This window comes from Cupriavidus sp. FW305-46, assembly GCF_058787075.1.
In genome coordinates, this window is sequence record NZ_JBYSZI010000021.1 from 1 (window position 1) to 56,857 (window position 56,857).

General features: G+C 68.1%; 49 protein-coding genes. 21 read left to right on the forward strand and 28 right to left on the reverse strand.

Going from position 1 to position 56,857, the window contains the following annotated elements:
• Both AC3WON_RS12430 and AC3WON_RS12435 read right to left on the reverse strand, forming a co-directional pair.
• The coding region (locus AC3WON_RS12430; protein WP_492351927.1) for an NAD-dependent epimerase/dehydratase family protein at positions 1–198 on the reverse strand (198 nt) is incomplete at its 3' end.
• A 44-nt stretch (positions 199–242) separates the two neighbouring features.
• Positions 243–1,994 carry a glycosyltransferase family 39 protein gene (locus tag AC3WON_RS12435; protein WP_492351928.1) on the reverse strand — a complete coding sequence of 584 codons (1,752 nt, stop codon included), beginning with the start codon at positions 1,992–1,994 and terminating at the stop codon, positions 243–245.
• Positions 1,995–2,211: 217 nt separating this feature from the next.
• Here AC3WON_RS12435 and AC3WON_RS12440 point away from each other — a divergent pair, with 217 nt between their 5' ends.
• Entirely contained in the window at positions 2,212–2,883 is a 672-nt protein-coding gene (locus AC3WON_RS12440) for a response regulator (protein WP_492321357.1), read from the forward strand.
• Positions 2,880–4,235: an ATP-binding protein gene (locus AC3WON_RS12445; protein WP_492351929.1), complete on the forward strand. Its 1,356-nt coding sequence runs from the start codon at positions 2,880–2,882 to the stop codon at positions 4,233–4,235. The genes AC3WON_RS12440 and AC3WON_RS12445 overlap by 4 nt, the downstream gene beginning before the upstream one ends.
• 58 nt (positions 4,236–4,293) lie before the next feature.
• Here AC3WON_RS12445 and AC3WON_RS12450 read toward each other — a convergent pair whose 3' ends face one another.
• Positions 4,294–6,648, reverse strand: a complete 2,355-nt coding sequence (locus AC3WON_RS12450) for a Tex family protein (RefSeq protein ID WP_492351930.1) — start codon at positions 6,646–6,648, stop codon at positions 4,294–4,296.
• Positions 6,649–6,817: 169 nt separating this feature from the next.
• On the opposite strand from AC3WON_RS12450, the gene AC3WON_RS12455 reads away from it, so the two are divergent.
• The 3 genes from AC3WON_RS12455 (at position 6,818) to yoaA (ending at position 10,054) form a co-directional block, all read left to right on the forward strand.
• Positions 6,818–7,609 carry a hypothetical protein gene (locus AC3WON_RS12455; protein WP_492351931.1) on the forward strand — a complete coding sequence of 264 codons (792 nt, stop codon included), beginning with the start codon at positions 6,818–6,820 and terminating at the stop codon, positions 7,607–7,609.
• A gap of 34 nt (positions 7,610–7,643) precedes the next feature.
• Positions 7,644–7,847, forward strand: coding sequence for a DUF465 domain-containing protein (locus tag AC3WON_RS12460; RefSeq protein WP_013956445.1), 204 nt, complete (start codon positions 7,644–7,646; stop codon positions 7,845–7,847).
• Between the two features lie 71 nt (positions 7,848–7,918).
• Positions 7,919–10,054, forward strand: coding sequence for a DNA repair helicase YoaA (yoaA, locus tag AC3WON_RS12465; RefSeq protein ID WP_492351932.1), 2,136 nt, complete (start codon positions 7,919–7,921; stop codon positions 10,052–10,054).
• An 80-nt stretch (positions 10,055–10,134) separates the two neighbouring features.
• Here yoaA and AC3WON_RS12470 read toward each other — a convergent pair whose 3' ends face one another.
• Complete coding sequence (locus AC3WON_RS12470) at positions 10,135–10,965, reverse strand: outer membrane protein assembly factor BamD (RefSeq protein ID WP_011615082.1); 831 nt, start codon at positions 10,963–10,965, stop codon at positions 10,135–10,137.
• Positions 10,966–10,982: 17 nt separating this feature from the next.
• On the opposite strand from AC3WON_RS12470, the gene AC3WON_RS12475 reads away from it, so the two are divergent.
• Together AC3WON_RS12475 and pgeF are read left to right on the forward strand one after the other, a co-directional pair.
• Entirely contained in the window at positions 10,983–12,245 is a 1,263-nt protein-coding gene (locus AC3WON_RS12475) for an RluA family pseudouridine synthase (protein WP_492351933.1), read from the forward strand.
• The gene (gene pgeF / locus AC3WON_RS12480) at positions 12,229–13,026 is read left to right on the forward strand and encodes a peptidoglycan editing factor PgeF (protein WP_492351963.1); all 798 of its coding nucleotides are present in this window, start codon (positions 12,229–12,231) and stop codon (positions 13,024–13,026) included. The genes AC3WON_RS12475 and pgeF overlap by 17 nt, the downstream gene beginning before the upstream one ends.
• A gap of 13 nt (positions 13,027–13,039) precedes the next feature.
• Here the strand turns inward: pgeF and AC3WON_RS12485 are convergent, their stop codons facing one another.
• Positions 13,040–13,243 (reverse strand): hypothetical protein, encoded by a 204-nt coding sequence (locus tag AC3WON_RS12485; RefSeq protein ID WP_492321363.1) that lies wholly within the window; start codon positions 13,241–13,243, stop codon positions 13,040–13,042.
• A 447-nt stretch (positions 13,244–13,690) separates the two neighbouring features.
• On the opposite strand from AC3WON_RS12485, the gene AC3WON_RS12490 reads away from it, so the two are divergent.
• From AC3WON_RS12490 to phaR, 4 genes are all read left to right on the forward strand, one after another.
• Positions 13,691–15,460, forward strand: coding sequence for a class I poly(R)-hydroxyalkanoic acid synthase (locus tag AC3WON_RS12490; RefSeq protein ID WP_492321364.1), 1,770 nt, complete (start codon positions 13,691–13,693; stop codon positions 15,458–15,460).
• 84 nt (positions 15,461–15,544) lie between these two features.
• The gene (locus AC3WON_RS12495; protein WP_492321365.1) at positions 15,545–16,726 is read left to right on the forward strand and encodes an acetyl-CoA C-acetyltransferase; all 1,182 of its coding nucleotides are present in this window, start codon (positions 15,545–15,547) and stop codon (positions 16,724–16,726) included.
• 76 nt (positions 16,727–16,802) lie between these two features.
• Complete coding sequence (locus AC3WON_RS12500) at positions 16,803–17,543, forward strand: 3-ketoacyl-ACP reductase (RefSeq protein ID WP_010810131.1); 741 nt, start codon at positions 16,803–16,805, stop codon at positions 17,541–17,543.
• A gap of 436 nt (positions 17,544–17,979) precedes the next feature.
• Positions 17,980–18,531, forward strand: coding sequence for a polyhydroxyalkanoate synthesis repressor PhaR (gene phaR, locus AC3WON_RS12505; RefSeq protein WP_010810130.1), 552 nt, complete (start codon positions 17,980–17,982; stop codon positions 18,529–18,531).
• 55 nt (positions 18,532–18,586) lie between these two features.
• Here the strand turns inward: phaR and AC3WON_RS12510 are convergent, their stop codons facing one another.
• Positions 18,587–18,877 carry an addiction module antidote protein gene (locus tag AC3WON_RS12510; RefSeq protein WP_492321366.1) on the reverse strand — a complete coding sequence of 97 codons (291 nt, stop codon included), beginning with the start codon at positions 18,875–18,877 and terminating at the stop codon, positions 18,587–18,589.
• 374 nt (positions 18,878–19,251) lie between these two features.
• Here AC3WON_RS12510 and AC3WON_RS12515 point away from each other — a divergent pair, with 374 nt between their 5' ends.
• The 5 genes from AC3WON_RS12515 to AC3WON_RS12535 all read left to right on the forward strand — a co-directional run bounded on the left by AC3WON_RS12515 (position 19,252) and on the right by AC3WON_RS12535 (position 25,024).
• Positions 19,252–20,220, forward strand: coding sequence for a tRNA dihydrouridine synthase (locus AC3WON_RS12515; protein ID WP_492321367.1), 969 nt, complete (start codon positions 19,252–19,254; stop codon positions 20,218–20,220).
• Positions 20,221–20,376: 156 nt separating this feature from the next.
• Entirely contained in the window at positions 20,377–21,735 is a 1,359-nt protein-coding gene (rimO, locus tag AC3WON_RS12520) for a 30S ribosomal protein S12 methylthiotransferase RimO (RefSeq protein ID WP_492351934.1), read from the forward strand.
• A 91-nt stretch (positions 21,736–21,826) separates the two neighbouring features.
• Positions 21,827–23,011 carry a beta-ketothiolase BktB gene (bktB, locus tag AC3WON_RS12525; RefSeq protein WP_492321369.1) on the forward strand — a complete coding sequence of 395 codons (1,185 nt, stop codon included), beginning with the start codon at positions 21,827–21,829 and terminating at the stop codon, positions 23,009–23,011.
• 8 nt (positions 23,012–23,019) lie between these two features.
• Positions 23,020–23,634, forward strand: a complete 615-nt coding sequence (locus AC3WON_RS12530; RefSeq protein WP_492351935.1) for a hypothetical protein — start codon at positions 23,020–23,022, stop codon at positions 23,632–23,634.
• A 166-nt stretch (positions 23,635–23,800) separates the two neighbouring features.
• Positions 23,801–25,024, forward strand: coding sequence for a cystathionine beta-lyase (locus AC3WON_RS12535; protein ID WP_492351936.1), 1,224 nt, complete (start codon positions 23,801–23,803; stop codon positions 25,022–25,024).
• Between the two features lie 6 nt (positions 25,025–25,030).
• Here the strand turns inward: AC3WON_RS12535 and AC3WON_RS12540 are convergent, their stop codons facing one another.
• The 8 genes from AC3WON_RS12540 to mfd form a co-directional block, all read right to left on the reverse strand.
• The gene (locus AC3WON_RS12540) at positions 25,031–25,270 is read right to left on the reverse strand and encodes a DUF2789 domain-containing protein (RefSeq protein WP_010810122.1); all 240 of its coding nucleotides are present in this window, start codon (positions 25,268–25,270) and stop codon (positions 25,031–25,033) included.
• A 117-nt stretch (positions 25,271–25,387) separates the two neighbouring features.
• On the reverse strand, positions 25,388–27,037 hold the full coding sequence (locus AC3WON_RS12545) for a PepSY-associated TM helix domain-containing protein (RefSeq protein WP_492351937.1): 1,650 nt from the start codon (positions 27,035–27,037) through the stop codon (positions 25,388–25,390).
• Positions 27,038–27,048: 11 nt separating this feature from the next.
• Positions 27,049–27,360 (reverse strand): hypothetical protein, encoded by a 312-nt coding sequence (locus tag AC3WON_RS12550; RefSeq protein WP_492321373.1) that lies wholly within the window; start codon positions 27,358–27,360, stop codon positions 27,049–27,051.
• Positions 27,357–27,644, reverse strand: a complete 288-nt coding sequence (locus tag AC3WON_RS12555; RefSeq protein ID WP_492321374.1) for a hypothetical protein — start codon at positions 27,642–27,644, stop codon at positions 27,357–27,359. Before AC3WON_RS12555 ends, AC3WON_RS12550 begins: the two co-directional genes overlap by 4 nt.
• A gap of 213 nt (positions 27,645–27,857) precedes the next feature.
• A complete protein-coding gene (serB, locus tag AC3WON_RS12560; protein ID WP_492351938.1) occupies positions 27,858–28,712 on the reverse strand; it encodes a phosphoserine phosphatase SerB in 855 nt (284 codons plus the stop codon).
• A gap of 89 nt (positions 28,713–28,801) precedes the next feature.
• On the reverse strand, positions 28,802–30,169 hold the full coding sequence (locus tag AC3WON_RS12565; RefSeq protein WP_492351939.1) for an amidohydrolase: 1,368 nt from the start codon (positions 30,167–30,169) through the stop codon (positions 28,802–28,804).
• Positions 30,170–30,275: 106 nt separating this feature from the next.
• Entirely contained in the window at positions 30,276–31,493 is a 1,218-nt protein-coding gene (gene argE / locus AC3WON_RS12570) for an acetylornithine deacetylase (protein ID WP_492321377.1), read from the reverse strand.
• 70 nt (positions 31,494–31,563) lie between these two features.
• Entirely contained in the window at positions 31,564–35,013 is a 3,450-nt protein-coding gene (mfd, locus tag AC3WON_RS12575; protein ID WP_492351940.1) for a transcription-repair coupling factor, read from the reverse strand.
• A 149-nt stretch (positions 35,014–35,162) separates the two neighbouring features.
• Between mfd and ispD the strand changes: the two genes are divergently transcribed.
• Together ispD and ispF are read left to right on the forward strand one after the other, a co-directional pair.
• Complete coding sequence (ispD, locus tag AC3WON_RS12580) at positions 35,163–35,975, forward strand: 2-C-methyl-D-erythritol 4-phosphate cytidylyltransferase (RefSeq protein ID WP_492321379.1); 813 nt, start codon at positions 35,163–35,165, stop codon at positions 35,973–35,975.
• A 4-nt stretch (positions 35,976–35,979) separates the two neighbouring features.
• Positions 35,980–36,489 carry a 2-C-methyl-D-erythritol 2,4-cyclodiphosphate synthase gene (gene ispF / locus AC3WON_RS12585; protein ID WP_010810113.1) on the forward strand — a complete coding sequence of 170 codons (510 nt, stop codon included), beginning with the start codon at positions 35,980–35,982 and terminating at the stop codon, positions 36,487–36,489.
• Here ispF and AC3WON_RS12590 read toward each other — a convergent pair whose 3' ends face one another.
• The 6 genes from AC3WON_RS12590 to ompR all read right to left on the reverse strand — a co-directional run bounded on the left by AC3WON_RS12590 (position 36,490) and on the right by ompR (position 42,354).
• Complete coding sequence (locus AC3WON_RS12590) at positions 36,490–37,065, reverse strand: GNAT family N-acetyltransferase (protein WP_010810112.1); 576 nt, start codon at positions 37,063–37,065, stop codon at positions 36,490–36,492.
• Positions 37,066–37,248: 183 nt separating this feature from the next.
• Positions 37,249–37,770, reverse strand: a complete 522-nt coding sequence (locus AC3WON_RS12595; RefSeq protein WP_492351941.1) for a carboxymuconolactone decarboxylase family protein — start codon at positions 37,768–37,770, stop codon at positions 37,249–37,251.
• A 106-nt stretch (positions 37,771–37,876) separates the two neighbouring features.
• Positions 37,877–38,425, reverse strand: a complete 549-nt coding sequence (locus tag AC3WON_RS12600) for a peroxiredoxin (RefSeq protein ID WP_010810110.1) — start codon at positions 38,423–38,425, stop codon at positions 37,877–37,879.
• 295 nt (positions 38,426–38,720) lie between these two features.
• Positions 38,721–40,022 (reverse strand): MFS transporter, encoded by a 1,302-nt coding sequence (locus tag AC3WON_RS12605; RefSeq protein ID WP_492321381.1) that lies wholly within the window; start codon positions 40,020–40,022, stop codon positions 38,721–38,723.
• A gap of 235 nt (positions 40,023–40,257) precedes the next feature.
• The gene (locus tag AC3WON_RS12610; RefSeq protein ID WP_011615097.1) at positions 40,258–41,607 is read right to left on the reverse strand and encodes an ATP-binding protein; all 1,350 of its coding nucleotides are present in this window, start codon (positions 41,605–41,607) and stop codon (positions 40,258–40,260) included.
• A gap of 24 nt (positions 41,608–41,631) precedes the next feature.
• Positions 41,632–42,354, reverse strand: a complete 723-nt coding sequence (gene ompR, locus AC3WON_RS12615) for an osmolarity response regulator transcription factor OmpR (RefSeq protein WP_010810107.1) — start codon at positions 42,352–42,354, stop codon at positions 41,632–41,634.
• 314 nt (positions 42,355–42,668) lie between these two features.
• On the opposite strand from ompR, the gene AC3WON_RS12620 reads away from it, so the two are divergent.
• Positions 42,669–43,016, forward strand: a complete 348-nt coding sequence (locus AC3WON_RS12620; protein ID WP_492321383.1) for a hypothetical protein — start codon at positions 42,669–42,671, stop codon at positions 43,014–43,016.
• 45 nt (positions 43,017–43,061) lie between these two features.
• On the opposite strand, the gene AC3WON_RS12625 is transcribed toward AC3WON_RS12620, so the two are convergent.
• Together AC3WON_RS12625 and hpnD are read right to left on the reverse strand one after the other, a co-directional pair.
• The gene (locus AC3WON_RS12625) at positions 43,062–44,324 is read right to left on the reverse strand and encodes a Zn-dependent hydrolase (RefSeq protein WP_492321384.1); all 1,263 of its coding nucleotides are present in this window, start codon (positions 44,322–44,324) and stop codon (positions 43,062–43,064) included.
• Positions 44,325–44,367: 43 nt separating this feature from the next.
• Entirely contained in the window at positions 44,368–45,204 is an 837-nt protein-coding gene (gene hpnD / locus AC3WON_RS12630; protein ID WP_492321385.1) for a presqualene diphosphate synthase HpnD, read from the reverse strand.
• Between the two features lie 382 nt (positions 45,205–45,586).
• On the opposite strand from hpnD, the gene AC3WON_RS12635 reads away from it, so the two are divergent.
• The gene (locus AC3WON_RS12635) at positions 45,587–46,744 is read left to right on the forward strand and encodes an efflux RND transporter periplasmic adaptor subunit (RefSeq protein ID WP_492321386.1); all 1,158 of its coding nucleotides are present in this window, start codon (positions 45,587–45,589) and stop codon (positions 46,742–46,744) included.
• 4 nt (positions 46,745–46,748) lie between these two features.
• Entirely contained in the window at positions 46,749–49,862 is a 3,114-nt protein-coding gene (locus AC3WON_RS12640) for an efflux RND transporter permease subunit (RefSeq protein ID WP_492351942.1), read from the forward strand.
• 112 nt (positions 49,863–49,974) lie between these two features.
• Here AC3WON_RS12640 and AC3WON_RS12645 read toward each other — a convergent pair whose 3' ends face one another.
• From AC3WON_RS12645 to AC3WON_RS12670, 6 genes are all read right to left on the reverse strand, one after another.
• Positions 49,975–51,165 carry an amidase gene (locus tag AC3WON_RS12645; protein WP_492351943.1) on the reverse strand — a complete coding sequence of 397 codons (1,191 nt, stop codon included), beginning with the start codon at positions 51,163–51,165 and terminating at the stop codon, positions 49,975–49,977.
• Between the two features lie 37 nt (positions 51,166–51,202).
• The gene (locus AC3WON_RS12650; protein ID WP_492321389.1) at positions 51,203–52,216 is read right to left on the reverse strand and encodes an ABC transporter ATP-binding protein; all 1,014 of its coding nucleotides are present in this window, start codon (positions 52,214–52,216) and stop codon (positions 51,203–51,205) included.
• 10 nt (positions 52,217–52,226) lie between these two features.
• A complete protein-coding gene (locus tag AC3WON_RS12655; RefSeq protein ID WP_492351944.1) occupies positions 52,227–53,258 on the reverse strand; it encodes an ABC transporter ATP-binding protein in 1,032 nt (343 codons plus the stop codon).
• Between the two features lie 3 nt (positions 53,259–53,261).
• Complete coding sequence (locus AC3WON_RS12660; RefSeq protein ID WP_492321391.1) at positions 53,262–54,149, reverse strand: ABC transporter permease; 888 nt, start codon at positions 54,147–54,149, stop codon at positions 53,262–53,264.
• 10 nt (positions 54,150–54,159) lie between these two features.
• On the reverse strand, positions 54,160–55,110 hold the full coding sequence (locus tag AC3WON_RS12665) for an ABC transporter permease (protein ID WP_492351945.1): 951 nt from the start codon (positions 55,108–55,110) through the stop codon (positions 54,160–54,162).
• A gap of 122 nt (positions 55,111–55,232) precedes the next feature.
• Positions 55,233–56,855 (reverse strand): ABC transporter substrate-binding protein, encoded by a 1,623-nt coding sequence (locus AC3WON_RS12670; RefSeq protein ID WP_492351946.1) that lies wholly within the window; start codon positions 56,853–56,855, stop codon positions 55,233–55,235.
• Positions 56,856–56,857 lie beyond the last annotated feature (2 nt).

Below are 56,857 nucleotides of genomic sequence, written 5' to 3' on the forward strand. Positions count from 1 at the left end.
GTACTCGATCCACTCCTTGTTGATGGTGATGTCACCCTCGAAGAAGTGCATGCGCGGGTGGTCGACGAGGTCGCCGATGCGGTCGGACGACATGTCCATGCCGTAGACCTCCCAGGGCGTGGTTTCCAGGATGCGGCGCGTCAGGTGATGGCCGATGAAGCCGTTGACGCCGAGGATCAGTACTTTCTTGCCTTGCATTGGATTTGACGAATGGCAGGGGAAATCGGGAGGCGCCGGCGCGGCTAGCGCGCGCCGGCGAGGGGGAAGTTGGCGACGGCCACGCGGCGCCAGTCGCGCGCAACGACATGCATCGGCACGCGCGCGCTCAGTTCAGAGAATGACTGCGGCGAGAGCAGCGCGATGGCACGGGGGCCATGCTGCCAGGCATCGACGAAGGCATCGAGGGTCGGCAGCCACTTCTGCGGCTCTTGTCCGGCGCCGAAAGCGAGCTCGTCGGCCTGCGCCACCATGGTGAGCGGATGGCGCAGGTAGAAGGGCAGCGTATGGTCGAGCATGCCGACGCCGTAGAGCGGCATGCCGGGGCGCAGCACGCGTTCGATCGGCGCCACCATGTCGATGCCCGAGGCGGAGCGGCCGATTGCTTCATGGCCCAGCAATGCGGTGGAGAACGCCAGCAGCATGCCGAATGCATAGGCCGTGATGCTGGCCAGGCGTCCATGCCGCCGCAGCAGCCACAGCCCGATGGCGGCGCTGCCGAGCACCAGCGCGAATGCCAGCGCCACCCATGCGGCATACGCGCGGTACAGCACGTTGGGGGTGTTGTTGGAATCCAGCGTGGCCACGACCGGGCTTGCCAGCAGGCCGATCGCTCCCACCGCCAGCATGGCGCACAGCTGCCTGCGCCAGGGTTGGTCGCCGGTCCGCGCCAGCGCTGCGCCCGCCAGGATCGCCAGTGCGGGAAACAGCGGCAGGATGTAGCCGGGCAGCTTCGAACCCGACAGGCTGAAGAACACGAAGATCGACACCGCCCACAGCCCTGCCATCAGCGCAGGCTGGAACGGCCTGGACCCACCCGCGCCAACCACGCCGGCACGCTGCCCGACCGCGCGGACCATGCCGGGAACCAGCCCGAGCCACGGCAGGAAGCCGCCCACCAGCAGCGGCATGAAGTACCACAGCGCGCCCTTGCGCGCATGCACGGTCGAGGTGTAGCGCTGCCAGTGCTCGTGGATAAAGAAAAAGCGCAGGAATTCCGGATTGCGCCGTGCCACCAGCCAGTACCAAGGCATCGCCACCAGCAGCATCAGGGCGATGCCGGCCGGCGCATGCAGGCGGCGCCACAGCGCGAGGTCGCGCGTCACGAAGGTGTACGCCACCAGCACCAGTCCCGGCAGCGCCAGCCCGACCAGCCCCTTGGTCAGCACCGCCACGCCCATGGCCGCCCAGCACGCCAGCATCCAGCGGCGGCGAGCCGGCGCCGTGGCGTGCGGATGCTGGGCCAGCAGCATGCACGCGAGCACGCAGGCCATGCTGCCGGACAGCGTCATGTCCAGCGTATTGAAGTGCGCGGCGAGGTTCCACATGGGCGCGCTTGCCAGCACCAGTCCGGCCAGCAAGCCCGCACGCGCGCCGAACCAGCGCGCGGCGGCCAGCATCGATATTCCCAGCCCGGCGATGCCGGCCAGCGCCACGCACAGCCGCGCCTGCCAGTCGCCGATGCCGAACAGCGCGTACGACACCGCCGTGGCCCACATATGGAACGGCGGCTTCTCGAAGTACTTCAGCCCGTTGTAGCGGATCGTGACCCAGTCGCCCGTGCTCAGCATTTCGCGGGCGATCTCGGCATAGCGGCCCTCGTCGGGCCCGAGCAGGTGGCGCATGCCCAGCGTGCCGAACCAAAGCAGCGCGAACGCCAGCACCACCAGCCCGAGCGTCACCGCGGGCACGCCCGCCAGCCGCGTGGCATGCCACGGCGCGGCGGGCCGGGCGCTGATGAGCCCGGGCTCGGCGGCGAGGCGGTCGGAACGGTGCATGATGCGCAAACGGCTCGGCGTGAAAGGGGGAGGGTGAGTGATGGTGCGCGTGGCGGCGTGCAGGCGCTTGCCGGCGAGGCCATGTCCACGCTGGCGGCCCGCGCCGCGTTGAACAGCGGGGCGCCTGCAAAGTGAGCGCAGGATAATTCGCGAACCTTAATGGCACATTAAGACGGGGCGCGCACAATACCGTGATACGTCCGGGCCACCCGAGAATATGAGAATCCTTATCGTTGAAGACGACCCGATGCTGGGCGACGGGCTGCGGCGCGGCCTGCAGCTGCTCGACTATGCGGTCGACTGGTTCAGCACCGGTGCCGAAGCCGACCATGCGCTCGGCGTGGTCCACTACGATGCCGTGGTGCTGGACCTGGGCCTGCCTGGGGAAGACGGCATGTCGCTGCTCGCGCGCTGGCGTGCGCGCGGCTGCCGCATCCCGGTGATCGTGCTGACCGCGCGCGATGCGATCGACAGCCGCATCGGCGGCCTTGACGCCGGTGCCGACGACTACCTGGTCAAGCCGGTCGCGCTCGATGAGCTGGCGGCCCGGCTGCGTGCCGTGACCCGCCGCGCCGCGGGCCTGTCGTCGCCAGTGTGGAAGCACGGCGCGCTGGAATTCCACCCGGCCGCGCGCCAGGCGTACTGGCAGGGCAAGCCCCTGGAGCTGACCAGCCGCGAAGCCATGCTGCTGGAGCTGCTGCTGGCGCACCCCAACCGGCTGCTGACGCGCGACTTCCTGCGCGACAAGCTCTATGACTGGCAGGGCGGCATTGAAAGCAACGCGCTGGAAGTCCATATCCACCACCTGCGCCGCAAGATCCATCCCAAGATCGTGCGCACCTTCCGCGGCGCCGGCTACACGCTGGGCGCGGCCGAGGACTGCACATGACGTTGCAGCGCCGGCTCATCCTTGCGGTGCTGATTGCCGCGCCGGTGGTGTGGCTGCTGACCATCGGCATGACCTACGTGCGCGCCCGGCACGAGATCAATGAACTCTATGACACCGACATGGTGCGCATGGCGCTGCAGATGCATTCGGTGGTGCCGCTGGTGGACGTCGCCGCGGCGCCGTCGCGCACCCGGCTGCCAGGGCTGGTCGAGGGTGACCAGGGCGATGCCGGCCTGGGCGATCTTGCCATCGCCGCCTGGCTGCCGGACGGCAAGCCCTTGCATATCGATCCCGAGGGCGACCTCCTGCCGCGTGCGCCCGGTGTGAAGGGCTTTACCGACGTCACCATCGACAGGCAGCCCTGGCGGCTTTACTACCTCGATGATCCCGACACGGGCTGGCGCGTCTGCGTGGGCCAGCAACTGGCCGAGCGCGACGAGCTGATCCTGTCCTATATCGCCGCGCAGGTGCTGCCGTGGGCAGCGGGCCTGCCGGTGCTGATCGGCCTGCTGATCTGGTTCATGCGGCGCGCGCTGGCGCCGGTGCGCGCGTTGTCGACCGATATCGAAGGCCGTGCCCCCGAAGACCGCCGGCCGCTCAGCCTGCAGGCCGTGCCGGGCGAACTGGTGCCGCTGGTGCACGCGATGAACCGCCTGCTGGCGCGCGTGTCGGATTCGATCGAGCATGAACGGCGCCTCACCGCCGATGCGGCCCATGAGATGCGCACGCCGCTGGCCGCGCTGAAGGCGCAGTGGGAAATCGCCGAGCGCTCGGCCGATGACGCCGAGCGCGCGCAGGCACGCGCCAACGTGGCTACCGGCATCGACCGCATCAGCCGGCTGGTGTCGCAGCTGCTGACGCTGAGCCGGCTGGAAGATGCTGCCGGCCTGCCGTCGCGCCAGGCGGTCAACTGGGTTCCGGTAGCGCAGCAGGCGCTGTCCGACTGCCTGGCGCTGGCGCAGCAGAAGCAGGTCGACGTCGAGCTGGAGTGGCCCCCGGAAGGGCAGGCGCCATTGCCGGTGGCGGGGGACACCAACCTGCTGTCGCTGCTGCTGCGCAACCTGCTTGACAACGCCATCCGCTACAGCCCGCCGGGCGCGCTGGTGACCATCGATTTCCGGCCCGACAGCGTCACCGTGCGCGACCAGGGCCCGGGCGTCGCGCCTGACGTGCTGGCGCGGCTGGGCGACCGCTTCTTCCGGGGCGGATCGGGGCAGCGTGAGCAGGGCCACGGCCTCGGCATTTCGATCGCGCAGCGCGTGGCGCGGCTGCATGGGCTGGAGATTGTGTTCGCCAACCGTACCGATGGCGCCGGCAAGGGCCTGGCCGTGCGCATCGCGCACGGCGGCTGAAAACGACGACGCCCCGCACGGTTGCCCGTGCGGGGCGTCCTGCCAATCGGCTTGCGGCTTAACGCTTGAGCTTGGCGAAGGCCGCGGCCATGGCGCCGGCCGGTTCCGCCTCGCGGCGGCCGCCGCTGAAGCCCTTGCCGCCGCCGTTGCGTTGGCCGCCGCGGTCACCACGGTCGCCGCCGGCACGCGCCGCGGCCTGGCCGGGCTCGTCGTCCAGGCGCATCGACAGGCCGATGCGGTTGCGCTTGACGTCGACCTCCATCACCTTGACCTTGACGATCTGGCCGGCCTTGACCACCTCGTGCGCGTCCTTGACGAACTTGCTGGACAGCGCCGAGATGTGGACCAGGCCGTCCTGGTGCACGCCGATATCGACAAAGGCGCCGAAGGCCGCCACGTTGGTGACCACGCCTTCCAGCACCATGCCGGGCTGCAGGTCCTTCACGTCTTCCACGCCTTCCTGGAAGGTTGCGGTCTTGAACTCGGGGCGCGGATCGCGGCCCGGCTTTTCCAGCTCGGACAGGATGTCGCGCACGGTCGGCAGGCCGAAGGAGTCGTCGGTGAACTGCGTCGGCGACAGGCCGCGCAGCGCGTCGCGGTTGCCCATCACGTCGCGCAGGCCCTTCTTCACGTGTTCCAGGATGCGCTGCACCACCGGATACGCTTCCGGGTGCACCGAGGAGCGGTCCAGCGGATTGTCGCCGTCGTTGATGCGCAGGAAGCCGGCCGCCTGCTCGAAGGTCTTGTCGCCCAGGCGCGGCACCTTTTTCAGCGCGTCGCGGTTGGGGAAGGCGCCATTGGCGTCGCGGAACTCGACGATATTGCGCGCCAGCACCGTGTTCAGGCCCGACACGCGCGCCAGCAGCGGCGCCGAGGCGGTGTTGACGTCCACGCCCACGGCGTTGACGCAGTCTTCGACCACGGCGTCCAGCGCCCGCGCCAGCTCGCGCTGGTTGACGTCATGCTGATACTGGCCCACGCCGATCGACTTGGGATCGATCTTGACCAGTTCGGCCAGCGGATCCTGCAGCCGGCGGGCAATCGATACCGCGCCGCGCAGCGACACGTCCAGGTCCGGGAATTCCTTGGCGGCCAGCTCCGACGCCGAATACACCGAAGCGCCGGCCTCGCTGACCACGATCTTGGTCAGCTTCAGCTCGGGCATCTGCTTCATCAGGTCCTGCACCAGCTTGTCGGTTTCGCGGCTGGCGGTGCCGTTGCCGATCGACACCAGCGCCACATTGTGCTGCTTTGCCAGGCGCGCCAGCGTGGCGAGCGAGCCGTTCCAGTCGCGGCGCGGCTCGTGCGGGTAGATGGTGGCGGTGTCCAGCAGCTTGCCGGTGCTGTCCACCACGGCGATCTTGCAGCCGGTGCGGATGCCCGGGTCGACGCCCATCACCGACTTGGGCCCGGCCGGCGCGGCCAGCAGCAGCTCATGCAGGTTGCGGCCGAACACCTTGATGGCTTCGTTCTCTGCGGTTTCGCGCAGCTGTGTCAGCAGTTCGGTTTCCAGGTGGGGCTGCACCTTGACGCGCCAGCACCAGCGGCATACATCGCCCAGCCACTTGTCGGCCGGGCGGCCCATCTGCTGGATGCCGACATGGCGCGCGATCATGCCTTCGCACGGGTGCGGCACCATCGCGTCCTGTTCCTCGCCCAGGCCCAGCTTGACCATCAGCACGCCCGCGTTGCGGCCGCGGAACAGCGCCAGCGCGCGGTGCGACGGCACCGTGCGGATGGTCTCGCTGTAGGCGTAGTAGTCGCGGAACTTCTCTTCCTCGGCGGTTTCCTTGCCTTCCATCACGGTGGAGGACACCACGCCGTTGATCCACAGGTGCTCGCGCAGCTTGCCCAGCAGTTCCGCGGTCTCGCCGAACTGCTCGGACAGGATGTCGCGCGCGCCGTCCAGCGCGGCCTTGACGTCGGGCACGCCGCCGTCGGCGGTGGGGTAGCCGTTGACGTACTTGGCGGCCTCGGCCTGCGGGTCCAGCGTGGGATCGGCCAGCAGCGCCAGCGCCAGCGGCTCCAGCCCGCATTCGCGTGCGATCTGGGCGCGGGTGCGGCGCTTGGGCTTGTAGGGCAGGTAGAGGTCTTCCAGCGTCTGCTTGGTTTCGGCGGCCTCGATGGCGGCTTGCAGCTCGGGCGTCAGCTTGCCTTGCTCCTGGATCGAGGCGAGGATGGCAGCGCGGCGGTCTTCCATGTCGCGCAGGTACAGCAGGCGCTCTTCCAGGTTGCGCAGTTGCGTGTCATCCAGGTTGCCGGTCACTTCCTTGCGGTAGCGGGCGATGAAGGGCACGGTGGCGCCTTCGTCGAGCAGCGCCACGGCCGCGGCCACCTGGCGGGGCTGCACGGACAGTTCAGCCGCGATGAGCGAGACGATCTTTTGCGAGACGGATGCGGGCAGGTTGGACATCGGAGAGCGCGGCGAAAAACGCAGTCAGTCGAAAGCGGGGCATTTTGCCACAAGCGCGCGAGGGATCAGCCAGGGCGCGCAGCGGGTGCGGGGCGGGCGGCGTCCCGCGCACGTCCGCACCGGCCCGGCAGGGCAGGCCGGTGCCCGGCCCGGATGCTAGAATCCGGTCATGATCGTCAAGTCCCGCCCGGCCGCCGCCAAGGCCACCATCCTGGCCATGCCAACCTTCGCCAACGTGCCTGAAACTTCCCTGTTCCGCTTCGGCCGCCTGGCTGCACTGGCCGTGGCTGCATGCGCCGTGCTGATGCCGCTGCGCGAGGCGCGAGCCCAGGCTTCCGCGCCCGCGGCGCCACCCGCCGCCAACGGCCAGCGCGACTTTGCCGCCGAACGCAAGGCCGTCGAGGATTCGCGCGCCTGGACCAACTACCGCTTTGCCGCCGCCGAGCGCGAGTGCTACGGCAAGTTCTTTGTCAACCACTGCATCAACAGCGCCAAGGAAGTCCAGCGCGAGGAGCTGCAGGTGCTGCGCAAGCGCGAACTGGAGGTAGGCGAGGCCGAACGCGCCTACCGCGCCGCCGAGCGCGACCGCGAACAGGCGCTGCGCAACGCCGAGTTCGAGGCCAGCCAGCCGAAGCGCTCGGCCAGCGAGCAGTCCAGCCGCGAGGCCTTCCAGAAGAAGCAGCAGGAACAGCAGCTGCGCGAGGCGCAGCGCCAGGGCGAGGCGCCGCAGCGTGCCGCCAATGCGCAGGCGTACGAAAAGAAGCAGTCTGACTTCGATGCCCGCATGCAGGAGGCCCAGCAGAAGGGCGCCGAGCAGGCCCGCCAGCGGCAGGAGAATGTCAAGGCATACGAGGCCAAGCAGCGCGACCTCGAACGGCGCCAGAAGGAGCTGGAAGAGCGCCGCGCCAAGGCGAAGGAGCAACAGGGGCAGGCATCGGCGCCGCGCCCGTTCGGCTTTTGAGGTCCGGCACCGTGACTGCGCAGCGGAGGCATAGATGGACAGCAACCTGAATACCCTGGAGCGGCGCATCATGGAGTTGCAGATCGAGCACCGCGACCTGGATTTCCTGATCGACCGGCTTGCCAGCGATGCCGTCCATGACGAACTGCAGCTGCGCCGGCTGAAGAAGCGCCGCCTCAAGCTGAAGGACGCCATCACGCTGCTGCAGCTGCAGCTCGAACCCGACGTGCCGGCCTGAGCGCATCCGCGCCAGGTTTGCCGATCGCCGCCGGCGCTGTCCGGCGGCCCATACAACATTCTCCCCCTGCCTTGTCCGATCTTCCAGAATCTACTGAGCCGTCCGAAGCCGTCAGCCTGACCGACGCCGGGTCGCCCGCGCCTGCCGCGCCCGCCGACGACGTCGCCAGCCGCGGCGCGGAACTGGCCACCATCTTTGCCGATACCGGCACGCTGGCCCAGGCGATTCCCGGCTACCGGCCGCGCGCCTCGCAGCACAAGATGGCCGAGGCCGTCGCCGACGCGATCGTGCAGAACGATTCCGTCATCGTCGAAGCGGGCACCGGCACCGGCAAGACCTACGCCTACCTGGTGCCGGCGATGCTGTGGGGCGGCAAGGTGATCCTGTCGACCGGCACCAAGAACCTGCAGGACCAGCTCTTCCTGCGCGACATCCCCACCGTGCGCCATGCGCTGAACGTGCCGGTCTCGGTGGCGCTGCTCAAGGGCCGCGCCAACTACGTCTGCCACTACCACCTGGAACGCGCGCAGGCCAACGGCCGCCTGGCGTCGCGCCAGGATGCGGCGTGGCTGCGCGACATCGGCCGCTTCATCAAGGAAACCTCCACCGGCGACAAGGCCGAGCTGGCGTCCGTTCCCGAGAACGCGCCGGTATGGCAGCTGGTGACCTCCACGCGCGACAACTGCCTGGGATCGGAATGCCCGCATTACAAGGAATGCTTTGTGATGCGCGCGCGCAAGGAAGCGCAGCAGGCCGACGTGGTGGTGGTCAACCATCACCTGTTCTTTGCCGACGTGGTGCTGCGCGACACCGGCATGGCGGAACTGCTGCCGGCCGCCAACACCGTGATCTTCGACGAAGCCCACCAGCTGCCCGAGACCGCCACGCTGTTCTTCGGCGAGACGCTGTCCACCAGCCAGCTGCTGGAAATCGCCCGCGATACCGTGGCCGAAGGCCTGTCGCACGCGCGCGATGCGGTGGACTGGGTTGCGCTGGCCGCGCCGCTGGAGCGCGCCGCGCGCGACCTGCGCCTGGCCTTCAGCAAGGACAATGCGCGGCTGGCGCTGGGCCAGATCGAGGCCGACCGCCGTATCGCCGAGCCTTTCAACGAAACGCTCGATGCGCTGGACGAGGCCCTGTCAGACTTCGTCGAGATGCTCGAAAGCCAGGCCGAGCGTGCCGAATCGCTGCAGCAATGCCACCGCCGCGCGCTGGAGCTGGCCAACAAGCTGGCCGCGTGGCGCGCCGATGCCGCGCCCGCGCCGGCACCGCAGCCGACCGAGGGCGAAGGCGAAGCCGCGCCGGCGCTGCCCGCCGGCCCTGAAACCGTGCGCTGGGTCGAGGTGTTCTCGCATACCGTGCAACTGCACCGCACGCCGCTGTCGATCGCGCCGATCTTCACGCGCCAGCGCGACGGCCAGCCGCGCGCCTGGGTTTTCACCTCGGCGACGCTGTCGGTGAAGGGGAATTTCACCCACTACGCGGCGCAGCTGGGGCTCGACAAGGACCGCTCGCTGACGCTGCCCAGCCCGTTCGATTACGCGAAGCAGGGGCTGCTCTATGTGCCGCGCGATATGCCGCAGCCGCAGTCGCCGCAGTTCACCGACGCGGTGGTGCAGGCGGCATTGCCGCTGATCGAGGCCGCCGGCGGACGCACCTTCCTGCTGTGCACCACGCTGCGCGCGGTGCAGCGTGCCTCGGACCTGCTCTATGACGCGTTTGCCGAGCGCGGCCTGAACCTGCCGCTGCTGGTGCAGGGCCAGGCCAGCCGCACCGAATTGCTGGACCGCTTCCGCGAGCTGGGCAACGCGGTGCTGGTCGGAAGCCAGAGCTTCTGGGAGGGCGTGGATGTGCGCGGCGAGGCGCTGTCGCTGGTGATCATCGACAAGCTGCCGTTCGCGCCGCCCGACGACCCGGTGCTGGCCGCGCGCATGGAAGTGCTGCAGAAGAAGGGCCTGAGCCCGTTTGCCGTGCACCAGCTGCCGCATGCGGTGATCACGCTCAAGCAGGGGGCGGGGCGGTTGATCCGTTCGGAATCGGACCGCGGCGTGCTGGCGATCTTCGATACGCGGCTGGTCGAGAAGCCCTATGGCCGGCAGATCTGGCAAAGCCTGCCGCCGTTCACGCGCACGCGTGAGGCAGCGACGGTGGTGCGGTTCCTGGAGTCGCTGCGCGGTCCCGGCAAGGAGGCCGCGGCAGCGGACTGATCGCTACAGGTGCCGGAAAAAGAAAAACGGGACGTATCCTCCGATACGTCCCGTTTTTTATGGCCGCTGGCCAGCCGGCGTCAGAACACTTCCCACCAGGACTTGTCCTTGCGGCGCGCGCCGTACTTGATGAAATCGCTGTCCGGGAAATTGCGCTCCATCACGCGTGCGGTGTCGTCGCGCAGGTCCTTCATTCCCATCGCGTCATATGAACGGACCATGATGTACAGCGCTTCTTCGTTGGCCGGGGCGCCGTCGTAGTCCTTCAGCGCCTGCTGGGCGCGGTTGACGGCGGCGAGGTACGCGCCGCGCCGGTAGTAGTAGCGCGCAGCGTGCACTTCGTGCTGGGCCAGCGAGTTGACGATGTACTGCATGCGCAGCGTGGCGTCGGGGGTGTACTTGCTTTCCGGGTAGCGCGTGATCAGCGTATTGAACGCGTCATAGGCGGCACGCGCGGCCTTGGGGTCGCGCTCGCTCAGGTCCTGGCCCGAGAAGCGGCCCAGCCAGCCCAGGTTGTCGTTGAAGTTGATCAGGCCCTTGAGGTAGTAGGCGTAATCGATATTGGGATGGTTCGGGTGCAGCTGGATGAAGCGGTCCACCGCAGCCAGGGCTGCTGCCGTTTCACCATCCTTGTAGTTGGCGTAGGCGGTATCGATCTGGGCCTGCTGTGCATAGCGCCCAAACGGATAGCGGCCTTCGAGCTTTTCATACAGCTTGACGGCACGCGTGTAGTCGCCGCCATCCAGCGCATCCTTGGCTTCCGAATATAATTTGTTGGCCGACCAGCCTGCGGTCTCGTCGGGTTGGTCCGCCAGCAGGCCGCATGCAGACAGCATGACGCAGCCGCCTGCGAGCAGAACCGCTCCAATTGTCGTGCGCCAGCGCGCGCGTTTCATGCTCTGCAATTGCATGGGCAATCGTATCCCGGATGAAGAAAAATAGCGTCAAGCATTATAGCCCAAGCCCCCAGCCCAACCCCGAAGCAGGAGCTGGCGTGGGAGGACTTCCACCAGAACGGGTGCGCGCAGCCGCGTCCGTGGCCGATTTCGAGGCCCATCCAGAGGAATTTGAAGACCTTGCCGAGGCGCCGCCCGGCGGCGCGCCGGCTGCCGAGCCGGCCGTGACCCTGTCGCTGGAGGTGGACAGCGCCTCGCATGGCGAGCGGCTCGATAAATTGCTCGCGCGTCACTTCAGCGAGTTTTCACGCAGCCGCCTGCAGCAGTGGATCGAAAGCGGTGCGGTGCGCGTCGACGGCCACGTGCGCCGGCCGCGCGACGCGGTGCAGATGGGCAACCGCATCGAGATCCAGCCGCAGGCCGCGCCGGAATCGTCCGCTTTCTCGCCCGAGGACGTGCCGCTGGACGTGGTCTATGAAGACGACACCCTGCTGGTGATCAACAAGCCCGCCGGGCTGGTGGTGCATCCGGCAGCCGGCAACTGGAGCGGCACCGTGCTTAACGGGTTGCTGCACCGCGACCCCGCCGCAGCGTCGCTGCCGCGCGCGGGCATCGTGCACCGGCTCGACAAGGAAACCTCCGGCCTGATGGTGGTGGCGCGCTCGCTCACCGCGCAGACCGACCTGGTGCGCCAGCTGCAGGCGCGCACGGTCAAGCGCACCTATATCGCGCTGGTGTGGGGCCGCACCTATGACGAGGGCACCATCGACGCGCCCATCGGCCGCGACCCGCGCGAGCGCACGCGCATGGCGGTCGTGCATACCGCCAGCGGCAAGCCGTCGCGCACGCATTTCCGCACGCTGGCCACGGTGCCGCTGGGGCGGGGCTTCGTGTCGATGGTGATGTGCAAGCTGGAGACCGGCCGCACGCACCAGATCCGCGTGCATTTCGAGTCGATCGGCCACCCGCTGGTGGGCGACCCGGTCTACTTCCGCGCCACGCAGCGCGGGCAGCGCCCGGCAGTCCGCGCACCGCTGCCGGTGCCGTATGAGCGCCAGGCGCTGCATGCGTACCAGCTCGGCCTGGTGCATCCGGCCACCGGCAAGCGCATGTCCTGGACCGCGCAGCCGCCGCAAGACCTGCAGGCGCTGATCGATGCGCTGGATTTTGACAGCGCGCAGGCCGACGAGGAAGAAGAAGGCTGGGACGAAGTCTGGGAAGGCGGCGAGGCCCACTGGGAATACGCCGGTGATGACGAAGACGGTGACGACGATGACGATGAGCGCAGCGCCTGATCGCGCCTGGCTGGTCCCTGACTGGCCCGCGCCGGCGCGTGTGCGCGCGTTGTCAACCACGCGCCAGGGCGGTGTCAGCAAGGGCCCGTACGGGCTTGCCGGCGGTGCCCCGGGCGGCCTGAACCTGGGCACCCACGTTGGCGACGACCCCGCCAACGTGGCGCGCAACCGTGCGCGGCTGGCCGCGTGCCTGCCGTCGATGCCGCAATGGCTGGAGCAGGTGCATGGCTGCGCGGTGGCCACGGTCGACCATGTTGCGGCCCCGGGCGCGCCCGGGGCCCAGGCCGACGCGAGCCTGGCGCTGGCACCCGGCCACGTCTGCGCCGTGATGACGGCGGATTGCCTGCCGGTGCTGCTGTGCGATGCGCAGGGTATGGTGGTGGGCGCGGCGCATGCGGGCTGGCGCGGCCTGTGCAGCGGCGTGATCGAAGCCACGCTGTCACGGATGCAGGCCGCTGCCGGCGCCGCGCGCTGGCTGGCATGGCTGGGGCCGGCCATCGGCCCCGATGCGTTCGAGGTGGGTGCCGAAGTGCGCGATGCCTTCCTGGCCCAGGCACGCGCCGATGAGCAGGCCGCGGTTGCCGCAGCGTTCCGCCCTGGTGCCCCGGGCAAGTACCTTGCCGACATCTATGCGCTGGCGCGCACGCGGCTGGCGCGCGCCGGCTGCACCGAGGTCTACGGCGGCGACGCCTGCACCGTGGCCGACGCCGGTCGCTTCTACTCCTATCGGCGCGACGGCGTGACCGGCCGCATGGCCAGCCTGGTCTGGCTGGCGGACTGAGCCCGCCGCTGCCTCACTCGTCCTGGCCCCTGGCCGCCTGCGCGCGCTCGGCTTCGGCCTTGCGCCGGCGCCGGCCGGGCGTGCCCATGATGTAGAGCACCAGCGCCACCGGTGCCACGCCATATATCAGGAAGGTGGCAACCCCTGCCACCACGTTGTGCTCGGTGATCGCCATCATCAGCGCCACGTAGAGCCAGCCAATGGCCACGATGTACATCAAAAATTCATCCTTCTCGCCTATGCTCTGTGGCCTCGGCAGATGCGAGCGCTGCATACCGTCCGGTAGGTCGGGAAGCGCGCAGCGCCGAGGCGGATTCCCGCATTGACAGCGCGTGCGTTGCAAGGCAACAATGGGCTCAAATGTCTCGGAATCGCTGACGATTCCCAGGTTTCTCCGGCAAGCATAGCGCATGGCGTTGCCATGCGAGGATGTCGCGCTTGCCGGATAAAAGGGGAGCCGCTATCGGAATGGACGCAAGCCACGGCCGCAGCAGGTGCGGTCGAGGGCTTCCCGCCAGTTCCAGGGCAGATGTGCCGGCAGACCCTCCCGCTTTGGGGGAGGCGCAAGCCGGGTCCATTCGGATAGCATCTCCCCATGCAAAGTGCCGGCCAGGGCAATGCCCGGAGCCGGTTCGAATAGTGACGGCAGAGAGACAATCAAATCATGGCGACCGGCAAAGGCGCGGCAGCTTCCACTCAGGAAGGCAAGTCCCAACCATTCAAGTTCACGCCGGGGCCATTCGATCCAGCCACATGGCTGGAATGGTCCCACCAGTGGCAGGGCACTGAAGGCAACGGCCACGCGGCCGCGTCCGGCATTCCGGGCCTGGATGCGCTGGCAGGCGTCAAGATCGCGCCGGCGCAGCTCGGTGATATCCAGCAGCGCTACATGAAGGACTTCTCAGCCCTGTGGCAGGCCATGGCCGAGGGCAAGGCCGAGGCCACCGGTCCGCTGCACGACCGGCGCTTCGCCGGCGACGCATGGCGCACCAACCTCCCATATCGCTTCGCTGCCGCGTTCTATCTGCTCAATGCGCGCGCCTTGACCGAGCTGGCCGATGCCGTCGAGGCCGATGCCAAGACGCGCCAGCGCATCCGCTTCGCGATCTCGCAATGGGTGGATGCGATGTCGCCCGCCAACTTCCTTGCCACCAATCCCGAGGCGCAGCGCCTGCTGATCGAGTCGGGCGGCGAATCGCTGCGTGCCGGCGTGCGCAACATGATGGAAGACCTGACGCGCGGCAAGATCTCGCAGACCGACGAGAGCGCGTTTGAGGTCGGCCGCAATGTCGCGGTGACCGAAGGCGCCGTGGTTTTCGAGAACGAGTACTTCCAGCTGTTGCAGTACAAGCCGCTGACCGACAAGGTGCACGTGCGCCCGCTGCTGATGGTGCCGCCGTGCATCAACAAGTACTACATCCTGGACCTGCAGCCGGAGAGCTCGCTGGTGCGCCATGTGGTGGAGCAGGGACATACGGTGTTCCTGGTGTCGTGGCGCAATCCGGACGCCAGCATGGCCGGCAGCACCTGGGACGACTACATCGAGCACGCGGCCATCCGCGCCATCGAAGTCGCGCGCGACATCAGCGGCCAGGACAAGATCAACGTGCTCGGCTTCTGCGTGGGCGGCACCATTGTCTCGACCGCGCTGGCGGTGCTGGCCGCGCGCGGCGAGCACCCGGCCGCAAGCGTCACGCTGCTGACCACGCTGCTGGACTTTGCCGACACCGGCATCCTCGACGTCTTTGTCGACGAGGGCCATGTGCAGCTGCGCGAGGCCACGCTGGGCGGCGCCGCCGGCGCGCCGTGCGCGCTGCTGCGTGGCCTTGAGCTGGCCAACACCTTCTCGTTCCTGCGCCCGAACGACCTGGTGTGGAACTACGTGGTCGACAACTACCTGAAGGGCAACACGCCGGTGCCGTTCGACCTGCTGTTCTGGAACGGCGACGCCACCAACCTGCCGGGGCCGTGGTACTGCTGGTACCTGCGCCACACCTACCTGCAGAACGAGCTCAAGGTGCCGGGCAAGCTGACTGTGTGCGGCGTGCCGGTGGACCTGGCCAGCATCGACGTGCCGACCTACATCTACGGCTCGCGCGAAGACCATATCGTGCCGTGGACCGCGGCCTATGCCTCGACCGCGCTGCTGGCGAACAAGCTGCGCTTCGTGCTGGGTGCGTCGGGCCATATCGCCGGTGTGATCAACCCGCCGGCCAAGAACAAGCGCAGCCACTGGACCAACGATGCGTTGCCGGAGTCGCCGCAGCAATGGCTGGCCGGCGCCACCGAGCATCACGGCAGCTGGTGGCCGGACTGGACCGCATGGCTGGCCGGGCAGGCCGGCGCGAAACGCGCCGCGCCCGCCAACTATGGCAATGCGCGCTATCGCGCGATCGAACCCGCGCCTGGGCGATACGTCAAAGCCAAGGCATGACGCTTGCATGAGTGCCGGCGTGCGTCATGCACGGCGCCGGCAGGCCTGCAGGTTCCCTCCCGTTTCCATTGAAAGGACTACACAATGACTGACGTTGTCATCGTATCCGCCGCCCGCACCGCGGTCGGCAAGTTTGGCGGCTCGCTGGCCAAGATCCCGGCACCGGAACTGGGTGCCGTGGTCATCAAGGCCGCGCTGGAGCGCGCCGGCGTCAAGCCGGAGCAGGTGAGCGAAGTCATCATGGGCCAGGTGCTGACCGCCGGTTCGGGCCAGAACCCCGCACGCCAGGCCGCGATCAAGGCCGGCCTGCCGGCGATGGTGCCGGCCATGACCATCAACAAGGTGTGCGGCTCGGGCCTGAAGGCCGTGATGCTGGCCGCCAACGCGATCATGGCGGGCGACGCCGAGATCGTGGTGGCCGGCGGCCAGGAAAACATGAGCGCCGCCCCGCACGTGCTGCCGGGCTCGCGCGACGGTTTCCGCATGGGCGATGCCAAGCTGATCGACACCATGATCGTCGACGGCCTGTGGGACGTGTACAACCAGTACCACATGGGTATCACCGCCGAGAACGTGGCCAAGGAATACGGCATCACGCGCGAGGCGCAGGATGAGTTCGCCGTCGGTTCGCAGAACAAGGCCGAAGCCGCGCAGAAGGCCGGCAAGTTTGACGAAGAGATCGTCCCGGTGCTGATCCCGCAGCGCAAGGGCGACCCGGTGGCCTTCAAGACCGACGAGTTCGTGCGCCAGGGCGCCACGCTGGACAGCATGTCCGGCCTCAAGCCCGCCTTCGACAAGGCCGGCACGGTGACCGCGGCCAACGCCTCGGGCCTGAACGACGGCGCCGCCGCGGTGGTGGTGATGTCGGCGGCCAAGGCCAAGGAACTGGGCCTGACCCCGCTGGCCACGATCAAGAGCTATGCCAACGCCGGTGTCGATCCCAAGGTGATGGGCATGGGCCCGGTGCCGGCCTCCAAGCGCGCCCTGTCGCGCGCCGAGTGGACCCCGCAGGACCTGGACCTGATGGAGATCAACGAGGCCTTCGCCGCGCAGGCGCTGGCGGTGCACCAGCAGATGGGCTGGGACACCTCCAAGGTCAACGTGAACGGCGGCGCCATCGCCATCGGCCACCCGATCGGCGCGTCGGGCTGCCGTATCCTGGTGACGCTGCTGCACGAGATGAAGCGCCGTGACGCGAAGAAGGGCCTGGCCTCGCTGTGCATCGGCGGCGGCATGGGCGTGGCGCTGGCAGTCGAGCGCAAATAAGGAAGGGGTTTTCCGGGGCCGCGCGCGGTTGGCGCGGACCCGGCGACGATAACGAAGAGCCAATCAAGGAGTGGACATGACTCAGCGCATTGCGTATGTGACCGGCGGCATGGGTGGTATCGGAACCGCCATTTGCCAGCGACTGGCCAAGGATGGCTTTCGTGTGGTGGCCGGTTGCGGCCCCAACTCGCCGCGCCGCGAAAAGTGGCTGGAGCAGCAGAAGGCCCTGGGCTTCGATTTCATTGCCTCGGAAGGCAATGTGGCTGACTGGGACTCGACCAAGACCGCATTCGACAAGGTCAAGTCCGAGGTCGGCGAGGTCGATGTGCTGATCAACAACGCCGGTATCACCCGCGACGTAGTGTTCCGCAAGATGACCCGCGCCGACTGGGATGCGGTGATCGACACCAACCTGACCTCGCTGTTCAACGTCACCAAGCAGGTGATCGACGGCATGGCCGACCGTGGCTGGGGCCGCATCGTCAACATCTCGTCGGTGAACGGGCAGAAGGGCCAGTTCGGCCAGACCAACTACTCCACCGCCAAGGCCGGCCTGCATGGCTTCACCATGGCGCTGGCGCAGGAAGTGGCGACCAAGGGCGTGACCGTCAACACGGTTTCTCCGGGCTATATCGCCACCGACATGGTCAAGGCGATCCGCCAGGACGTGCTCGACAAGATCGTCGCGACCATTCCGGTCAAGCGCCTGGGCCTGCCGGAAGAGATCGCCTCGATCTGCGCCTGGTTGTCGTCGGAGGAGTCCGGTTTCTCGACCGGCGCCGACTTCTCGCTCAACGGCGGCCTGCATATGGGCTGACCTGCCGGCCTGGTTCAACCAGTCGGCAGCCGGCGCTGGCGCCCGCGTATTGCGGTGCAGCCAGCGCGGCGCACAAGGCGGCGGGCGCTTCGTTTCGCCGCCCGTTTCGCGGGCCGTCAAGGCCCGCGAATCGTTTCTGCCAGCGCGGCATTCCTCCCTTTTTGCGCCAATTCACCGGGTTTTCCTTAAGCCCGGTCGCTTTTCTTAGTGCCTTGTTGGGCATAGAATCAGGGCAGCGGCGCAGCCAGCACCATGTTCGTGCAGCGCGGCCCTCGCGGGGGCGAGGTTGCAGGCCGCCACGCGCAGCCATGCGCGAACGGGCCACCAGATGGCCGGCACGACAACAAGCAGATGGCGCGGGCGATACCGATTTGCGCACTGCACCCCATGCGGTGCAGCAGCGCGCAAACAGCGATGACACAAGGACAGAGCACCGATGGCCACGACCAAAAAAGGCGCAGAGCGACTGATCAAAAAGTATCCGAACCGCAGGCTCTACGACACCCAGACCAGCACCTACATCACCCTGGCCGACGTCAAGCAGCTGGTCATGGATTCAGAAGAATTCAAGGTCGTCGACGCCAAGTCTGGTGACGAACTGACCCGCAGCATCTTGCTGCAGATCATCCTGGAAGAAGAAACGGGCGGCGTGCCGATGTTCTCCAGCGCGATGCTGTCGCAGATCATCCGCTTCTACGGCCATGCCATGCAAGGCATGATGGGCACCTACCTGGAAAAGAACATCCAGGCCTTCATCGACATCCAGAACAAGCTGGCCGAGAACTCCAAGGGCCTGTATTCCGGCGAAACCTTCAGCCCCGACATGTGGTCGCAGTTCATGAACATGCAGGGCCCGATGATGCAGGGCATGATGAGCAACTACATCGAGCAGAGCAAGAACCTGTTCGTGCAGATGCAGGAGCAGATGCAAAGCCAGGCCAAGAATATGTTCGGGACGTTCCCGTTCAACCAGCCGGACAAGAAGTAAGACACCGGCAGCGGCGGGCCCCGGTCCGCCGCATATCCCGCACGCTGGCTGGCACTCAGCCAGCGCTCGCATGCAGGCCGATGCCCAGCGCCCGCATCACCTTCCAGATCGTCCCGAACTCCGGATTGCCTTCGCCTGACAGCGAGCGGTAGAGGCTTTCGCGCGAAAGCCCCGTTTCGCGCGCCAGTCGCGTCATGGCGCGCGCGCGTGCCACCACGCCGAGCGCGTAGGCAATGAATCGATCGTCGTCGCCGGCCTCGGCCAGGCAGGCATCCAGGTAGGCGGCGATCTCCTGCTCGTTCCTCAGATGCTCAGTGGAGTCCCAAGGGCGGGTTGGTTCTTTCATGGCTCACTCCAGATCAAGATTGGCCGCCAGATTGTGTGCTCTTTCCAAATCAGCGTGCCGGGTCGACTTGATCCACGCGCATTTCGCTGATCCCACCGCCAAGGGCTTTAACGTCGCCGGGGTTCCCATTCAGCAAGCGGTCTTGTACCTCGCCGCGTTGCTGAAATTAGATGCGGTAGCCCGAGCCGTGGGCAGACGCAAAGCAGGTAGAATGCGCGGTCTGCGTCCCCCAGGCGCACGCAATCACGCAACTTTCTTCCAGCGGCGGCTCAGTGTGGACTCGCCTTTTGTGCGCGAAACCCCATGCCCTCCGTTATCCAATTTGCTCGTCCGGCCTTTAAGGCCCGGCTCTCCGCTTCGGTGAAGGCTTCGCCATGAGCCGGCTGTTCCTGGCCCCCATGGAAGGGCTTGCCGACTACGTCTTGCGCGACGTGCTGACCGACACCGGCGGCTACGACGGCTGTGTGTCCGAGTTCGTCCGAGTGACGGGTTCGTTGCTTCCAGCCCGCGTCTACGAGCGCGATACGCCCGAAATCCTCGCCGGCGGCTATACCCGCAGCGGCACGCCGATGGTGATCCAGTTGCTCGGCAGCGATCCGGAATGGCTGGCGCGCAATGCGGCCTATGCCGCGACCTTGTCGCCGCATGGCATCGACCTGAACTTCGGCTGTCCCGCCAAGGTCGTCAACCGGCATGGCGGCGGCGCCATGCTGCTGACGAACCCTGAGTTGTTGAACCGGATCGTTGCGTCCGTGCGCGCGGCGGTGCCGGCCCATATCGCCGTGACGGCAAAAATGCGGCTGGGCGTGTCCGATACCTCGCTGGCCATTGATTGCGCCACGGCGCTGGCCGAAGGCGGCGCGGCTTCGCTCGTCGTGCATGCCCGGACGCGGGACCATGGCTACCGGCCGCCGGCCCACTGGGACTGGATCGCGCGCATTGCGGCGGCGGTGGACGTGCCGGTGATTGCCAACGGAGATGTCTGGACCGTCGCCGACTGGGAGCGTTGCCGGGCCGTCAGCGGTTGCGCCGACGTGATGATCGGGCGCGGCGCCGTGTCCGATCCTTTCCTGGCCTTGCGCATTCGCGGGCTGATGGACAGTTCGCCGTCGGACCAGGAGTGGCCGCTGGTGCTGCGCCAGATCGCCACCTACCTGAAAAAGCTGCATGCCCGTATCGCCTCGTGCCATGAGCATGGGCGCGTGAAACTGTGGCTCAGCTATCTCAAGCGGACCTGGCCACAGGCCGCCGAACTGCATGCGGCCATCCGGCGCATGCAGGACTCGCTGGAGATAGAGCGGGTCCTGGAAGGCCTGCCGGGAGCCGCGACCGCGCCGGAATGACGCAGCCTGGGCCACATGTGTGGAGTCAGGCGCCGAGAATTCATGGCAAACGGTTAAAATGCGCGATTGGCTCACCGGCTGCCGGCCTTGTCCCCGCATATTCCGCCGCGCCCGCCCCCACATTCGGATTGCACTGTGAAAAACCCTTCAGAATCAATGACCCAGAAAGACCATAGTCCGCGTGTGGGATTCGTTTCCCTTGGCTGCCCCAAGGCCCTGGTCGACTCCGAGCAGATCATCACCCAGCTGCGCGCCGAGGGCTACGCCATCAGCGGCACCTATGACGGCGCCGACCTGGTCGTGGTCAATACCTGCGGCTTTATCGACGAGGCCGTGCAGGAGAGCCTGGACGCCATCGGCGAGGCCCTGACCGAGAACGGCAAGGTCATCGTCACCGGCTGCCTGGGTGCGAAGAAGGATGCGGCGGGCCACGACATCGTGTCGTCGGTGCACCCCAAGGTGCTGGCCGTGACCGGCCCGCATGCGCTGGGCGAGGTGATGCAGGCGGTGCACACGCACCTGCCCAAGCCGCATGACCCGTTCACCGACCTGGTGCCGGCCGCCGGCATCAAGCTGACGCCCAAGCATTACGCCTACCTGAAGATCTCCGAGGGCTGCAACCACCGTTGCTCGTTCTGCATCATCCCGTCGATGCGCGGCGACCTGGTGTCGCGCCCGGTGGCCGAGGTCATGCTGGAGGCCGAGAACCTGTTCAAGGCCGGCGTCAAGGAATTGCTGGTGATCTCGCAGGACACCAGTGCCTACGGCGTCGACGTCAAGTACCGCACCGGCTTCTGGAACGGCCGCCCGCTCAAGACCCGCATGACCGAACTGGTGGCGGCGCTCGGCGAGCTGGCCGCGCAGTACGGTGCGTGGGTGCGCCTGCACTACGTCTACCCGTACCCGCACGTGGACGAGATCATCCCGCTGATGTCCCAAGGCCATGTGCTGCCGTACCTCGATGTGCCGCTGCAGCACGCGCACCCGGACGTGCTCAAGCGCATGAAGCGCCCGGCCAATGCCGAGAAGACCATGGACCGGATTCGCGCCTGGCGCGAGATCTGCCCTGAGCTGACCATCCGCAGCACCTTTATCGCCGGCTTCCCGGGCGAGACCGAGGCGGAGTTCCAGACCTTGCTCGACTTTATCGCCGAAGCCGAACTGGACCGCGTCGGCTGCTTCGCCTACTCGCCGGTGGAGGGCGCCACCGCCAACGACCTGCCGGGCGCGCTGCCCGACGAGGTGCGCGAGGAACGCCGCGCCCGCTTCATGGAAGTGGCCGAAGAGGTCTCGGCACGCCGCCTGCAGCGCAAGGTCGGCCAGACCCTGCGCGTGCTGGTGGACGAGGTCAACCAGGATGGCGGCATCGGCCGTTCGTCCGCGGATGCGCCGGAAATCGACGGCCTGGTCTATATCGCGCCGCCGGAACGCCACTCCCAGCGCTACCGCGCCGGCGAGTTCGTCGAGGTGAAGATCACCGGCGCCGACGGCCACGACCTGTGGGGCGAGGTCTGAAACGGGTTGATTAGGTAAAAGTACGCCCGTTCGATTTCGTCCGCGTCCCGCTATACTGTGCGGTGCAACATAACCTCATGGAGACAAAGTCATGACGCGTGAAGTGGTAGTGGTAGGCGGTGTCCGTACCGCGATCGGGACCTTTGGCGGCAGCCTGAAGGATGTGGCGCCGGCGGAGCTGGGTGCACTGGTGGTGCGCGAGGCGCTGGCGCGCGCGCAGGTGTCGGGCGACGATGTCGGCCACGTGGTGTTCGGCAACGTGATCCAGACCGAGCCGCGCGACATGTATCTGGGCCGCGTCGCGGCCGTCAACGGCGGGGTGACGATCAACGCCCCCGCGCTGACCGTGAACCGCCTGTGCGGCTCGGGCCTGCAGGCCATCGTCAGCGCCGCGCAGACCATCCTGCTGGGCGATACCGACGTCGCCATCGGCGGCGGCGCGGAAAGCATGAGCCGCGCCCCGTACCTGGCGCCGGCGGCGCGCTGGGGCGCACGCATGGGCGACGCCGGCCTGGTCGACATGATGCTGGGTGCGCTGCACGATCCCTTCCATCGCATCCACATGGGCGTGACCGCCGAGAATGTCGCCAAGGAATACGACATCTCGCGCGCGCAGCAGGACGAGGCCGCGCTGGAATCGCATCGCCGCGCTTCGGCAGCGATCAAGGCCGGCTACTTCAAGGACCAGATCGTCCCGGTGGTGAGCAAGGGCCGCAAGGGCGACGTTACCTTCGACACCGACGAGCACGTGCGCCATGACGCCACCATCGACGACATGACCAAGCTCAGGCCGGTCTTCGTCAAGGAAAACGGCACGGTCACGGCAGGCAATGCTTCGGGCCTGAACGACGCCGCCGCCGCGGTAGTGATGATGGAGCGCGCCGAAGCCGAGCGCCGCGGCCTGAAGCCGCTGGCCCGCCTGGTGTCGTACGGCCATGCCGGCGTGGACCCGAAGACCATGGGCATTGGCCCGGTGCCGGCGACGAAGATCGCGCTGGAGCGCGCCGGCCTGCAGGTGTCGGACCTGGACGTGATCGAAGCCAACGAAGCTTTTGCCGCACAGGCGTGCGCGGTGACCAAGGCGCTCGGCCTGGATCCGGCCAAGGTCAACCCGAACGGCTCGGGCATCTCGCTGGGCCACCCGATCGGCGCCACCGGTGCCCTGATCACGGTGAAGGCGCTGCATGAACTGAACCGCGTGCAGGGCCGCTACGCGCTGGTGACGATGTGCATCGGCGGCGGGCAGGGCATTGCCGCCATCTTCGAGCGTATCTGAGGTTAGCCTTGCGCCTGGCTTCGCTGACGAAGAACCTCTGGACGCTCGGCCTGGCCGCCGTGCTCGCGCTGGCGGGCACGGTGCAGGCAGCGCCGGGCACCGAGCTGTCGACTGGCCCGGTGATCGGCGGGGAAGGCCTGGGCATCAACCAGGCCATTCGCGACGGCGAAGCCCGGCGCGGCGGCACCTCGCTTTCCACTGGTGCGCCAAGACCTCTGGCGCCGCGGCCGGAGTATGCGTCGCTGCCGGTCTATGTCGGCAAGGTCGGCGACCAGCCGGTGCGGTTGCGCCTGGGCCCCAAGCCTGACGAGCGCGACAGCGTGCGCGGAGAATACGCCGGCCGTGGCGCCGGTGTGCGCCTGCTGGCCGGCGAGTGGGAGGACGGCGCTTTCCTGATGGAGGAGTCCGACGACGGCACCCGCGTATCGGGCAACTGGGAAGGCAGCATCGACGCCAGCGGCGCCGTGCGCGGCACCTGGACCGACGCGTTCAACCCGGCCATCGTGCTGCCGTTCTTTATCCGCCCTCTGGGCGTGCTCGTGATCCCCCCGTTCGACATGACACCCAACAGCGGCGTCACCTACGCGCCGCCACCGCCGAAGTCCTCGATTTCCGGCTGGTAAGCCACTTCCTGGTGCCCGCCGTTGCCATCGCCGGTGGCGCGGCCGGCATTTGCTGGTAAGCTCGGAGGCTCATCGAGTCTCATTCCTGACCGTGCCGCGCTTCTGCCTGGGCGATACCGCCACGGCAGCGCGCCGTGGCCCGCCAGCAGCCAGCAAGGAAACCGCCGTGTCCGATTCGCCATCCGGCAAGCCCGCGTCGCCCGCCCATTACCTGCAAACCGTTGCGGTCCAGCCCGAGCTGGAGATCGCGACCGGCTTTGCCTCGTTTTCTCCCGCCACGCACCGCGGCTCCACCGTGGTGTTCCGCAACCTGGCCGAACTGCGCGCCCATGGCGACGGTGCCACCACCTACTGGCGCTATGGCCTGCACGCCACGCCGACCAGCGAGGCGCTGTGCCAGCACCTGGCGCTGCTGGAGGGCGCGCGCCACACGCTGCTGCAGCCGTCGGGGCTGGCGGCGATCTCGCTGGTCTACTTCGCGCTGCTCAAGAGCGGCGACGACGTGCTGGTGCCGCACAACGTCTACGGCCCCAACCGCGACCACGGCGAGTGGCTGGCACGCGAATTCGGCGTGGCCGTGCGCTACTACGACCCGATGGACGCTGCTGCGATGGCGGCGATGATCCGGCCGAATACGCGCCTGATCTGGATGGAGTCGCCCGGTTCGGTGACCATGGAAGTGCCCGACAGCGACGCCATCGTCGCCGCGGCCAGGGCGCGAGGCGTGCTGACCGCGATCGACAATACCTGGTCGGCCGGCATCTACTTCCGTCCGTTCGACAAGGGCATCGACATCTCGGTGCAGGCGCTGACCAAGTACCAGTCCGGCGGCAGCGACGTGCTGATGGGCGCGGTGCTGACCTGCGACGATGCGCTGCATGAGCGCCTGAAGCGCACCCGCATGCTGATGGGCTGGGGGGTTTCCGCCGATGACTGCCACCTGGTGCTGCGCGGGCTGCCGAGCCTGCCGGTGCGCCTGGCCGCGCATGACCGTGCGGCCCGCGAAGTGGCGGAGTGGCTGCGCCAGCGGCCCGAGGTTGCGCGCGTGCTGCATCCGGCGCTGCCGGACTGCCCGGGCCACGCCAACTGGCGGCGCGATTTCACCGGTGCCAGCGGGCTCTTTGCCATCATCCTGCGGGCAAGCTATACGCGCCAGCAGGTGGATGCCTTGGTCGAGGCGCTGCAACTGTTTGCGATCGGCTGGTCCTGGGGCGGCGCCCACAGCCTGGCCGTGCCGTACCACGTGCAGGGCATGCGGCCGGCGGGCACATGGCCGCCGGCCGGCTGGCAGGATAGCGGCGAACTGGTGCGGCTTTATATCGGCCTGGAAGACACGCGCGACCTGATCGCCGACCTGCGCCAGGCGCTGGAGGCTACGCTGGCCGCGTAAGCGGCCTCAGGCCGGCTGTCTCAGGGCGAGATTGAGCTGGTCGACGACCTCGGCCCAGTCGGCGTCGTCCAGCAGCTCGTCGCGCAGCAGCGTGGCCTGGGCGGGGGTCCAGAACGGTGCCTCGGCCAGTTCGACATCGTCGGGCAGTGGGGCGTGCGTGCCGATAAAGCTGCGGATGCTGGCTTCGTCGGAGGCCAGGCCGAGTTGGGCGAACAGTTCGGAAAACTGGTGGAAGGTCGATTCCATGGTGGTCGGCTCGATGTTGTTGGCCTGAGATAGTGTAGGGCAGCGGCCGGGCCGGCGCTGCCCGGGAAACAAAAACGGACGCTGCTGCGTCCGTTTTTGCGTGCGGGCGCCATGCGCTCAGGGCGTATCCGTGCTGGGCATGGTCTTGGCGCTCGCGGTGGGCCTGGCGGCCCGGGCTGCCCGGGCTGCCTGCGGCATCGCCCAGACCGACTCCGCCGGCCCGCTGCGCGCGCGGCGCTGCGTGGCGCGGGCCAGGGCGACAAAGCCCGCGGCCAGCGCGATCGCGCCGATATCGAAGCCCGCGATGATCCAGTGCCCGCTGGGGATGCTGTGCAGCAGGTGGTCGCCGGTCAGGAGCGCGTTCGCCAGCGGCACCGTCAGCGAGGCCAGCGCGGCGGCGTAGAGCAATTCCACCGCGGCGCGCACCGGCGGGCGCAGCAGCGCCCAGGCACAGGCCAGGCCAAACACCGTGAAATAGGTGTAGCTCACCGCGCGCTCCGGCCACAGCAGTGCGGCCGGGAAGCACAGCGCCACGCCGATGCAGCAGCCGATGCACACGCCGACCGTGCCCTGCGCCAGCAGCCGGTGCACGCGCGGCTGCTCGGCCTGGCGCAGCTTGCGCCGCGACTCGATCCACAGCAGGTTGCCCGAATAGAACAGGAAGGCGCCGGCCAGCCCGGCCAGCAGGTAGACCAGCCGCACCGGCAACTCGCCGAAGGTGCCGAAATGCAGCGCGTACAGCGCGCTGTAGAGCCCGTGGTTGCTGTCGCGCGTGCCGGCGGTCTGGTTGGCGGTCAGCTGGCCCGCGTTGGGCTCGCCGCTGGCGGCGTGGATGCCGACCGAGCCCAGGTTGCCGAGGGCCTGCGTGCTGGTGCCGCGCACCTCCACCACGGCGTTGGCGTCGCCATGGCGCTGGAAGCGGAACGACTCGGGCGTGAAACGCTCGCCGCCGTGCTCGCGCGCGATCTGCATCAGCGTTGCCGTGGGCATGGTCGGCACCGCGCGGTTGGCCGCGGCCACTTCCGGCACGGCGGTGGTGGCGCGGGGTACCGCCTCGAACAGGCGGCCGTCGAAGGTCAGCGTGTTGAACACCATCATCAGCACCAGCGACAGGCAGAACAGTGCGCCGGTGATGGCAAAGACCAGGTGGAAGGGCAGGCTGAACAGGCCCAGCACGTTGTGGGTGTCCATCCAGAAACGCTTCAGGTTGCGACCGGGGCGCACCGCGAACAGGTCCTTCTTCAGCCGCGGCAGGTGCAGCAGCACGCCCGACACCAGCGCCAGCCCGTACAGCACCGAGATCGCGCCCATGAAATAGATGCCGCCGACCGGGATCCCCAGCGAGTAGTGCAGGCTATTCAGGAACGCCGACAGCTCGCCGATCACGTGGTCGCGCGAGGTGTCGCGCTGCATCGCGGCGTCGCCTGCCAGGCGGGCGTCAGTGGTCATCTGCCACTCGCCGGCCTTGTCCTGCCAGTAGGCCGAGATATTGGGCTCGCCCTCCGAAGGCATGATCACGTATGAGCTGGCCGCGGCCTCGGGGTGGATCGCGACCAGCTTCTGCATGAAGCGGTCGACTGCGGCCGGGTCGGCCTTGGCCTCGACCGGCGCGCTGCCCTTGAGCCGCGACGGCGACTGCCATACATGCAGTTCGTGGTGGAACACGGTGACCGCCCCGGCAAAGAAGGCGATAAACAAGGCCCAGCCGGCCATCAGGCCGACCCAGGTATGCAGCGTCTGGTACAGGCGCAGGGTTGCGGTTTTCATGATGGGCTTTCTCAGGAGGCGGGCAGGACGGCCAGTGCAGCCGGCGCCAGGCCGGCCAGGCGCAACACCCACAGCGCGCCGAAGCAGAGCAGGTTGGCGCCACCCAGCCAGATCCAGGCGGTGCGGCTGGAACGGAACAGCAGGCTGGCGCTGATGATGGCCACCCACACCGGCAGGCAGGCCACCACGGCCGCGACGATGCCGGTCTCCCAGCCGCCCGGCAGCCACAGGATCAACAGCGTGCACAGCGCCACCGCCAGCGGCAGCCCGAGCAGCGCGCCGGCCAGCCATTTGGTGCCCATCGCGGATTGGTCTGCGCTCATGCCCGTTGCTCCCGCGCTGCCCGGCGCTTGCGCGCGGCATGGGTGCCGATGAAGGGCCATACCGACAGCGCGCAGGGCACGGTCACCAGGCTGGCGGCAATGGCCACGGGCCAGCCGTCGGTGGTGCTCCACAGCCAGGTGCTGACGATGACCAGGGCCAGGCCCAGCCAGCCCAGCATACGCGGTTGCGTGACCCTGCCGGGCGGCAGCAGGACCTGGTTGGGCGCGGCCAGGTACAGGCACGCAGCCGCAGCCAGGCCAAGAAGGGCAGCCAGAACTTGCATGGGGAAATGTCAGATAAACGAAACATTAATGGTAATGATTCGCATTTGAAGAGGCAAGCGCTAAGTAGTCGTTGCGTCTCAGTAGGGATTTATCTGCACTTGGTGGAAGGATTTGCGCTGGCTGTTGCGATTAGTCGCTGGCGCCCCGGGCGGACGGGGCCGGCCGGGCGCTTGCCGCCCGGCGCGCATTGCCGCGTTTGCCGCGGCCCGGGATCAGTGCGGGAACAGCGCCAGCAGGCCGTCCAGCCCGACGTGGTTGAACGCGACGCTGGCTTGCGTGCGCACCACCGGCTTGGCCCGGAAGGCCACCGACAGGCCGGCCACGGCCATCATCTTCAGGTCGTTGGAGCCATCACCCATGACAATGGCCTGGTCCGCCGTGGCGCCGATCCGGGCGCAGACTTCCTGCACGGTGCGGGCCTTGACGTCGGCGTTGACGATCTCGCCGACGACATTGCCGGTCAGCTTGCCGTCGATGATCTCCAGCGTATTGGCGCGGGTCACGTCGAGCTGGAGCCGTGCCTTGAGCTTCTCGGTGAAATGCACGAAGCCGCCCGACACCAGCAGCGTGCGCAGGCCCAGCGCCTGCACGGTCTGCAGCATGCGCTCGGCGCCCGGCGACAGCCGCAGGCGCTCTTCATAGACGCGGTCCAGCACGCTGGCGTCCAGCCCCTTGAGCAGGGCCACGCGGCGGCGCAGGCTTTCGTTGAAATCGGTGATCTCGCCGCGCATGGCGGCTTCGGTGATGGCCGAGACCTCGGCCTTGAGGCCGCAGAAGTCCGCGATCTCGTCGATGCACTCGATCGTGATCAGGGTCGAGTCCATGTCCATCGCCACCAGGCGGAAGTCGGACAGCTTGCGCCCCGCGGGCACCACTGCCCAGTCGATCGCGCGCGGGCCGCAGAAATCGTCCAGCGCATCGCGCAGCGCCGGCGTCAGCGGCGCGCATTCCTCGGCGGCGGCCACGGTGTCGCTGCGCAGCACCAGTTCAGAGGCGCGGGCCAGGGTGCGGGCGGTGTCGAGGTCGGCTGGGGAAAGCGGGGCGGTGCTCTGGAGGATCAGGGGCATGGCGGATGAAGATCGGGCGCTTGCCGCGCGGGGCTGCAACGCGGCAAAACCGCTATTGTAGCCCCGCCGCAGCGCCCCGGGCGAGCCGCTCAGCGCTGCGCCATCACCATGTAGTCCACGGTCAGGCTGGACAGGGCGCGCACGCCGTTGATCAGCGCCGGCTCGTCCACATAGAACTCAGGGGAGTGGTTGGAAGGCGCCTTGGTCACATCCTGGCCCTTGGGCGTCACCCCGAGGTTGAAGAACAGCCCCGGGACCTTCTCCTGGTAGAACGAGAAGTCCTCCGACGCGGTCGCCTTGGGCGTGATCATCCAGTTGCCTTCGCCGGCCACGCGCTGCAGCGTGGGCGCCATCTTCTCGGTCAGGGCCGGCTGGTTGATGGTGGCGTTATACAGCTCCACCACGCGGAAGCTGGCCTCGGCGCCGGCGCTGGTGGCGATGGCCTCGGTGGTGCGCTTCATGCGGGCATGGATGTCCTTCTTCATGCCTTCGTCATAGGTGCGCACGGTGCCCATCATCTCGACCTTCTCCGGCACGATGTTCATGCGGTTGCCGCCGTGGATGGTGCCCACGGTGATCACCGACGGCTCCAGCATGGCGTTGACCTGGCGGCTCTGGATGGTCTGCAGGCCCATCACGATCTGCGATGCCACCACGATCGGGTCGATCCCGCCCCACGGCCGCGCGCCGTGGGTCTGGCGGCCCTTGATGTCGATCCAGAACTGGTCGGCCGCCGCCATCGAGGGGCCGCTGCGCCAGCCCAGCTTGCCCGATTCGATGCCGCTGCTCACGTGCAGGCCGAAGATCGCGTCGACCTTGGGATTGTCCAGCACGCCCTCGGACACCATCTGCTTGGCGCCCCAGGTGTTGGAGCCATTGGGTTCGAAGTCGGCCGGGCTTTCCTCGGCCGGCTGGAAGATGAACTTGACCGTGCCGGGCAGCTGGTCCTTCATGCCGGCCAGCACTTCGGCGGTGGCCATCAGGATCGCCACGTGGGTGTCATGGCCGCAGGCGTGCATCACGTCCACTTCCTTGCCCAGGTACTGGCCCTTGGCCTTCGACGCGAACGGCACGTCCACGCGTTCCTTGACCGGCAGCGCATCCATGTCGGCGCGCAGCGCCACCACCGGACCGGGCTTGCCGCCCTTGAGCACGCCGACCACGCCGGTCTTGGCCACGCCCGTCTTCACTTCCATGCCGAGCTTGCGCAGGTGGTCGGCCACCAGCTTGGCGGTGCGCGTCTCGTAGTTGCCCAGTTCCGGATGCTGGTGGATATCGCGGCGCCACGCGATGAGTTGTTTCTCGACGGCCTTGGCGCGGGTTTCGATCTGGGCGTGCAGGGTTTCGGCGCCTTGCGTCTGGGCCTGCGCGGTGTTGCAGAGCAGGCCGGTGGCGAGCGCCAGGGTGGCGAGGGCAAAGCGGGTGGTGGAACGGTATGCGGTTTGACGTGCAGCCATGCAGGATCTCCTTCGTTGTTGTTGGTTTGATGCTGGCAGGACGTTGGCTTCTTGGTGAATCCGGACGTATCGACGAAGTGCAAGCGACAAAGCCGCGCCGACCTTGTCAGTCCGCCACGCGCAGGCTGTCGACCACCTTGTGCAGGAACGCCTCGCAAGCAGCCAGCTGCTCCAGCGCAACAAACTCATCCGGCTTGTGCGCCTGCTGGATATCGCCAGGCCCGCACACCACGGCCGGAATGCCGGCGCGCTGGAACAGGCCGGCCTCGGTGCCATATGCCACCTTGTTGGTGTCGCGGTCGGCAGTCAGCGCGCGCACCAGCTGCGTGATGGCTTCCTGCTCGGCCACGTCCAGCGACGGAGCTGCGGCGATCTTGCTCAGCGTCAGGCCGGCGTCGGCATGCTCGGCGCGCATCTTCGGCAGCAGCACGTCGTTGGCGTAGGCCTGGATGCGGGAGTAGATGGCTTCGGGATCCACGCCGGGCAGGTTGCGGAACTCGAACACGAACTCGCATAGTGCCGGGATGGTGTTCAGCGCGATGCCGCCCTGGATGGTGCCGGTCTGCGCGGTGGTGTAGGGCACGTCGAAGGCCTGGTCGTAGGGGCCGTTGGCCTTGAACTCATCGGCGATGTCGCGGATGAAACAAATCAGGCGCGCGGCGTATTCGATCGCATTGACGCCGCGCGGCGTCAGCGACGAGTGCGCGGCCTGGCCCCTGACACAGCAACGGTAGGCGTTGATGCCCTTGTGCGCGACGATCACGCGCATGCTGGTGGGTTCGCCGACGATGCAGCCGCCGGGCGTCACGCCGCGGTCGCGCAGTTCGGCCAGCAGGTAGGGTGCGCCCATGCAGCCGATCTCTTCGTCGAAGGACAGCGCGTAGTGCACCGGCTCGCGCAGGCTGGCCTGCAGGATGGCCGGCAGCAGCGACAGGCTGGTGCCGATAAAGCCTTTCATGTCGCAGGTGCCGCGGCCGTAGAGTTTGTCGTCGCGCACCACCGGCTTGAACGGGTCGGTGGTCCAGTCCTGGCCGTCCACCGGCACCACGTCGGTATGGCCAGAGAGCACGATGCCGCCGTTGGTGTTGCCGTCGGCGGCGGGCACGGTGACGAACAGGTTGGCCTTGTCCTGCTGCGGGTTGTAGCTCAGATGCGGCTTCAGCCCCTTGGCCAGGAAATGGTCGCGCACCGACTCGATCAGGCCCAGGTTGGAGTTGCGGCTGGTGGTGTCGTACGCGACCAGCCGCTGGGTCCATTCAAGCGCGCTGCCGCGCGCGGCGGTTTCGGTGACGGGCTGGCGGGAGGAAGCGGCTTGGGCGGGCATGGGGGCGTTATCGCTAACTTGTTAAGGAATCGATGCTACACCCGGCCGCGCGCCGCGTCCATGCAGGACGCTAGGCCAGTTGCCGCAACGTGTGCTTGATGGTCTGCGCGCGGATCGCCACGTCCGGCATCTTGGCCTCGATGCGCAGCTTGTCCTGCCCGGCCAGCTTGATATGGCGGTTCTTCTGCACCAGGTCGATGATGCGCATCGCGTCGATCGGCGGGTTGGGCACGAACTGCACGCTGATGGTGACCTCGCCCGCATCGATCTTGCGCACGCCCAGCGGCGCCGCTGCGATGCGCAGCCGGTGGGTCTCGACCAGCGCCTGCGCCTGCGCCGGCAGCCGGCCGAAGCGGTCGATCAGCTCTTCCTGGATATCGTCCACGCGCTCGGCGGTCTCGCAGTTGGCCAGCCGCTTGTACAGCGACAGCCGCTCGTGCACGTCGGCGCAGTAGTCGTTGGGCAGCAGCGCCGGCGTGCCCAGGTTGATCTCGGTGGTGGCGGCCAGCGGCGCCATCAGGTCGGGCTCCTTGCCCGCCTTGAGCGCCTTGACCGCGGCGTTGAGCATGTCGGTGTAGAGCTGGAAGCCGATCTCGTGGATCTCGCCCGACTGCTTGTCGCCCAGCACCTCGCCCGCGCCGCGGATTTCCAGGTCGTGCATGGCCAGGTAGAAGCCCGAGCCCAGTTCCTCCATCTGCTGGATCGCTTCGAGCCGGCGCTGCGCCTGCTTGGTCAGGCCTTCGACGTCATGCACCAGCAGGTAGGCATAGGCCTGGTGGTGCGAGCGCCCGACCCGGCCACGCAGCTGGTGCAGTTGCGCCAGGCCGAACTTGTCCGAGCGGTGGATCAGGATGGTGTTGGCGGTCGGCACGTCGATGCCGGTCTCGATGATGGTGGTGCACAGCAGGATGTTGTCGCGGCGCGCGACGAAGTCGCGCATCACGCGCTCCAGCTCGCGCTCATGCATCTGGCCGTGCGCGACGGCAATGCGCGCTTCCGGCACCAGCTCGGCCAGCCGCGCGCGCTTGTTCTCGATGGTCTCGACCTCGTTGTGCAGGAAGTAGACCTGGCCGCCGCGCTTGAGCTCGCGCAGGATAGCCTCGCGGATCACGCCGTCTTCCTCGCGCCGCACGAAGGTCTTGATCGCCAGCCGCTTCTGCGGCGCGGTCGCGATCACCGAAAAGTCGCGCAGCCCTTCCAGCGCCATGCCCAGCGTGCGCGGGATCGGCGTGGCGGTCAGGGTCAGCACGTCGACCTCGGCGCGCAGGGTCTTCAGCGCCTCCTTCTGGCGCACGCCGAAGCGGTGTTCTTCGTCGATGATGACCAGCCCCAGGCGCTCGAACCTGACCTGGTCGGACAGGATCTTGTGGGTGCCGATGACGATGTCGACGGTGCCTTCGTTGATCTGCTTGATGGCCGCGTCGATCTCTTTCTTGGTCTTGAAGCGCGACAGCTCGACGATGCGCACCGGCCATTCGGCAAAGCGGTCTGACAGCGTCTGGAAATGCTGCTCGGCCAGCAGCGTGGTCGGTGCCAGCATCGCCACCTGCTTGCCGCCCAGCACCGCGACAAAGGCCGCGCGCAGCGCCACCTCGGTCTTGCCGAAGCCCACGTCGCCGCACACCAGCCGGTCCATCGGCTTGCCCGAGGTCATGTCGGCGATCACCGCGGCAATGGCGGCGGCCTGGTCCGGCGTTTCCTCGAAGCCGAAGCTTTCGGCGAAGGTCTCGTAGTCCTTGGGCGAGAGCGGGAAGGCAAAGCCCTCGCGCGCGGCGCGGCGCGCGTACAGGTTGAGCAGCTCGGCGGCGGTGTCGCGGATCTGCTGGGCTGCCTTGCGCTTGGCCTTGTCCCACTGGCCCGAGCCCAGGTGGTGCAGCGGCGCGGTATCGGGATCGGCGCCGGAATAGCGCGAAATCACATGCAGCTGGTGCACCGGCACGTACAGCTTGCTGCCCTTGTCGTAGTCCAGGTGCAGGAATTCCTCGTCGCCCTGGCCCATGTCGAGCGTGACCAGGCCCTGGTAGCGGCCGATGCCGTGCTCGCTGTGCACCACCGGGTCGCCGATCTTCAGCTCGGCCAGGTCGCGCACCATCGAGTCGACGGCCGAGGCCTGCTCCTGCTTGCGGCGACCGGTGCGGCGCGCGGTGCCGGCGTACAGCTCGGCCTCGGTGACAAAGGCGATCCGCCCCTGCGGCAGCGCAAAGCCGCTCTGCAGCGGCGCCACCGCGATCGAGAAATGCGCTTCGCCGGCCAGGAACGCGGCAAAGTCGTCCACTGGCTGCGGGCGCAGGCCGCTTTCGGCAAAGAGCTGCAGCAGGGTCTCGCGCCGCCCGGCCGAGTCGGCGCACATCAGCACGCGGGTCTGCTTGTCGAGCAGCAGTGCTTCCAGGTTGACCAGCGGATCATCGGCGCGGCGGTTCACCGCGACGTCGGGCAGGATGGCCGAGAACGCCGCCTGGTCCGCATTGGCTTCGGCCTGCAGCACCAGGCGCGCCATCGGCTTGGCGGCGACGAAGAACTGCTCCTCGGACAGGAACAGGTCCGCGGGCGGCAGCAGCGGGCGCTCGCGGTCGTGGCGCATGAAGTTGTAGCGCTGCGTGGTATCGGCCCAGAAGCGGCGGATGGCCTCGTCGACATTGCCGGCGAATGCGAGCTGCGTATCGGCGGGCAGGTAGTCGAACACGGTCGCGCTGTGCTCGAAGAACAGCGGCAGGTAGTACTCGATGCCGGCCGACGGCACGCCGTTGCCGATGTCCTTGTAGATCGGCGACTTGGTCGGGTCGCCTTCGAACACCTCGCGCCAGCGGCCGCGGAAGGCGGTGCGCGCGGCTTCGTCGAGCGGGAACTCGCGCCCGGGCAGCAGCCGCACTTCCTTGACCGGGTACAGGCTGCGCTGGGTGTCGGGGTCGAAGGCGCGGATGGTCTCGATCTCGTCGCCGAACAGGTCGATCCGGTACGGCAGCGCCGAGCCCATCGGGTACAGGTCGATCAGGCCGCCGCGCACGCTGTATTCGCCGGGGCGCATCACCGCGCTGACGTGCTCGTAGCCGGCCAGCGTGAACTGGGCCTTGAGCGCCGCTTCATCCAGCCGCTCGCCCTGCTTGAAGAAGAAGGTGTAGGCGGCCAGGAACGCGGGCGGCGCCAGCCGGTACAGCGCGGTGGTGGCCGGCACCAGCATCACGTCGCATTGCCCGGTCTGGATGTCGTGCAGCGTGGCCAGGCGCTCTGACACCAGGTCCTGGTGCGGCGAGAAGCTGTCGTAGGGCAGTGTTTCCCAGTCGGGCAGCAGGCGCACGCGCAGTTCGGGCGCGAACCAGGGGATTTCCTCGGCCAGGCGCTGGGCATCGACGGCGTGGGAGCAGACCACGGCCAGCATCGGCGCGCGCTCGCGGTGCTGCCGAGCGTACGCGGCCACAGCCAGCGCATCGGCCGAGCCGCGCAGCCCGGCCACGCTGTGGCGCAGCCCCGGCTTGACCAGCGGCAGGTTGACAAAGGGGAAGGCGGGCTTGGCGTCAGGCATGTGGGCAGCGGGGCGTTCAAAACGACGACACCCCGCCGGCATTGCGGGCGGGGGTCGGAGCAGGGGACCTCAACGGCCCGTGGCGCCTGCCGGGCACGCGTCAATGCGGAATGGCGCGGCATGGCGACGGGCAAGGGCCGTATTATAGAATGCGCACCGGTTGTCCCGCTGGCCATGCTGGCCAGCAGGCGCCCGCGCCTCTTTCACTCAACGCCGATCCTGTGCCCGCTCGCCGCTTTGCCCTGATTCCCTGTGCCGGTACCGGCAGCCGCGCCGGCGGCGCCGTTCCCAAGCAATACCAGACCGTGGCCGGCCGGCCGATGATCTGGTACGCGCTGGCGGCGTTCTCGGCGTGCGACGCCATCAACGCCACCGCGCTGGTGCTGGCGCCCGACGACATGCCGCTGGAATCGCGCTTCGGCGCGGCCGCCTTTGCCGGGCTGCGCTTCGATACCGCCTTTGTCGGCGGCGAGACCCGCCATGCCTCGGTGCTGGCCGGGCTGCACCACCTGGCGCAGCTGGGCGCGACCGACAGCGACTGGGTGCTGGTGCACGATGCCGCGCGCCCGGGCCTGACCCCCGCGATGATCCACGCGCTGGTGCGCGCGGTGGAAAGCGATGGCGACGACGACCCGGACGCCGCCATCGGCGGCATCCTGGCGGTGCCGGTGCCCGACACGCTCAAGCGCGCCCAGGACGACGCCCGCATCGGCGCCACGGTGCCGCGCGAGGGCCTGTGGCAGGCGCAGACGCCGCAGATGTTCCGCCTGGGCGTGCTGCGCCAGGCGCTGCAGGACGCCATGGCGGCCGGCGCGGTGGTGACCGACGAGGCCAGCGCGATCGAGCGTCTGGGGCTGCATCCGCGGCTGGTCAACGGCTCGCTGCGCAATTTCAAGGTGACCTACCCGGAGGACTTCGCACTGGCCGAAGTGCTGCTGGGCAACGATGGCAAAGGAGACTGACCGCATGATGCCTTTCGATATCCGGGTGGGACAGGGCTATGACGTCCACGCGCTGGTGCCCGGCCGCAAGCTGATCCTGGGCGGGGTCGAGATTCCGCACGACCGCGGCCTGCTTGGCCATTCCGATGCGGATGCGCTGCTGCACGCGGTCACCGACGCGCTCTTCGGCGCGGCCGCGCTGGGCGATATCGGCCGCCATTTCCCCGACACCGACGCGCAGTTCGCCGGCGCCGACAGCCGCGTGCTGCTGCGCGAGGCCGCGCGCCGCGTGCGCGAGGCGGGCTATGAAATCGGCAATGTCGATGCCACCGTGATCGCGCAGGCGCCCAAGCTGGCGCCGCATATCGGGGCGATGGTGGCGAACCTGGCGGAGGACCTGGGGATTGCGCGCGGGCGTTGCAACGTCAAGGCCAAGACCAACGAGAAGCTGGGCTTCGAAGGGCGCCAGGAAGGCATCGTGGCGCAGGCCGCAGTGCTGCTCTGGCGCGCCTCGGTGGGCGACGCGCAGGACTGATCAGGGCCGCGCCGCGTCTGGCGCCGTGGCGTTTTCCGGCGGGATCGCGTAGGTATAGTCGATCAGGCGGGCCATTGCGCCGGTGCGCGCACCGGCTTCGGTGCGCTTGGTGAAGCCCATCTGCTGGCACAGCCGGATGGCCGATGCCATTTCCGGCATGGTGCGCACCACCAGCGTTGACGCGCCGATATCGCGCGCGCGCTGGATGCAGATCTGCATCAGCGTGCGGCCCAGGCCCAGGCCGCGCGCCTGCGGGCTGACCGACAGCAGCCGCGCTTCCGGCTGGGTCAGGGTGATGGTGCTGCCGTCCAGTGCCGGCAGCGTGGCGCCCGGATGGCAGAACAGGACGGCCCCCATGATGCCGTGATCGGTTTCCGCCACCCACCACTCCATATCCGGATGGCTGGTCGCCAGCACTGCCTGCATGCCGCGCTGGAACGACGCGCGGCAGTCTTCCATGATGGCCAGCTCATATTGCCCGTAGGCTTGTTGCGTGACGGCGGCGATGTCGCCCCAGTCATGCACCGCCGCGAGGCGGTAGTGGAAGCGGGGGGAAGTCGGCGAAGGCAGGGTCATGGCAGCCTGAAAGTGCGTGTCCTGCCTGGATTGTAGGCCGATCGCCGCACCTGTGCAGCCATGGCGCGGGGCGGTTGCAGGATGGGAACAGCCGGCAACTCCTGATGGGAAGCTGCCGGCTGCTGTGCTACGGCGCCCGTGGCAGGGCACCGCGGAGGGCGCGGGGGCGCGCTGTGGCGGGGCTTATTGCGCGGCGATCACGTTGGCGGCGGCCACGATCACGGCGGCAATGCGGCCGACATCGCGCAGCTGCTGCGCGGTCATGCCCTGTTCATTCTTCAGCAGCTGGTAGTGCGACTTCACGCAGAAGTGGCACTTGCCCACGATCGAGGCGGCCAGCGCGTACATCTCGAAACGGCGCTTGTCCGCGCCGCCATGGGTGGCATAGGCGTTCATGCGCAGGCCGGCCGGCTGGCTGGCCAGGTCCGGATCGTCGGCCATCTCGACGTACGGGTACCAGGTGTTGTTCATGCCCATCAGCGCGGCAGCGGTCAGCGCGCCGTTGGTTTCCTCGGGCGACAGCACGCCGGCATTGCGGATGGCATCCACCAGCACCTTGCTCTGCGCCGCGAATGCCGCCGCCAGCGCCACGCCGACCGCATCGTTGCCTTCCAGCGAGGAGCGCGCGATGGTGCCGTCCACGTTCAGGCGGATGTCCTTGGCGTAATCGGGGATGAGATTCTTAATCGTGCTGAGGAATTCCATTTATTTCTCCTATCGATAGGGGCCCAAAAAACCCGCGCAAGCGGGTTTTGGTGCGGAGGGCAGCGCCCTCCGCGAATCGCGACGGTGTCTGGCGACTGACAGCAAATTACAGCGTGGCGCCACCAACGGCACGGTTGCACGGGCACAGCTCGTCCGTTTGCAGACCGTCCAGGATACGCAGGACTTCTTCCGGGTTGCGGCCCACGTTCAGGTTGTTCACCGACACGTGCTGGATTACGTTGTCCGGGTCGACGATGAAGGTCGCGCGCAGGGCAACGCCGGCAGCGTGGTCACGCACGCCCAGCTGGTCGATCAGCGAACCGGTCACGTCGGCGAATTGCCACTGGTTCAGCTTGTTCAGGTCCTTGTGTTCGCGGCGCCATGCCAGCTTGACGAATTCGTTGTCGGTCGAGCCGCCCAGCACGATCGCGTCGCGGTCGGCGAAGTCGCCGTTCAGCTTGGCGAAGGCAACGATTTCGGTCGGGCAGACGAAGGTGAAGTCCTTCGGGTAGAAGTAGATGATCTTCCACTTGCCTTCGAACGACTTTTCGGTGATGTCTTCGAAAGCCGACTGGCCGTTCTCTTCGTGATTGTTGAAACCCGGCTTGACACCGACGACGTGGAAGGCTTCGAGCTTGTCACCAACGGTCTTCATAGACTATCTCCTGATACGGTTGCAATGAGAGCGGCGCTGCTGCCGCGCGGCTGGCGTGGGCCGGCTACGTGGCTTACCGCGACAAAACGTGATTATGCGTCATCACCAGGTGCCGGGCTAATTGATATTCTCAAAGAGCCCGATAGGCAAGGCATGTGACGCCTGGAGCGAATCCCGGCATGGGAAGCCGCGGCATCGGCCAGGCGGCTTCGATGCGGAAGGGCAAGTATGCCATGCGCGCTGGGCCCGCTTATGGCAAGTTGGTGACGATGGCGGCGAGTTCAACCCGCCGTGTTCAGGCCGGATGCATGACGGGCTCCACTCGTTGCGCCCGGAAGATCACCAGCGTGGCAACCAGTCCGCACAGCGCGGCGAACATCAGCCACAGCCCCGGCGCCGCCTTGTTGCCGGTGGCGTGGATCAGCCAGGTCGAGATTGCCGGGGTGAAGCCGCCGAACAGCGCCGTGGCCAGGCTGTAGGCCAGCGAGAAGCCGGTGGTGCGCACCGCGGGCGGCATGATCTCGGTCAGCGCCACCACCATGGCGCCGTTATAGCTGCCGTACAGGAACGACAGCCACAGCTCCACCATCAGCAGCCGCGAGAACGACGGCTCGGCCACCAGCCATGACACGGCGGGGTACGCGGTCAGCAGCGTCGCCACGGTGAAGAACACCAGCAGTGGCTTGCGTCCGATGCGGTCCGACAGCGCGCCCATCAGCGGCAGCCAGATGAAGTTGGACAGGCCCACGCACATGGTGACGATCAGGTTGTCGGTGTCGTCCAGCTTCAGCACGGTCTTGCCGAAGGTCGGCGTGTATGCGGTGATCATGTAAAACGACACCGTGGTCATCACCACCATCATGCAGCCGGCCAGGATGATGCGCCAGTTGTCCAGCATCGAGCGGTAGATCTCGTCGATGGCGGGGCGGTGCTTGCGCGCCTTGAAGGCCTCGGTCTCTTCCAGCGAACGGCGGATCAGGAACAGGAACGGCACGATCAGGCAGCCCACCAGGAAGGGAATGCGCCAGCCCCATTCATCCATTTGCGCCGGCGCCAGCGTGGCGTGCAGGATCACGCCCAGCAGGCCGGCGAAGATCACCGCCACCTGCTGGCTGCCCGATTGCCACGCGACATAGAAGCCCTTGCGGCCAGGCCTGGCGATTTCCGACAGGTAGACCGAGACGCCGCCCAGCTCAACGCCCGCGGAGAAGCCCTGCAGCAGGCGCCCGGCCAATACCAGCAGCGGCGCGGCCACGCCAATGGTGGCGTAGCCCGGCACGCAGGCAATCAGCAGCGTGCCCATGGCCATCAGCGTCAGCGTCATGATCAGGCCCTTGCGGCGGCCATGGCGGTCGATGTAGGCGCCCAGCACGATCGCACCCAGCGGCCGCATCAGGAAGCCCGCGCCAAAGGTGGCGAGCGAAAGCATCAGCGAGGCGAACTCGTTGCCGCTGGGGAAGAAGGTCCTGGCGATGGCGGCCGCGTAGAAGCCGTACACCATGAAGTCATACATTTCCAGGAAGTTGCCGCTGACGACGCGGAACACGGTGCGGAACCCGTGCTGCCCGGCGGGGGTAGCTGCGGAGGTCTCTGACATGGCTGTCTCTCAGGCACCGCCGGCGGTCCCGGCGGCATGATGGTTCGGAGAAGTCAGCCAGGCGTGCGCGGGTCACGCCGTGTGGGAAGGATTTCGCCGCGCGCCTGATGACGGGCGCCAGTGTGCGCCGCGACCCTGTCATTGCCCTGACGAATGCCTTTCAGAAGGCTATCAAATGCTGTCGAAAACCTGTCAATGCGCCGCGGATGGCGCTCAGGCCGCGCTCAGCTGACGCTTAGGCGCGCCGGAAGCAGGCGCTGACCACCAGCCCCGTGGCCGGGGCGGGGCGGTTGGCCAGCAGCAGCCGGCCACCGTTGCGCTGCATGATGCGGTTGACGATGGACATGCCCAGCCCGGCGCCCTTGGCCTCGCTGCGCGCGGCATCGAGCCGGTAGAAGGGCCGCGTCAGCAGCGACAGCTGGCCGTCGGGCACGCCGTTGCCGTGGTCGGCCACGGTCAGCACGGCTTCCTTGTCGTCCACGCGCGTCGAGATCTCGACCACGGCCATGCCGCTTTGCTCGTCCTTGGCATAGCGGCGCGCGTTCTCGACCAGGTTGTCCAGGATGCGCTGCACTTCCATGCGGTTGGCCACGGCCATCACCGGCTCGTTGGCGCGCACGTGCACGCGCACGTCGTCATGCGCGGCGTAGACGCCCACGGCATCGTGCACCAGCGCCGACAGGTCAACCGGTTCCACGGTTTCCAGCGGCGGGCGCGCGTAGTTGAGGAACTGTCCGATGATGGCGTCCATCTGCTCGATGTCGGCGATCATGGCGTCGCGCGTGGGGGTGTCCATCGGCGACATCTCGGTTTCCAGGCGCAGGCGCGTCAGCGGCGTGCGCAGGTCGTGCGAGATGCCGGCCAGCATCACCACGCGGTCGTCGTCGAGCTGGCGCAGGTCGCGCACCATCTGGTTGAAGCTGTGGTTGGCCAGCGCCACCTCACTGGCGCCGTGCTCGGGCAGCGGCGGCGGGTCGCCGCCGGCACCGATGGCGCGCGCGGCGTTGGCCAGCCGCTTGAGCGGGTAGTTGACGCGCGCGGTGATAAAGGCGGCGCCGATGATCGACAGCAGCAGCGCGGCGATACTCCACCACAGCCACTGGATGCCGGGCACGCGCTCGAAGCGCTCGGGGCTGATCGCCACCCAGTAGTCGTCGCCCTCGATCTCGAAGCTGACCCACACGCCGGGTATGTCGTTGACGGTGGTGGCCAGCACCGTGTCCTCGCCCAGGCGGCTGCGGATCTCCTGCTGCACCAGGGTGGTCAGGAACGGGTTGGCGGTGGGCGCGGCGAAGTCGTCGTCCTTCTCGCGCGGATAGACCTTGATGCCTTCGTTCTGCACCAGGTCGAGCAGCAGGAAGCGCCGCCGCGCGGGGTCGGAATAGAGCAGCGCGGCGCGCGTGAGCTTGACCACGCTGACCACCTGCATGGCGATCTGCTGCGCGCGCGGGGCGCGTTCGAACAGCCGGTAGCTCTGGAACCAGATGCCCAGCGAAATCGCCAGCAGCAGGGCGATAAGCATGAAGGTTCGCCAGAACAGCGAACCAAAGAACCGCGTTGCGGTTCTACCGATAACGGTCGCCACGATGGGAACAGCGGCCGTAATCGGTTATTTCACGCCATCGGGGATGAAGACGTAGCCCAGGCCCCACACCGTCTGGATAAAACGGGGGTTGCTGGGGTCCGGCTCGATCAGCTTGCGCAGGCGCGAGATCTGCACGTCCAGGCTGCGGTCGAAGACTTCATATTCACGGCCGCGTGCCATTTCCATCAGCTTCTCGCGCGACAGCGGCTGGCGCGGATGGCGGGCGAACACCTTGAGGACCGAGAACTCGCCGGTGGTCAGCGTGATTTCCTCGTCGTTCTTGGTCAGCGTGCGCGTGGCCAGGTTCAGCACGAAGTCGCCGAAGGCGAAGGTCTCGGGCGTTTCCGACGGGGCGCCGGGCACTTCGGCCGGGCCCTTGCGGCGCAGCACCGCGTGGATGCGCGCAATCAGCTCGCGCGGGTTGAAGGGCTTGGGCAGGTAGTCGTCGGCGCCCATCTCCAGGCCGACGATGCGGTCCACGTCCTCGCCCTTGGCGGTGAGCATGATGATCGGGGTCTGGTCGTTGGCCCCGCGCAGCCGGCGGCAGATCGACAGGCCGTCTTCGCCCGGCATCATCAGGTCCAGCACCAGCAGGTCGAAACGCTCGCGCAGCCAGAGCTTGTTCATCGCGGTGGCGTTTTCCGCCACCAGCACGGTGAAACCCTGTTCGCCCAGATAGCGGCGCAGCAAATCGCGCAGACGCGGGTCATCGTCGACGACAAGAATCTTGTGGCTGGTATTTTCCATGGCGGTATCTTAGCGACTATCGCTTTCGCTCAAAATGGCTTAACAAAACGTTACATACTTTACCCCGGCGTATGGCAGTGTGCACCAATCGTGCGATTACACTGCGCAATCCGTCTTTTTGGGCGCCGTGCGCGGCAGATTTCCACGCATTTGCAACCGACGAACCACTGTCTCGACCAGCCTGCCTTGCTCGCGCTGGCGCGATGCTTGCAGAGGGCGCGGCGCCGGACGGGGTACCGGAATTCCCGGCTTCGGGACAGTCCATCCAGTCTGTCCAAAGGCTGTTTTTCCCGAAGCCAAGATCGCCATTATCAATGAAAGTGAACCGAACCCGGCACGGGCATCCGCAGCATGGTGTCGCCGGCGCCTGCCTTGCGCTGGCGCTGGCCGTGCTGGCGCTGTGCATTCCGGCCGGGACGGTGCAGGCGCAATCGGCCGGCATGGCCAACCTGCTCAAGCGCCACCCGTCGACCCAGGCCAGCGATCCAGGCAACAGCCAGCGCGAGGCGCGGGCCCGTGCCGAGCGCCATCGCGCCGAGCAGCGCGACGCCGAGCGCCGGCGCGGTGACGAACGCGGCGGCTCGCGCCTGTCGCCGGACGAGCGCCGCAAGCTGCGCAAGAACCTCTACGACTTCGGGCGCGATATCTACCAGGGCGGCTGATCCGTTCTTATCGTGCCGCGCCCCCATGGTACGCCAGTGTGGCGCTCAGGCGCGCGGCTGGAAGTGCCGCAGGAAATCCACGAAGACCTCCGCCGCCAGCTGGGCATCCTCCGCCGTGATGGTTTCCAGCGGGTTGTGGCTGATGCCGCCGTTGCCGCAGCGCACGAACAGCATGGCCACGTCGGTGATGCGCTGCATCATCATGGCGTCGTGGCCGGCGCCGGAGGGCAGCTCGAAGGCCTGCAGCCCGCGCTTCTTCAGCACCGCCCCGAACTGGTCCATCAGCCAGCGCGCGCACGGCGCGTTGTTGACCGGCGGCACGCGCTCCACCTGGGCGGCCAGCCCGCGCCGTTCCGCGATCTGGCCGATGCCGGCCACGATGTCGGCGATGGCGGCCTCGCGGATGCCATCCTCGCCGGCGCGAATATCCATCGAGAAGGTGCAGGCCGCCGGGATGACATTGCTCGACCCGTTGGGCACCTGCAGCTGGCCCACCGTTCCGACCAGCGTCGGCGCCGCCGCGCAGCGCTGCTCCACCAGCAGGATCATCTCGGCAGCGCCCGCGGCGGCGTCGCGGCGCATGCCCATCGGCGTGGTGCCGGCATGGCTGGCCAGGCCTTCGACCCGCACCGCAAAGCGGCTGCTGCCCGCGATCTGCGTGACCACGCCCAGCGGCAGGTCGTGGTGCAGCAGCACCGGGCCCTGCTCGATATGCACCTCGACAAAGCCCAGCAGCGACGCCGGATCGACCGCCGCGGCGCGCAGGGCCTGCAGATCGCCCGCGCCGGGCAGGTCCGATGCCGCCAGTGCCTCGCGCAGTGTGATGCCGTCCGCGTCCTGGCGCTCCAGCAGGGCGGGGTCGAAGCGGCCCGCCAGCACACTGCTGGCCAGGAAGCTGGTCTTGAAGCGCAGGCCCTCCTCTTCGGCGAACCCCACCACTTCAAAGTGATAGGGCAGGCGGATGCCGGCCTGGTTGAGCGCGCCGACCACGGCGATCGGCAGCAGGATGCCAAGCCGTCCGTCATAGCGCCCGCCATTGCGCACGGTGTCGAAGTGCGAGCCGGTCATCAGCACGCGCGCGTCGGGCACGGCCGGGTCGGCTGCATAGCGGCCGATGACGTTGCCGATGGCGTCGATCCGCACCTGCATGCCGGCCGCCTCCATCCACTGCGCAAGCCGGGTCTGCGCGGCGCGGTGGGCCGGGGTCAGGTAGGCGCAGGTAAGGCCGCCTTCCATGTCGGAGAAACTGGCGAGCTGGTTGGCGTGGGCAAGGATGGTGTCGCCGAGGGAGGCGGATGTCTGCGTCATGGCGGTACGGCTTGGCGGGTCGGAGAGGAAAGAGAGCAGGACGCTAGCTGTTGCGCACCCAGGTCTTCCAGGCAATCCACAGCTTGCGCAGCGGGGTCAGCGCAATGCGCTGGTTCAGCACCTGGAACTGGCTCGCTTCCAGTTCGTCGAGCAGCGCGTGGTAGATCGCGCCCATCAGCAGGCCGGCGCGCTGGGCGCGGCGGTCCTGCCTGGGCAGCAGCGCCAGTGCCTCATGGTACAGCGCGCGGGCCCGGCCGGCGTGGTACTGCATCAGCGCGACAAAGCGATCGGAATGCTGGCCCTTCAGGATCTCGGATGCAGGCACCTGGAACTGCTGCAGGGTATTGACCGGCAGGTAGATGCGCCCGCGCCGCGCGTCCTCGCCGACGTCGCGCAGGATATTGACCAGTTGCAGCGACTGGCCAAGCTTCTCGGCAAACACCAGGGTCTGCGGGTCGGTATAGCCGAACAGCCGCGCGCTGAGCGTGCCGACCACGCCGGCCACGCAATGGCAGTAGCGGGCCAGGCCGGGCTCGTCCAGGTAGCGGGTCTGGGTCAGGTCCATTTCCATGCCTTCCAGCACTTCGGACATCTCGCCCTGGGGCAGGCCGGCGCTGCGCACATGCGGCTGCAGGGCCTTGGTGGTCGGATGGGTCGGCTCGCCCTCGAACAGGCGGCGCAGCTCGGCGCGCCACCAGTCCAGCTGCTGGTGGGCCAGGCCAGCATCATGGCTGTCGTCGACCACGTCGTCGACTTCGCGGCACCAGGCGTACAGCGCGGTGATGGCGCGGCGGCGCTCGGCCGGCAGGAACAGGAAGCTGTAATAGAAGCTCGAGCCGCTCTGGGCGACTTTCTCTTGGCAATACTGATCGGGCGTCACGCCGGTCTCGGGTCGAAGATGTGGGGGGAAGCGCCAGCGGCGCGGCGGATTGTAGCATCGCGCCGGGCAGGGTATGGTCGCGCATGCCGAAGCCTGTCGGCGCAGTTCACCGGCCCGGGACGGCAACTGAGTCTTCATTCCAGCGGTTTCGTCGCCTGCCGTTTGACGCACCCGGGGTGCGTCGCTATATTACTGACCGGAAAGTTATTTATTGCCGATGCCGGCTGCGCGCGGCCATCCCCGCGCCTCGACGACTTCCCGGGCGCAGGGGATTGCGCTCACCGGCCAGTCTTGTCAGTGGTTCCATCCGACTTGTTGCCTACCGATGCCAGTGCTTTGCCAAGTGCCGGAAGTTGCGGCTGCAGATTCTCCTGTTGTTACGATGCCGCCGCGCCACCTCCGCCGAGGCGTGGCCGTGGCCACACTTTTGACGGCCAGCCTGCTGGCCCTGGCCGGCTGCGGCAAGAAGGCCGAGCCGGCGCCGGAGGTGCGCCCGGTGCGCCTGATGCAGCTGAGCCCGCACAATGGCAAGACCGCCTTCGAGTTCTCCGGCGACGTGCGCCCGCGCGTGGAGTCGCGGCTGGGCTTCCGCGTCGGGGGCAAGATCGCCGCCAGGCTGGTGGATGTGGGCGCGGTGGTCAGCAAGGGCCAGCCGCTGGCGCGCCTGGACCCCACCGACCTGTCGCTGGCCGAGGCCGGCTCGCGCGCCCAGTTCGAGGCCGCGAAGACTGACCGCGACCTGGCCGCCGCCGACCTGAAGCGCTACAACGACCTGTTCGCCAAGGGCTTTATCAGCGCTGCCGAGCAGCACCGGCGCCAGGCCAACTATGACGCCGCCGAATCGCGGCTGCGCCAGGCCCAGGCCGGGCTGCGCAGCCAGTCCAACCAGACCGGCTACGCGGTCCTGCATGCCGATGCCGACGGCGTGGTCACGGCGATCGATGCCGAGGTGGGCCAGGTGGTGACGCCGGGCCAGCCGGTGGTGCGCGTGGCGCAGACGGCAGAGAAGGAAGTCGCGATCGGCCTGCCCGAAGACCAGGTCGACCTGCTGCGCGGCATTACCGACGTGACCATCCATACCTGGGCCGAGCCGCAGCGCACGCTGCCTGGCCGCGTGCGCGAGATTGCCGCGGCGGCCGACCCGGTCACCCGCACCTATGCCACCCGCGTGACGGTGCCGAACCCGCCCGCCGACCTCAAGCTCGGCATGACCGCGGTGGTGACCTTCATGCGCACCGGCGCCACCCCGGCCATCCGGGTGCCGCTGACCGCGCTGCTGCAGGAGCAGGGCCGCAACCAGGTCTGGATCTATGACGCCGCCGCCGGCACGGTCAAGCCGGTGCCGGTGACGCTGGGCGAGGCCATCGGCAACGAGGTGGAGGTGCGCCAGGGCCTGGCCCCGGGCCAGACCATCGTCACCGCCGGGGTGCACCTTTTGCGCGCAGGCCAGAAGGTGCGACCGCTGCAGACGGTCGCGCCTGCGGCAGGGCCTGCATCGGCCCCGGCATCGGCACCGGCCGCCACCCCGAAGCAGGGGTGAGCGGATGGATCATTCCCGCTTCAACCTGTCGCGCTGGGCACTCGAGCACCAGCCGCTGACCCGCTACCTGCTGGTGGTGCTGCTGCTTGGCGGCATGCTGGCGTTCTTCCAGCTGGGCCAGGACGAGGATCCGCCCTTTACCTTCCGCGTGATGGTGGTGCAGGCCTTCTGGCCCGGCGCCACCGCCGAGCAGATCGCCGTCCAGGTGACGGACAAGATCGAGCGCCAGCTGCAGGAAGTGCCCTATGCGGACAAGATCCGCAGCTTCTCCAAGCCGGGCGAGACCACGGTGATCTTCCAGCTCAAGGACACCTCGCCGGCGAAGGAGACCGCGCAGGTCTGGTACACCGTGCGCAAGAAGATCGGCGATATCCAGCAGACGCTGCCCGCGGGCGTGCGCGGGCCGTTCTTCAATGATGAGTTTGGCGACGTGTACGGCACCATCTACGCGCTCTCCGCCGACGGCTTCAACTACAAGGAGCTGCGCGAGTACGCCGACCTGGTGCGCCAGGAACTGCTGCGCGTGCCGTCGGTGGCCAAGGTGTCGCTGATCGGCCTGCAGGACGAGAAGGTCTTCATCGAATTCAACCAGGCGCGCTTTGCCCAGCTGGGGCTGGATATCAACGCCATCGCCGACCAGATCTCGCAGCAGAACAACCTGACCGGCAGCGGCGTGCTGGTCACCCCGACCGACAACCTGCAGGTGCGCCTGTCGGGCCAGTTCGCCAGCGTGGAAGACCTGGAGAACCTGGTGCTGCGCGGGCCCAACGGCATCGCCAACATCCGCCTGGGCGACATCGCGCACGTCTACCGGGGCTATGTCGACCCGACCCAGACGCGCATGCGCTTCAACGGCAAGGACGTGATCGGGCTGGGCATTTCGATGCAGAAGGGCGGCGACATCATCGAGCTGGGCAAGAACCTGCGCACGGCCTTTGACCAGCTGCGCGGCCAGCTGCCGGTAGGCATCGAGATGGACCAGGTGCAGGACCAGCCGCAAGCCGTCAAGCGCTCGGTCGGCGAGTTCGTGCGCGTGCTGATCGAGGCGGTGGTGATCGTGCTGGCGGTCAGTTTCATTGCGCTGGGCCTGCATACGCGGCCCTTGCGGCTGGACGTGCGTCCCGGGCTGGTGGTGGCGCTGACGATCCCGCTGGTGCTGGCCGTGACCTTCCTGTTCATGCATATCTTCGGCATCGGCCTGCACAAGATCTCGCTCGGGGCCTTGATCGTGGCGCTGGGACTGCTGGTGGACGACGCCATCATCGCGGTCGAGATGATGGTGCGCAAGCTGGAAGAGGGTTTCTCCAAGATGGAGGCGGCCACCTTCGCCTATACCTCCACCGCGATGCCGATGCTGACCGGCACGCTGATCACCGCGGCCGGCTTCCTGCCGGTGGGCCTGGCGCGCTCGACGGTGGGCGAATACACCTTCGCGATCTTTGCGGTGACGGCGCTGGCGCTGGTGCTGTCGTGGCTGGCGGCGGTCTATTTCACGCCCTACCTGGGCTACCTGCTGCTCAAGACCCGCGGCCCCGGCGCGGGCGAGGCCCACGAGGTCTTCGACACGCCGTTCTATGCGCGCTTTCGCCGGCTGGTGGACTGGTGCGTGAGCTGGCGCAAGGTGGTGATCGCGATCACGCTGGTGGCCTTTGCGCTGGGGATCTACGCCTTCAAGTTTGTCGAGAAGCAGTTCTTCCCCGATTCCAGCCGCCCCGAGCTGATGGTGGAACTGTGGATGCCCGAGGGCACCAGCTTTGCCCAGATGGAAACCGAGGCCAAGCGCTTCGAGCAGCTGGTCGGCAAGGACCGCGAGGTCGAGAGCCTGACCACCTTCGTCGGCACCGGCGCGCCGCGTTTCTACCTGCCGCTGGACCAGATCTTCCCGCAGACCAATGTGGCGCAGGTGATCGTGATGCCGGTCAGCACCGAGGTGCGCGATGCGCTGCGCCGCCGCATCATCAAGCTGATGGATGCCGAATTCCCGTACCTGCGGGGCCGCGTCAAGCTGTTGCCCAACGGGCCTCCGGTGGCCTATCCGGTGCAGTTCCGCGTGATCGGGCCGGACGCCGCCGGGGTGCGCCAGCTGGCCGACCAGGTCAAGGCCGAGATGCGCGCCAACCCCAACACCGTCGGGGTCAACGACAACTGGAATGAGAACGTCAAGATGCTGCGCCTGGAGATCGACCAGGACAAGGCGCGCGCACTGGGCGTGACCACCAATGCCATCGCCCGCGTCACGCAGACCGTGCTGAGCGGCGTGCCGGTGGGCCAGTACCGCGACGGCGACAAGCTGATCGACATCCTGATGCGCACCCCGCGCAGTGAGCGCGACGCGATCTCGGACCTGAACAACATGCTGGTGCCGACCAACACCGGGCGCATGGTGCCGCTGACGCAGGTGGCGCGCGTGACGCTGCGCTCGGAACCGGGCGTGGTGTGGCGCGAGAACCGCGACTTCGGCGTGACCGTGCAGTCCGACGTGGTCGACGGCATCCAGGGCCCGACGGTGACCGCGCAGATCACCCCGAAGCTGGACAAGCTGCGCGCGCAGTTGCCGCCAGGCTACCGCATCACCGTGGCCGGCGCGGAAGAAGAGAGCGGCAAGGCTGGCGCTTCGATCGCGGCGCAGCTGCCGCTGTGCATCTTCATCATCTTCACGCTGCTGATGCTTCAGCTGCACAGCTTCTCGCGCGCGGCCATGGTGTTCCTGACCGGCCCGCTGGGCCTGATCGGCGCCGCCGCCACGCTGTTGCTGCTGCGCGCGCCGATGGGGTTTGTGGCGCAGCTGGGCATCACCGCACTGCTGGGCATGATCATCCGCAACTCGGTGATCCTGGTCGACCAGATCGAGCAGGACGTCAGCGCCGGCGTGCCGCAGTGGACCGCCATCGTCGAAGCCGCGGTGCGCCGCTTCCGGCCGATCATCCTGACCGCCGCCGCGGCGGTGCTGGCGATGATCCCGCTGTCGCGCTCGATGTTCTGGGGGCCGATGGCGGTGGCGATCATGGGCGGGCTGATCATTGCCACGGTGCTGACGCTGCTGTTCCTGCCGGCGCTGTATGCGGCGTGGTTCCGCGTCAATCGGCCGGAGGGCGGGGTGTCGGCGCTGGCGAGTTGAGGCGCGGCGCGGTTCAGGCTGCGGCTTCGCGGAAGCCGCGGGCCGGTACTGGCGAGACGATGCCGGCATCGACCTCGCCGTCGGCATGCCGCGTGCCCTTTGCGTTACTGGTTCAAGCCTGGTGCGCCATGATCCGCTCCGCCAGAGCGACCAGGCTGCGGTCACTGCCCGCCGGCCCCAGCAGCGAGATGCCGAGCGGTGCGCCGTCGCGGCCGGCCAGCGGCAGGTTCAGCTGCGGGAAGCCGCTCAGCGGCGTCAGGCACAGCGTCTGGGCGGCGAGGTTGCGGTAGGTCTCCAGGGACTCGATCGGTTCGGCGCGCAGCGGCGCGATATCGGGCATGGTCGGCAGCACCAGCACGCCGTCCGGCCCCAGCAGGCGGCCCATGTGCGCGGTGAAGTCGCGGCGCACGGCACTGGCTTCGTCGAACTGGCTGCGGGTGACGGCCTTCGCGAAGGCGAAGCGTGCCGCGACATCGGCACCCAGCTCCAGTCCGTGTTGCTCGATCAGTTCGCCGTCGCTGTGCCATGCCTCCCAGCCCTGCACGTAGCGGAACGCCCACCACAGCTCGGACAGCGGCCGGTCGGCTACGGTGACTGGCGCGGCGTGGCCCAGCGCGGCTTCGATCCGGGCGGCAGCCGGCGCCAGCGCGTCGCGGGCCTCCGGGGTCGGCTGGCCGAACAGGTCGGTGGCAAACAGCAGCCGCGGCGCGGCCGGCAGCGGCGCCGGGTCCGCCCCGAACAGCACCTCGGCCACGCGCGCGAAGGTGCCGATGTCGCGCGCAAAGAAGCCGCAGGTGTCCAGGCTTTCGGACAGCGGCAGGCAGCGTTCCAGTGAAATGCGCCCGTGCGTGGGCCGGATGCCGAACAGGCCGCAATGGCTGGCCGGCGCGCGCACCGAGCCGCCGGTGTCGGAGCCCAGCGCAAAGTCGCACAAGCCGTTCGATACCGCCGAGGCCGAGCCCGACGATGAGCCGCCGGTGATGCGCTCCGGCGCCGCGCCGTTGACCGGGCGCCCGTAGTGGGCGTTCTGGCCGTTCATGGAGAAGGCCAGCTCGTCGGTGTGGGTCTTGCCGACGAAGGCGGCGCCGGCATCCAGCAGCCGCTGCACCGCCGGCGCGGTCGCGGCCTTGATGCCCGAGCGCGCCAGCACGTGCGGATTGCCGCCGCCGGTCGGATAGCCAGCTACGTCGAACAGGTCCTTCACGGCGAAGCTCAGGCCCCGCAGCGGGCCGCCGGCGGCGTGCGGGACGGTGATCTGTGGGTACGGCATGAAGGCACGGGCAGGATGGGTGGCAAGCGTCATGGGTGGCCTGGAATACGTTGGGGTTCTGGGATGGGGGTCATGCCGCGGTGGCGACCGCGGGCTCGGCGGCCAGCACGCAGCTGACGCGGTGGCCGGTGCCGACGGTGAGCGCCTGCGGCACCTCGGCCAGGCATTGCGGGCGCGCATGCGGGCAGCGTGGCGCGAAGGTGCAGCCCGGCGGCAGCGCGGCCAGGTCGGGCGGGGCGCCGCCGATGGCCTGCAGCCGCTGGCCGCGGTCCATGCCATGCTGGCGGCTTTGCAGCAGGGCGATGGTGTAGGGGTGGCGCGCCGCGCGCAGCAGGGTGCGGATCGGGCCTTCCTCGACAATGCGCCCGCCGTACATCACCGCGACGCGGTCGGCGATCTCCACCGCGGCGCCGATATCGTGGGTGACGAAAACAATGGACAGCCCCAGTTCGCGCTGCAGCTCGCGCAGCAGGATCAGCACCTGGATCTGCACGGTGGCGTCCAGCGCGGTGGTGGGCTCGTCGGCCAGCAGGATCCTGGGCCGCGCCGACAGTGCCAGCGCGATCATGGCGCGCTGGCGCATGCCGCCCGACAGCTCGTGCGGATACGCTGCCAGCCGCCGCTCCGGGCTGGGAATGCGCACGGACTCGAGCGCCTGCAGCGCGCGCGCGCGCGCCTCGGCGGCCGAGACCGTGTCGTGGGTGCGGATGCATTCGACGATCTGCTGGCCCACGGTGTAGACCGGGTCCAGCGCCAGCAGCGGCTCCTGGAACACCATCGCCATGGTGCCGCCGCGCAGCCGGGCCAGCGCGCGCTGGTCGAGCGCCATCACGTCGGCGCCGTCGACGCGGATCTGGCCTGCCATGCGGGTGCGGCGCGGCGGGTGCAGGCGCATCAGCGCGCGCAGCGTGACGCTCTTGCCGGAGCCGGATTCGCCGATCAGGGCCACGGCCTCGCCGGCGCCCACGTCGAGCGAGACGCCGTTGACGGCGCGGATGGTCTTGCCGCCGCCGGAGAAGGTGACGTGCAGGTCCCGCACCGAGATCATCGGCGCGCCGGGTGTGCTTTGTGGGGTGGTGGACATGGTGGGCTCCTCAGGGCGCGGCGGCCAGCAGGCAGGCGACCGGATGCCCGGCCACCAGGTCGGTCAGCTGCGGCTCGCGCCGCCCGCACACGTCCTGCGCCATGGCGCAGCGCGGATGGAAACTGCAGCCGGACGGCGGGTTGATCGGGTTGGGCGGGTCGCCCGCCAGCGGCGCGACCGCGGTGCGGCGGTCCGGGTCCATCGACGGCATCGACGCCAGCAGCGCGCGCGTGTACGGGTGCGCCGGGTGCTGATAAAGGGTCTCGGTATCCGCGATCTCCACCACCTTGCCCAGGTACATCACCATCACGCGGTCGCACAGGTAGCGGATCACGTTGAGGTCGTGGCTGATGAAGACGTAGGTCAGGTCGAACTCGGCCTTCAGGTCCAGCAGCAGGTTCAGCACCTGCGCCTCCACCGACTTGTCCAGTGCCGAGACCGCCTCGTCCAGGATCACCAGGCGCGGGCGCAGCGCCAGCGCGCGGGCAATGTTGACGCGCTGGCGCTGCCCGCCCGACAGCTCGTGCGGGTAGCGCCCGGCAAAGCGCACCGGGTCCAGCCCGACGCGCTGCAGCAGGTAGCGGGCGCGCTCGGTGGCTTCGCGCGCCGGCACGCCATGGACGCGTGGCGTGAAGGCGATCGACGCCTCGATGGTCAGGCGCGGGTTCAGCGACGAATAGCTGTCCTGGAACACCATCTGCACCTGGCTGCGGAACTGCTTTATCGGCAGCTGGGCCGAGCCCACGCCCTGCGCGTCGAAGATCAGCTCGCCGCGGTCCTGCTGCGTCAGCTGCATCAGCAGCCGCGCGGTGGTGGACTTGCCGCAGCCGGACTCGCCGACCACGCCCAGGGTCTCGCCCTTGAGCACGTCGAAGCTGACGCCATCGACCGCGCGCACCGACGCGGCGCGCGCGCGCAGGCCGGGCAGGCCGGAATTGATGGGAAAGTGCTTGACCAGCTGGTGGGCGATCACCAGTGGCTGCGCCGGGCCGCCGACATCGCGGCCGGCCTGTGGCGAAGGGGCCTGCATCAGTGCTGGCATGGTTCAGTCCTTGATTTCCATGGCCGAGCGGATGCCGTCGGCCAGCAGGTTGAACGAGACCGAGGTCAGGAAGATCATGGCGCCGGGCAGGGCGGCAACCCACGGCTGGGTGTAGATGGCCGTGCGCAGCGTGTTGAGCATCAGGCCCCACTCCGGCTCGGGCGGCTTGACGCCCAGGCCCAGGAAGGACAGCCCCGAGGCCAGAATCATCGACACCGAGATCAGGCTGGTGGCATAGACGAAGATCGGCCCGAGCACGTTGTTGAGCACATGGGCGCGCACGATGGTCAGCGACGACGCCCCGGAAGCACGCGCCGCGTCGACAAACTCGCGGTTGCGCACCTGGGTGGTCACGCTTTCGGCCACGCGCACGATCTGCGGGATAAAGACGATGGTCAGCGACAGCAGCGCATTGCCCACGCCCGCCCCCAGCGTGCCTGACAGCGCGATCGCCAGCAGCACCGACGGGAAGGCGTACAGGATGTCGGTGAGCCGCATGATCACGGTGTTGGTCCAGCCGCCGGCATAGCCGGCGACGATGCCGAATGCGCTGCCGATGACAAAGGCAAGCAGCACCGGCGTGATGCCCATGAACAGCGACAGCCGAGCGCCCAGCATCAGCCGCGACAGCATGTCGCGTCCCAGCTCGTCGGTGCCGAGCGGAAAGTGCTCGGTGCCGATCGGCTTGAGGCGCTTGAGGATCGATGCCGCGTACGGATCGGCGGGCATCAGTGCCGGGGCGAACAGCGCCATCAGCACCAGCCCCAGCAGCACCAGCGCGGCCAGCATGGCCAGCCGGTTGCGCAGCAGGCGCCGGCCGACCGTGGTCCAGTAGCCGGGCGAGCGCTGCACCGCGGCGGCGGCCGGTGATTGGTCGAGGGTCATGTCCATGTCGGCCTCCTCAGTTGCGCTGGATGCGCGGGTCGAACAGCGTCTGCAGCGCATCGACCAGCAGGTTGAGCAGCACGAAGAACAACGCCAGCACCAGGATGGTCCCCTGCAGCAGCGGGAAGTCGCGCTGGAAGATGGCGGCGTTGAGCAGGAAGCCCGTGCCGGGCCACGAGAACACGGTCTCGATCAGGATCGAGCCGCCCAGCAGGTAGCCCAGTTGCAGGCCCATTACCGACAGCGCGGTCGGCGCCGCGTTCTTGAGCACGTGGCGGAACACGGCCAGGTCGGACAGGCCGCGCGCGCGCAGGCCGACGATGAACTCGTTGGCCAGGATCTCCGCCACCAGCGCGCGCACCGTGCGCGCCACGATGCCCATCGGGATTACAGACATGGTCACCGCCGGCAGCAGCATGTACTGCATGTGCTCCCAGTCCCACGCCCAGTCGCCCGAACCGCCCGGCCCGGCGCCGGTGGCCGGCAGCCAGCCCAGCAGCACCGAGAACGCGATCACCAGCACCATGCCGAGCCAGTAGTGCGGGATGCTGACGCCCAGCACCGACAGCAGCGACGCGGTGCGGTCGGCCACGGAATCGCGCAGGTAGCCGGCGACAAAGCCGAACAGGCAGCCGAAGCTGAAGCCGATCAGCGTGGCCACGGTGGCCAGGCGCAGGGAATTGACCACGGCGGCGCCGACTTCGGCCATCACCGGCCGGCTGGTGGCGATCGAAGTGCCCAGGTCGCCCTGCAGCGCACGGCCCAGCCAGTGCACGAATTGCTCCAGGAAGGGCTTGTCGAAGCCGTAGAGTGCGGTCAGCTGGCGGCGCAGGTCTTCCGAGGCGTCGGGCGGCAGCACCGACACCAGCGGATCGCCGGGGGCGATATGGACCAGCGAGAAGCACAGCAGCGCCACCCCGAGCAGGATGGGAATGGCATAGAGGATGCGGCGGAACAGGTATTGCATGGGAGGATCCGGCAAGTTGGGGCGTGCGTGCGCCGTGCGCGGCACGCGGGGAAGACCGGGCGGGGTTGCCGGGCCGCGCGGGCGGCGGGCTGCCGCGCGGCGTCCGTCGGGCGCGGCCGGGATCAGTCCATCGACATCGTCGCGATATCGATAAACCAGCTCTGCGGCTGCACCACGCCCTTGACCTTCTTCGAAATCGCGCGCGGGCCGACGTCGTGCGCGATCAGCACGAACGGCGACTCCTCGACGATGCGGGCATGCAGCCTGGCCAGCGCCGCGTCGCGCGATTTCTCGTCAAACGCGGTGCGCGCGTTCTCGATCAGCTTGTCAAACTCGGCATTGCCGAAGTAGCCCCAGTTGTTCGAGACCGGCGGCTGGGTCTTGGTGCTGACGAAGCGGACCATGGCAAAGAACGGGTCCATTGCCGCAAAGCTGACGTTGATTGCGTTGGCGCCGTGCGCGCTGGCGTCCTTGGCGCCGACGCGCCAGTTGGTGAAGAGGGTGTTCCACTCGACCACGTCGAAGTCGACGTCGATAAAGCACTCCTTCAGGTTCTGCTGCACGTACTCGTTCATCGGCAGCGGCTGCATCTGGCCGGAGCCCGACGCCGACACCTGCACCTTGACCTTGACCGGTTTGGCGGCCGAGTAGCCGGCCTCCTGCATCAGCTTCTTCGCCGCGGCCGGGTCGTACTTGATATCGAACTTCGGATTGCCCCACCACGGATTGCCGGTCTCGACGATGCCCTTGGCCTCGGCCATGTACCCGCCCAGCAGGGTCTTCAGGCCGCTGCGGTTGACGCACAGGTTGGCGGCCTGGCGCACACGCTTGTCCAGCCATGGCGAGCCGGGCGCGAACGACAGCTGCCACGGCCACATATGCGGCTGCGCGTTGGCATAGACCTGGAAGCCGCGGCTCTTGATCTGGGTGATGGCGTCGGGTGCCGGGGCTTCGATCCAGTCGACCTGGCCCGACAGCAGCGCGGCGGTGCGCGCGTTGGCCTCGGGCATCGGCACCATCACCACCTTGTCGATCTTCGGCACGCGCTTCGCGTCCCAGTATTGCGCATTGCGCACCACTTCCAGGCGCTCGCGCGGCACGAAGCGGCGCATCCTGAACGGCCCGGTGCCGGCGGCGTCGGCGGCAAACGCGACCCAGGCCTGCTTGGAGCGCTCGACCGGATCGGTGACCGAGGCCGGCACCGCGGCGAATTTCTTCTCCCACTGCGTGGGCGAGGCCATGAACAGGTTGGTCAGGTTGTAGGGCAGGAACGAATCCGGCTCGGAGGTGACCAGCTCCACGGTGAGGTCGTCGATCTTCCTGGCCGTGCGCAGCGTCGGCATGCGCGAGGCGGTCACGCCGACCTGGCTGGGATCGAACTGCCTGGCGGTCTTGTCCAGCACTTTGCCGACGTTCCAGACCACGGCATCGGCGTTGAACGGGGTGCCGTCGTGGAACTTGACGCCGTGGCGCAGCTTGAACACCCATCTGGTCTTGTCGGCGGCGTCGACCTTCCATTCGGTGGCCAGGCCCGGGATCAGCAGGCTGGGGCCGTTGCCCCGGGACAGGTCCCATTGGGTGAGGCCGTCGTACATCGGGATGCCGGAGAAGCGGTTGCCCTCGAAGCCCTGGTCGGGCTGGCCGAGCGTGCGCGGGATGTCGGCGGCGGTCATGCCGATGCGCAGCACCTTGTCGGCATGGGCGGCACCGGGCAGCGCGAGCAGCGCCAGCACGGCGGCGCTCATGA

Excerpts from the sequence above, each read along its gene's own strand:
- AC3WON_RS12665 (WP_492351945.1), bottom strand. The coding sequence starts at position 55,110 with ATGCAATACCTGTTCCGCCGCATCCTCTATGCCATTCCCATCCTGCTC.
- AC3WON_RS12565 (WP_492351939.1), bottom strand. The coding sequence starts at position 30,169 with ATGGCTGCACGTCAAACCGCATACCGTTCCACCACCCGCTTTGCCCTC.
- AC3WON_RS12515 (WP_492321367.1), top strand. The coding sequence starts at position 19,252 with ATGAGCCGGCTGTTCCTGGCCCCCATGGAAGGGCTTGCCGACTACGTC.
- AC3WON_RS12470 (WP_011615082.1), bottom strand. The coding sequence starts at position 10,965 with ATGCAATTGCAGAGCATGAAACGCGCGCGCTGGCGCACGACAATTGGA.
- AC3WON_RS12490 (WP_492321364.1), top strand. The coding sequence starts at position 13,691 with ATGGCGACCGGCAAAGGCGCGGCAGCTTCCACTCAGGAAGGCAAGTCC.
- AC3WON_RS12620 (WP_492321383.1), top strand. The coding sequence starts at position 42,669 with ATGAAAGTGAACCGAACCCGGCACGGGCATCCGCAGCATGGTGTCGCC.
- ompR (WP_010810107.1), bottom strand. The coding sequence starts at position 42,354 with ATGGAAAATACCAGCCACAAGATTCTTGTCGTCGACGATGACCCGCGT.
- AC3WON_RS12540 (WP_010810122.1), bottom strand. The coding sequence starts at position 25,270 with ATGGAATCGACCTTCCACCAGTTTTCCGAACTGTTCGCCCAACTCGGC.
- AC3WON_RS12435 (WP_492351928.1), bottom strand. The coding sequence starts at position 1,994 with ATGCACCGTTCCGACCGCCTCGCCGCCGAGCCCGGGCTCATCAGCGCC.
- AC3WON_RS12595 (WP_492351941.1), bottom strand. The coding sequence starts at position 37,770 with ATGGAATTCCTCAGCACGATTAAGAATCTCATCCCCGATTACGCCAAG.
- serB (WP_492351938.1), bottom strand. The coding sequence starts at position 28,712 with ATGCCCCTGATCCTCCAGAGCACCGCCCCGCTTTCCCCAGCCGACCTC.
- phaR (WP_010810130.1), top strand. The coding sequence starts at position 17,980 with ATGGCCACGACCAAAAAAGGCGCAGAGCGACTGATCAAAAAGTATCCG.
- AC3WON_RS12600 (WP_010810110.1), bottom strand. The coding sequence starts at position 38,425 with ATGAAGACCGTTGGTGACAAGCTCGAAGCCTTCCACGTCGTCGGTGTC.
- mfd (WP_492351940.1), bottom strand. The coding sequence starts at position 35,013 with ATGCCTGACGCCAAGCCCGCCTTCCCCTTTGTCAACCTGCCGCTGGTC.
- AC3WON_RS12440 (WP_492321357.1), top strand. The coding sequence starts at position 2,212 with ATGAGAATCCTTATCGTTGAAGACGACCCGATGCTGGGCGACGGGCTG.
- AC3WON_RS12640 (WP_492351942.1), top strand. The coding sequence starts at position 46,749 with ATGGATCATTCCCGCTTCAACCTGTCGCGCTGGGCACTCGAGCACCAG.
- AC3WON_RS12460 (WP_013956445.1), top strand. The coding sequence starts at position 7,644 with ATGGACAGCAACCTGAATACCCTGGAGCGGCGCATCATGGAGTTGCAG.
- AC3WON_RS12445 (WP_492351929.1), top strand. The coding sequence starts at position 2,880 with ATGACGTTGCAGCGCCGGCTCATCCTTGCGGTGCTGATTGCCGCGCCG.
- AC3WON_RS12500 (WP_010810131.1), top strand. The coding sequence starts at position 16,803 with ATGACTCAGCGCATTGCGTATGTGACCGGCGGCATGGGTGGTATCGGA.
- AC3WON_RS12475 (WP_492351933.1), top strand. The coding sequence starts at position 10,983 with ATGAAGAAAAATAGCGTCAAGCATTATAGCCCAAGCCCCCAGCCCAAC.
- bktB (WP_492321369.1), top strand. The coding sequence starts at position 21,827 with ATGACGCGTGAAGTGGTAGTGGTAGGCGGTGTCCGTACCGCGATCGGG.
- pgeF (WP_492351963.1), top strand. The coding sequence starts at position 12,229 with ATGAGCGCAGCGCCTGATCGCGCCTGGCTGGTCCCTGACTGGCCCGCG.
- AC3WON_RS12655 (WP_492351944.1), bottom strand. The coding sequence starts at position 53,258 with ATGCCAGCACTGATGCAGGCCCCTTCGCCACAGGCCGGCCGCGATGTC.
- AC3WON_RS12625 (WP_492321384.1), bottom strand. The coding sequence starts at position 44,324 with ATGACGCAGACATCCGCCTCCCTCGGCGACACCATCCTTGCCCACGCC.
- AC3WON_RS12495 (WP_492321365.1), top strand. The coding sequence starts at position 15,545 with ATGACTGACGTTGTCATCGTATCCGCCGCCCGCACCGCGGTCGGCAAG.
- AC3WON_RS12645 (WP_492351943.1), bottom strand. The coding sequence starts at position 51,165 with ATGACGCTTGCCACCCATCCTGCCCGTGCCTTCATGCCGTACCCACAG.
- AC3WON_RS12605 (WP_492321381.1), bottom strand. The coding sequence starts at position 40,022 with ATGTCAGAGACCTCCGCAGCTACCCCCGCCGGGCAGCACGGGTTCCGC.
- AC3WON_RS12555 (WP_492321374.1), bottom strand. The coding sequence starts at position 27,644 with ATGCAAGTTCTGGCTGCCCTTCTTGGCCTGGCTGCGGCTGCGTGCCTG.
- AC3WON_RS12510 (WP_492321366.1), bottom strand. The coding sequence starts at position 18,877 with ATGAAAGAACCAACCCGCCCTTGGGACTCCACTGAGCATCTGAGGAAC.
- rimO (WP_492351934.1), top strand. The coding sequence starts at position 20,377 with ATGACCCAGAAAGACCATAGTCCGCGTGTGGGATTCGTTTCCCTTGGC.
- ispF (WP_010810113.1), top strand. The coding sequence starts at position 35,980 with ATGATGCCTTTCGATATCCGGGTGGGACAGGGCTATGACGTCCACGCG.
- AC3WON_RS12660 (WP_492321391.1), bottom strand. The coding sequence starts at position 54,149 with ATGGACATGACCCTCGACCAATCACCGGCCGCCGCCGCGGTGCAGCGC.
- AC3WON_RS12455 (WP_492351931.1), top strand. The coding sequence starts at position 6,818 with ATGATCGTCAAGTCCCGCCCGGCCGCCGCCAAGGCCACCATCCTGGCC.
- ispD (WP_492321379.1), top strand. The coding sequence starts at position 35,163 with ATGCGCACCGGTTGTCCCGCTGGCCATGCTGGCCAGCAGGCGCCCGCG.
- argE (WP_492321377.1), bottom strand. The coding sequence starts at position 31,493 with ATGCCCGCCCAAGCCGCTTCCTCCCGCCAGCCCGTCACCGAAACCGCC.
- AC3WON_RS12635 (WP_492321386.1), top strand. The coding sequence starts at position 45,587 with ATGCCGCCGCGCCACCTCCGCCGAGGCGTGGCCGTGGCCACACTTTTG.
- AC3WON_RS12590 (WP_010810112.1), bottom strand. The coding sequence starts at position 37,065 with ATGACCCTGCCTTCGCCGACTTCCCCCCGCTTCCACTACCGCCTCGCG.
- AC3WON_RS12545 (WP_492351937.1), bottom strand. The coding sequence starts at position 27,037 with ATGAAAACCGCAACCCTGCGCCTGTACCAGACGCTGCATACCTGGGTC.
- AC3WON_RS12670 (WP_492351946.1), bottom strand. The coding sequence starts at position 56,855 with ATGAGCGCCGCCGTGCTGGCGCTGCTCGCGCTGCCCGGTGCCGCCCAT.
- AC3WON_RS12550 (WP_492321373.1), bottom strand. The coding sequence starts at position 27,360 with ATGAGCGCAGACCAATCCGCGATGGGCACCAAATGGCTGGCCGGCGCG.
- AC3WON_RS12450 (WP_492351930.1), bottom strand. The coding sequence starts at position 6,648 with ATGTCCAACCTGCCCGCATCCGTCTCGCAAAAGATCGTCTCGCTCATC.
- AC3WON_RS12650 (WP_492321389.1), bottom strand. The coding sequence starts at position 52,216 with ATGTCCACCACCCCACAAAGCACACCCGGCGCGCCGATGATCTCGGTG.
- AC3WON_RS12485 (WP_492321363.1), bottom strand. The coding sequence starts at position 13,243 with ATGTACATCGTGGCCATTGGCTGGCTCTACGTGGCGCTGATGATGGCG.